Consider the following 57,671-nt stretch of genomic DNA (forward strand, 5'->3'; position numbering starts at 1 on the left):
CTTGTTTTAAGGCTTTCGGAATTGCTTTTACAGGACCAATTCCCATAATTCTGGGTTCCACCCCGGCCGAAGCAAAGTTCACCAAACGAGCAATAGGAGTAAGGTTTAATTCTTTTACCATTTCTTCGTTCATGATTAGAACAAAAGCGGCTCCGTCGCTCATTTGGGATGAATTTCCTGCAGTTACACTTCCATCAGCAGCAAAAACAGGCCTTAAACCGGCTAATGCTTCTATAGAAGTTCCTGCTCTTGGACCTTCGTCTTTATTTACGATATAGGATTTGGTTTCTTTTTTACCGTTTTCATTGATAAACGTCTGCTCAATGGTAATAGGAACAATTTGTTTATCGAATCTGCCTTCGGCTTGTGCTTTCAAGGCCTTCATATGTGATTGGTAAGCAAATTCATCCTGGTCAGCACGAGCTACATTATATTGTTTGGCAACCGCTTCTGCAGTTAGTCCCATTCCCCAGTAATAGTCTTCGTTTCCTGCTTTTGCAACGGCATAATCCGGAGTAGGTTTGTATCCCCCCATTGGAATAAAACTCATGCTTTCGGCTCCACCGGCAATAATACAATCGGCCATTCCTGATTGGATTTTGGCTGTCGCCATCCCGATTGTTTCCAGCCCCGAAGCGCAATATCTGTTGATGGTTACACCGGGAACGTCTTCTATTTTCAATCCCATCAAAGAGATTAATCGCCCCACGTTCAGTCCTTGTTCCGCTTCCGGCATGGCATTTCCTACCATAACGTCGTCAATACGTTTTTTGTCGAAATCAGGCAACTCATTCATCATAAACTGAATCGTTTCTGCTGCCAGCTCATCAGGACGTTTAAATCTAAACACACCTTTTGGAGCTTTACCAACGGCTGTTCTGTATGCTTTAACTATATAGGCTGTTTTCATATTTTATTTTTTAACTTGATAGATTTTTTTAGATAATAGACTTAAAAAAATAGAATGTCAATTGAAACCTTCTATTATCACATGTCTAATTTCTCAACGGTTTTCCTTTGGTTAGCATAAACTGAATTCTTTCCAATGTTTTTCTTTCGGTACAAAGCGACAAGAAAGCTTCCCGTTCTAAATCCAATAAATATTGTTCAGATACTAATGTGGGTTCCGATAAATCACCACCAGCCATAACATAGGCCAATTTGTTGGCAATTTTTTTGTCGTGTTCCGATATGTATTTTCCGGCTTGCATTTGGTCGGTTCCCACCAAGAACATTCCTAAAGCTTGCTTTCCTAGGACCTTTACATCATTTCTGCGAATTGGTTGAGTGTAACCCGCTTCTGCCATTAATAAAGCATGTTTTTTAGCTTCAGCAATCTGACGATCTTTGTTCACTACAATGCAATCTTTTCCTTGTTGTAAAAGACCAGTATCAAAAGCTTCATAACCAGAAGTGGATACTTTTGCCATTGCAATGGTTAAGAAATACTCTTGCAATACGTTCAGTTCTACATCATTTTTATGGAATAAATCAGATGCGCGTAATGTCATTTCTTTCGATCCGCCGCCGCCAGGAATTACTCCAACACCAAATTCTACCAATCCCATATACGTTTCGGCTGCAGCAACAACCTTATCCGCATGTAAACTCATTTCGCAACCACCGCCAAAAGTCATTCCGTGTGGTGCAACCACCACTGGAATTCCAGAATAGCGCACACGCATCATGGTATCTTGGAACATTTTGATAGCCATATTTAGCTCATCGTATTCTTGTTCCACTGCCATCATAAATATCATTCCGATATTGGCTCCAACAGAGAAATTCGCTGCTTGATTTCCAATAACCAATCCCTGACATTCCTTTTCAGATAAGTCGATTGCTTTATTAATGGCCGCCAGAACATCGCCACCAATCGTATTCATTTTAGACTGGAATTCTAAATTCAGAATACCGTCTCCTAAATCTTGTATAATTGCTCCACTGTTGCTCCACACTTTTTTACTTTCGCGAATGTTGTTCAGAATTATAAATGCGTCCTGACCCGGAACTTTAGTTTGTGATTTCGTTGGAATACCGTAACAAAAAGTGGCGCCTTCTTTTACAGAATAAAAAGTAGGACTACCAGAAGCCAACATGTCGTTTACCCAAGCTGCCGGTGTTAAACCTTCGGATTTCATGATTTCGATTCCTTTTTCGACACCAATGGCATCCCAAATTTCGAAAGGACCGTTTTCCCATCCAAAACCGGCTTTCATCGCATCGTCAATTTTGTATAATTCATCTGAGATTTCAGGAATTCTGTTCGAAACATAAGCAAACATTCCGGCAAAACTTTTTCTGTAGAATTCACCTGCTTTATCTGTTCCTTTAATCAAAACTTTGAAACGGTCAATTGGTTTATCAATCGTTTTTGTCAGTTCCAAAGTAGCAAAAGAAGCTTTTTTGGCCGGACGGTATTCTAAAGTGTCCAAATCCAGGGACAAAATATCCTTGTCTACTTTTTTATAGAAACCTTGACCTGTTTTACTTCCAAACCATTTGTTTTCCATCATCTTGTTGACGAAATCAGGAAGTTTGAATAAATTGTGCTGTTCGTCATTCGGGCAGTTTTCGTAAATTCCGTTGGCAACATGTACTAAAGTATCTAATCCAACAACGTCAACTGTTCTGAAAGTGGCTGATTTTGGTCTTCCAATAACCGGACCGGTCAATTTATCCACTTCTTCAATTGTTAATCCTAATTCTTTAACCAAATGAAATAGACTCTGAATACCGTAAATTCCAATTCGGTTTCCGATGAATGCCGGAGTGTCTTTGGCAACAACCGAAGTTTTGCCTAGGAATTTTTCTCCATATATAGTGAGAAAATCCAAAACTTCAATTGAAGTCTGCGGACCAGGTATGATTTCAAATAATTTTAAATAACGCGCAGGGTTGAAAAAGTGTGTGCCACAGAAATGTTTTTGAAAATCTTCACTTCTTCCTTCACTCATAAAGTGAATTGGAATTCCAGAAGTATTTGAAGTAACTAAAGTTCCCGGTTTTCTGAATTTTTCAATTTGTTCGAAAACTAATTTTTTGATGTCTAAACGTTCCACCACCACTTCAATAATCCAATCGACAGCAGCGATTTTCGCTATGTCGTCAGTTGTGTTTCCCGTAGTAATTCTACTGGCAAATTTGGAATTGTAAATAGGGGATGGTTTTGATTTTAAAGAATTGGCTAAATGCTCATTCACTAACCGGTTTCTGACGATTTTGCTTTCTAAAGTAAGACCTTTTTTAGCTTCTGCTTCGGTGAGTTCGGTCGGAACAATGTCCAAAAGTAAAACTTCAACTCCAATGTTGGCAAAATGGCAAGCAATTCCTGAACCCATTATTCCGGACCCAATTACTGCAACTTTTTTAATTGTGCGTTTCATTTTCTGTTTTTTCAGTTTGATTAAATATATTTTTGTCTTGAATTAATTCATTGATAGTTTCTGCCACTTCAATAAAATGTTGAAGTTTTTCCTCAGAGATATGCTTTCTTACTGTTTCATTGAATTTTAAAACAGTATTTTTTGATAATTCTCTTTTCTCTTTACCAAATTCTGTCAGATAAATCAAAACACCGCGACCATCATAAGGATTTTTCTTCCTGATAATCAATCCTTTATCTTCCATTGATTTTAAGGTTCTGGTAAGACTCGTGGCTTCCATTCCCATTTTTGGGCCCAGAGATGTGGAAGGAGTTCCTTTTTCTTTATCCATACTGAGCAATGCAAAACCTGTTGCCATGGTTGCACCGTATTTAGCTGCTTCTTCATTGTACATTCTTGAAACTGCTTGCCAAGTTGCTCTTAAAATGTAATCTATTGTTTTATCTTTCATATCTCTAACTATATCGATTTCAAATATAATAAAAAAAGTACTATGCACGCATAATAAGTTGATTATTTTTTTAAATTTTTGTCTAAACTAAAAAACTCCCCATAAAATGAGGAGTTTTTTAGCGAGATTTTATATTTTTATTTTAGTTTCCCATTAACAAGTGCGATAACTGCACCGGTTAATGCTGACATTACAACGCTGATTGCAATATCTAATGCCATGATCTGAATGTTGATATCTTGTGTTAATTTCATTGCATTGGCAAAAAAATCCACATAAAAAGCCGTAAATAATCCAATTATAGCACCGGCACCAAAACCAGTTAGCCAATTTGAAATCCCTGCCCATTTTGTAAAAATATAGGCTGTAAATAATCCAAAGGTAAGACACCCTAAAAAAATCATTACATAATTTTCATTACCATTTGAAGGAAATGCATCTTTAAATAGAATTCCATACAACAACCATCCCAAAAGGAAGTAGATTATACCGCCTACAATACCTGAAATCAAAAAGCTTTTCACATTCATAATGTTTGATTTTATTGGTTACTGCAATAAAGGTATTGAAAAATAACAAAACAAATGGTAAAGTGTTAAAAAACAATTGAATATGTAATTATTATTGCTCTAAACTAGTTGTAAATCTATTTGTTTTAAATATTTTTCGGGAAGTCTCTTTCGTGAAAACTGCGTGAAATCATTGTGCCAAGTCATGACTTTTTATCGGTATGCATTTTTATGATTAGATTATTGCCTTGTATTTTTATATATAATTATAATTATTGCCTTGTATTTTTGTAAAAAATGGCGAAATATTGCCTTGTATTTTTATAAAATGCTTATTTTTGTAAAAAAATAGAGTGATGTATATTTCTAGAAATGTTGATATTGAGTTGCTTAAATGGAAAAAAACGGATAAAAGAAAGCCTTTGCTTATACGTGGCGCGCGACAAATAGGCAAGACGTCTGCGATTAGACAATTAGGAAAGCAATTCAGACATTTTGTTGAAGTTAATTTTGATGAAAATCCAGAGTTTTCCCAGTTGTTCGAAACAGGTTTGTCGCCTGATGAAATTTGTCAGCAAATCGCCGTTATTAAAAACATTCCTATTGTAGAAAATGAAACCTTATTATTTTTGGATGAAATTCAAGCATCTCCAAAAGCAATAGGAGTTTTGCGTTATTTTTATGAAAAAAAGCCAAACTTGCATATTATTGCAGCTGTTTCGCTTTTGGAATTTACGTTGTCAGAGATTCCTTCTTTTGGTGTTGGCAGAATTCGTTCCGTTTTTATGTATCCATTTAGTTTTGAAGAATTCTTGATTGCTTTAGGCGAAAGCAGTTTGTTGGAAAGTATTACTAATGCATCGCCTTCCCATCCGTTACCGCAACTTATTCATCAAAAAGCCAATAGAATATTAAAAAAATTTTTGGTAATAGGTGGTATGCCGGAAGCCATAACGACTTATGTTGAAAACAATGATTTTCTAGCAGTTCAAAAGGTACTTGATGACCTTATTGTTTCTTATCAAACTGATTTTTCAAAATACAAACAAAAAGTACCTAGCTTACGAATTCAAGAAGTTTTTAGAACTGTGGTGCAACAAGTAGGTAATAAATTTTCTTATTCTTATTCGAATGCTACTTTAAATAACATTCAAATAAAAAAGGCGTTAGAGTTGTTGCAAATGTCGGGGCTTGTTTATTCAATTACACATTCCTCTTGCAATGGCATTCCCATTGGTGCTGAAATTAATCCTAAAAAAAGAAAATTTATTCTTTTGGATACTGGGATTTATCAAAGAATGTTAGGGTTAGATTTAGCAACTATTTTTATTGAGGATGATAGTGAGTTAATTAATAAAGGTGCTATTGCAGAATTATTTGTTGGATTAGAATTGATGAAAAATAGTTCAGAAAGTACTATTTCGGCCTTGTATTATTGGCATCGAGAATCAAAAAATAGTCACGCAGAAGTCGATTATACGATACAAAATGGGACAGCTATTATACCAATTGAAGTAAAAGCAGGAACAAAAGGGGCTATGCAAAGTTTGTACAAATTTTTGGAAGAGAAAAAAGCCAATTTTGGAATTAGAACATCATTAGAAAACTTTGGGATATTTGAAATAATTAGAATAATACCAATGTATGCAATCGGAATTGTTGTGAAAAATAAATTAGAACAAATTCGATAGCCATTCAAAACAGGTATATTTGATCTGCTTTGGAGTCATCCTAATATAAAGTATTTGATTTTTCTAAGATTTGAAAAATTAGTGACTGATTCATAGGGTTTAATAATTTACCCTTTCTTAAAATTCCCGCTATCTACATCTTTCAAAAACTGAATTACGCCCGAAAAATAGCTTTTGGGATCGTCATATTGTGACAGGTGGCTTCCGTTAGGGCAAAATATAAAGCGTCCGTTTTGTACTTCATTAGCAATCCATTTCATGTGTTCGGGATTCATCGTGTCGTATTTCGAACCAATACTAAGTGTAGGAACAGTAAGCGTTTTAAGCCTTGCTTTTACATCCCAGTTTTTCAATGAGGCATTTCCAGTGATACCAAATTCACTATGTCCCTGCATGAAAACATATACATCAGGATTGATGTGTTTGAAACATCTGTTGATGGATTCCGGCCATTCTTCCAGTGGTTTTCTTAAAATATGTTCCGTGTAATAGTATTTGAAAAGCAGTTCACTGTATTTTGGATTATCAAAGTCATTGTTTTTCTCAATATCCTGCAATTGCTTTAGGATTTTCGGATCCATTTGAGGCGCCAGAACTTCTTTTGCGTAGGCATTATATTCCGGAATGCTGGCCATCATATTGGATATAATCAAGCCTTTTAAATTCTTTTGGTATTTTAAGGCGTATTCCATTGCCAGGATTCCTCCCCAAGATTGTCCCATCAGGTAGAAATTGGAATTGTCCAGGCCCAAAGCAATACGTACTTGCTCGACTTCCTCAACAAAGCGTTCATTGGTCCATAAACTATTATCTTTCGGTTGGTCGCTGTAATAAGAACCCAATTGGTCGAAATAAATATATTCGATGCTTTCGTTAGGGAAATACCCGTCAAAACATTCATACAATTCATGCGTCAATCCAGGGCCGCCGTGAAGGAGCAACACTTTTATTTTGGGATTGTTTCCAACGGTTTTCGTCCAAACTTTGAATGTACCCTTTGGCGTTGTTATCGGAATCATTTTGATACCGCCAGTAAGCTGGTCGCCCCGTTTTGAAAAATCTAAATAATTTGCTTTTATAGCATCTTCTTTTGGCTTTTCCTGACAATTAGAAAAAAAGAGCAAAGGTATAACAACACAAATTAAGATTTTTAGTTTCATTTTTTATCAAGTATTAACCGTAGATTTTATGGTATAAATCGATATACTTTTCCATTACAATTTTTCGTTTCAGTTTTAGCGTAGGAGTCAGTTGTCCGCCTTCAATAGACCAAATATCCGGAGTAAGTTCAAAACGTTTGATTTTCTCCCAACTACCAAATTTTTCATTTAGGCTATCAATTTCTTCTTGAATTCGTGCAATTACTTTTTCGTTTGCACTAATTTCTTTATTACTTTTTCCAACATCGATTCCGTGAATAACACCCCATTCTTTAATGAATTCAAAACTCGGCTGAATGATTGCAGCAGGCATTTTTTGTCCGTCACCAATCACCATTATTTGTTCTATGAAACGCGATTGCTTCATTGTGTTTTCAATTAATTGTGGAGCAATATATTTTCCACCGGATGTTTTGAACATTTCTTTTTTACGATCCGTAATTTTCAAGAACCCGTCTTCATCAAATATTCCAATATCACCAGTGTGAAAATAACCGTTTGTAATTACTTCGCTGGTTAATTTTTCGTCTTTATAATACCCCATCATCACGTTAGGTCCTTTACAAAGAATTTCACCGTCTTCTGCAATGATTACTTCTACGTTATCAATTATTTTGCCCACGGTTCCCACTTTGAAACCGTGATTTCTTATGTCGTTAACTGAAATAACAGGAGAAGTCTCGGTCAACCCATAACCTTCCATTACCGGGATTTCCGCAGCAGCAAAAATTCGTGCTAATCTGGGCTGTAAAGCGGCGCTTCCGGAAACCATTAATTCCAAGTTGCCGCCTAAGCCTTCTTTCCATTTGCTGAAAATCAGTTTGCGTGCAATTTTGAGCTGCAACTCGTACCACAATCCGTTTTTTCCATACGGTTCATAGATTAATCCTAAATCAATTGCCCAAAAGAACAGCTTCTTTTTAATGCCGGTCAGTTCGGTACCTTTGGCATAGATTTTATCATATACTTTCTCTAGAAGCCTTGGAACTGCAGTAATTACCGTTGGTTTTACTTCCTTGAGATTATCACTGATTTTATCTATCGATTCTCCAAAATAGATCGAAACGCCATAATATTGGTATAAATACAAAATCATTCTTTCAAAAATATGACAAACAGGGAGGAAGCTCAGGGCGCGACTTTTTCCAGCTTCAAAAGGAATTCTTGAGGCACTGTCCAGTACATTTGACACAATATTTTTGTGTGAAAGCATTACACCTTTTGGTTTTCCTGTTGTCCCGGAAGTATAAATAATAGTGGCTAAATCGTCCGTTTTTACATTGCTTTTAAGCGCTTCCACGGCATCTTGGTTGCCTGGGTCTTCGCCAAGAATCAATAATTCATTCCAGTTTTTGCATCCTTCGATTTGGTTGAACGAATAGACTTTTTTAAGCGTTGGTACGTTATCTTTAATTAAATTTACTTTTCGAAGCACTTCCGTATCCGATACAAAACAATACATGGCACCAGAATGATTTAAGATATATTCATAATCATCTTCAGAAATGGTTGGATAAATAGGAACTGTCTGTGCCCCGGTTTGCAACACACCAATATCCATAATATTCCATTCGGTTCTGTTATTAGAAGAGATGATAGCAATTTTATCGTCTTTTTGAACTCCTAATCTTAGTAATGCTCTTGATACAGCATTGGCTTTGGTAATGTATTCCTGAGTTGAAGTTTTTACCCAAACCCCATTTTGCTTTGTTGTTAAAGCATCTGGAATTGAAGTATATTTATCTTGCTGATAATAGGGGAAATCAAAAAGTCTTGTTATAGAAGTCATTATTCTTAGGTTGAATTTTATCGCAAATTAAATAAAAATTTATGATAATTATTAGTTTAAAAAAATTAAATGGAAATAAAGCCAGAATTAGTTTGTTTAACGAAATTGTTTCTTAAAATTAAGTTTAATCCGTTGACTTTAAGCTAAAATGTCGTTGTCGGATCGATTTACTAATGTATTGATTATTCTATATAATCTTTACTTCTTTCTCCTAAGATGAACATTTTCTTCTTTTCAAAATGGATCGAAAAATGGGCGTTTGTCCAGCCTTCTTTGGCTTTCGTTTCTGGATTTTCCTCTTTGTTTTTATGCCAAAGCGAGTAAACGGCATAATTAAACCCTTTCTGGTATTTTGGAGTGCCGTCTTCAAAACATTCCATCCCCCAAACAATAGTTGCTTTTGATAAATCATCCAACTGAAAAATACCGGTCCCGTCTGGGTTTAATTGTACAATGGGTTCCGTTGCTCCTTCAGAAAGATAGGTTCCTGTTATAGGATAATTAATCTTTGTGGTAATATAATGGATTCCGTCTTTGGCTGTTATTTTTTCGACATTCTGGGCTTGGGTTGTTGTAACCAATGCGATCAATGCGATAATGAGTACGTTAACTAATTTTTTCATTTTGGCTAGTTTTGATTTTTGAAGAGTTAGAATTATTTCTGTTTTGGTTTTGGTCCCATATAAAAAGTTATTTTTGAACCATTGGTAATATCAGCATGCCTGATAAATAAACTGTTAAAAGGTTTTCCGTTCAACAGCACTTTTTGAACATAAACATTTTTATCATTTTGGTTGACCGCTTCCACAGTAAAGGTCTTTCCGTTTTCTAAGGTTAGGATTGCGTTGTTAATTATTGGAGATCCTAAGCTATATTGATCAGCTCCAGGAGCTACCGGATAAAATCCTAACGAAGAGAAAATGTACCACGCGCTCATTTGTCCGCAATCATCATTACCGCCCAGACCGTCGGGTGTAGGTTTGTACTGCATATTCAAAATTTTTCGCACTTGGAATTGGGTTTTCCAAGGCTGGTCAGTCCAATTGTAAAAATAAGCTACATGATGCGCTGGTTCATTGCCATGAACGTATCCGCCAATAATTCCTTCTCGGGTAATATCTTCTGTTTCTGCAAAAAAGGAATCGGGTAAATGCATGGAAAAAAGAGTATCTAAACGTGATGCAAAGGCTTCTTTTCCTCCCATTTGAGTCACTAATTGAGCAGGGGCTTGCGGCACAAAAAAACTGTAGTTCCAACTGTTGCCTTCTATAAAACCTTGTCCGTTGGTGCTTAAAGCATCAAACTCTTTTTTAAAGGTTCCGTCGGCTAATTTTGGTCGCATAAAACCGGTTGTTTTATCAAAACTATTTTTCCAATTTTCGGAGCGTTTTATAAATTTATTATATACCTCAGGGCGGTTTAGTTTCTTGGCTATTTGTGCAATACACCAATCGTCATAAGCGTATTCTAACGTATTTGAAACCGAGACGGCGCTTTTTTCGGCCGGAATATAACGCAAATCGATATAACTGCCAATGCCTTCGTAATTGCGATGATTTGCAGTAGTGATGCATGCTTCTAAAGCTTGATTTTCATCTCCATTATAAATACCTTTTATGATCACATCAGAAATTACAGAGACGCTGTGATAGCCACTCATGCACCAGTTATCATTCGAATAATGAGACCAAATCGGTAACATATGTAAGGCACTTTGATTGTAATGTGCCACCATGGATTTTACCATATCATTATTACGTGAAGGCTGAATTATGTTGAAAAATGGGTGTAATGCTCTGTATGTATCCCAAAGTGAGAAGGTGCTGTAATTAGTAAAGCCATCTGCTTGATGTATTCCCTGATCCAGCCCTTTGTATTGCCCGTTTACATCAGTGTAAGTAGTTGGGTTAATGAAAGTATGATACATTGCAGTGTAAAAATTCACTTTGATAGCATCTGAAGCAGTGACTGTGATTTTATTCAATTCTTTGTTCCAAATTGCCTGTGCTTGGTTTTTTACTTTTTCGAAATCCCAATCTTTAATTTCTGCCTGCATATTTTGTAATGCATTTTCTTGACTAACAGATGATAAAGAGAATTTTATTTTTATTTTTTCGACTTCATCTGTTTTGAAATCAAAATACATTCGTATTTTTTTTCCCGCTATTTCGGGAAAGTTTTTATTTTGGTCGAACTTGCCCCAAAATCCTCTATAAGGCTGCTTCCCATCGTAATTTTTTTGACCATATTGAGTGAAAGGTTTAGAAAATGACATGGCGAAATAAACGGTTCGTGTTCTTGCCCAGCCGTTTGTTTGTCTATAACCCGTAATCAAAGTGTCGTTAATAACTCTTACATAGGTCCAAACATCTTTTTCATCATAATTATAAATCCCTGCCATTAAATCTAAAATAATGTGACTTTCATCAGATTTTGGAAAGGTATACTGATGCATGCCAACTCGGGTTGTAGCAGTCATTTCCGCTAAAATGCCATCATCATCGAGTTTAACTTTATAATAACCGGCTTCGGCTTTTTCGTTAGCATGAGAAAAGGATGAGCGATATCCATTTTTTGGATTAGATGCGGTTCCTGGATTTAATTGTAACTTTCCTTGTGTGGGCATAATTAGAAAATCCCCAAGATCTGAATGTCCTGTTCCGCTGAGATGAGTATGGCTAAAACCTACAATAGTCTTGTCTTCATATTTGTAGCCTGCACAATACTTGTAGACTTCTCCATTGTATTTACCATTAAGTTCGTATGAAATAGTATCTGTTTCCGGGCTTAGTTGTACTGCTCCAAAAGGAACTGTCGCACCCGGATAAGTATGTCCCATTTTCTCGGTACCAATTATTGGATTTACATATTTAACTAAATTTTGTTGGGCATTACTAAAATGGAAACTGAAGAATAGCGCAAAAAGGAATGTTTTTTTCATCAAAAGAGTTTAAAACTTTAAAAAGTACAGTGTAGCTTGGTAAAAATGTAAAGGATGTAGTCAAATCTAGTTAAACGTAATTTTTTGAGCAAATAATAACACATAAAAAGGATGTAACGGCGTGTATGCTTTAAATCACTTTGATCGTTTGTACAATGGTAATGAAGTGTAACGGGACAGCGCTTCTGCGCCCAAGTCCCCTTCTTTACTAAATGTCCAAACAAACAATGCTTTCAAAGGATGGTCTTTACGTATGTTTTCAATTGCCTGTAGCGCCAGTTGCTTTGCGATTCCTTTTCTTCGATATTCTTCTAAAACCAGAGCGGAGCAAAGGTACAGTGCTTCATATTTGGTGTCTAATAGCGTTTGGTCAAACAGTTGTTTTTCTGAAATTTTATTGTCGAGAAACTGATTCATTAAATCCAGCGTGGTAGGAATTAGTAAAATCCAGGCCACAGGACCATTTCCATCATCGTATTGCGAAACTGTAGCAGGATGTATCTTCTTCAGCCTTTCTAATACCTCCTGATTTACATCAAGCTGGTCTGGGTCGTTTTTGACAGCAAAAACTTCGTCAGCCAGTTGTAACATTCGTTCAAAATTGCTTTTAGACATATAGTTAGAATAAAATTGCAGACGTTAATTTTGTACACTGACCAGAATTAGATTATTCCGGTTTTGTTTATCAGTGCCATTGTTTTGGTATTGATTAAAGCCCAAAGTTATAGTTTTTTATACAGCTAAGTTGTAAATTTGCAATAGAATACCCAATTATTATGCTTTCATTTTTGAACGGGAGTTTTTGAAAGTGATTGTGATTTTTGTCTTTTTACGAACTTTTTTACAAGCCACAAATCCTGGGATTAGCTGGAATAATGTAAAACGAGGATACAGATATATTGTTTTTGAAATTTATAAATTCTGTTTAATAGTATTGTTACTAGTTTGATAGGTTGGCACAATGGCATCAAGTACATAGGGGTTTTCCAACCTTCCGCCTATGACCAACGAAATGGTACACGAGTTTGATACCCATTAATTAGTATTGTAAAATGATAGTATTAAACAGAATTTTGTTTCCTGATATAAAGTCAGTGCGCATCAGTTATCCAAGTCCACTCATAAAAAAAGCGCTCCTTAGGAACGCTTTAATAATAGGAAATCAAAAACTAGATTTTATCCATCCATTTTCTGGCATTAACAAATGCTTCATGCCAAGGAGAAACTTCATCGTCCCGGTCTTTTGGATAATGTGCCCAGTTCCATTGGAACGTCGAACGCTCAATATGCGGCATCATAACCAAGTGACGTCCTGTTTTGTCGCAAAGCATCGCAACGTCAAAATGAGAACCGTTTGGATTAGCCGGATAGCCTTCGTAAGCATATTTAGAAACGATATTATAATTCTCTTCACCCATTGGTAAGTCAAATTTTCCTTCGCCATGCGAAACCCAAACTCCGAGTGTGCTTCCTGCTAATGAAGAAAGCATCACTGAATTGTTTTCCTGTACGGTTACCGACGTAAAAATACTTTCGTGTTTATTACTTTCGTTATGTAGCATTTTTCCGTGAACTTCATGCTCCGCATTAATCACTTCCAATTCCATAAACAATTGGCAACCATTACAGATTCCAACAGATAAAGTGTCGTCTCTTTTGAAGAAATTGTCTAAAGCTGTTTTTGCTTTTTCATTGTATAAAAATGCTCCCGCCCAACCTTTTGCAGATCCTAAAACATCAGAATTTGAGAATCCGCCAACAGCTCCGATAAACTGAATGTCTTCCAAAGTTTCACGACCTGAAATTAAATCGGTCATGTGAACGTCTTTTACATCAAAACCGGCTAAGTACATGGCGTTTGCCATTTCACGTTCGGAATTACTTCCTTTTTCACGGATAATAGCTGCTTTTGGACGAGGTTTAGAGTTGTCGATAACTGGTTTTTTCCCTGTAAAATGCGTTGGAAAAGAATAGCGTAAAGCTTGGTTTTTGTAATTGTCGAAACGTGCCTGAGCTGTTCCGTTTTTAGATTGTTTTTGGTCTAATAAGAATGACGTCTTAAACCAAATATCCCTGTATTTGGCAATGTCTAATTTACAAGGACCAAAGTCTAAAGTCGCTTCATTTGTGGCTGTTCCCAATTTATAAAAAGAAACATTATTTGCCTTTAATTTAGATTCAACTTCAGCATCCGATTTTGCTTGAAAAACAATTCCAATATTTTCTGCAAAAAGGTATTTGATGATGTCTTTTTCTTCGAAAACAGAGAAATCTATTTTAGCTCCTAAATTAACATCAGCAAAACACATTTCCAATAAAGTAGTAATCAATCCACCACTTCCAATATCGTGTCCTGCAAGGATATTAGTATCTATAATTAATTCTTGTATCGTATTGAAGGCACTTTTGAAAAATGCAGCGTCTTTAATCGTTGGTACTTCATTTCCAATAGTATTCAACGTTTGTGCAAACGAAGAGCCGCCTAATTTGAAATCATCTTGAGACAAATTGATATAATAAATAGAACCGCCATCTTTTTGTAAAACGGGTTCCACTACTTTTCTAATGTCAGTACAATTTCCACCTGCTGAAATAATCACTGTTCCTGGTGCGATTACTTCTTCATTTGGATATTTTTGTTTCATTGAAAGAGAATCTTTTCCTGTTGGAATATTGATTCCCAATTCGATTGCGAAATCGGAACAACCTTCTACAGCCGCATACAAACGAGCATCTTCACCTTCGTTTTTACAAGCCCACATCCAATTGGCCGAAAGGGAAATCCCATCCAGACCATCTTTAATAGGTGCCCAAACAATGTTAGACAATGCTTCTGCAATGGCAGTTCTGCTTCCTGCAACAGGATCAATTAATGCTGCAACAGGAGAGTGACCAATCGATGTTGCGATTCCTTCTTTTCCTAAATAATCCAAAGCCATCACACCACAATTGTTCAATGGCAACTGCAATGGACCGGCACATTGTTGCTTGGCAACTTTACCACCTACACAACGGTCCACTTTATTAGTCAGCCAGTCTTTACAAGCCACGGCTTCCAACTGAAGTACCTGCTCTAAATAAGTTGCGATGTTTTTTACCGAATAGTCTAAATCAGCGTAGTTTCTTTCGATTGTTTTGTCGGTCATTACCACTTTTGGAGAACTTCCAAAAAAGTCTTCCAAGGCAAAATCCATTGGTTTAGCACCTGTTGATTTTGATTCGAAAGTAAAACGGTGATCTCCAGTTACGTCACCCACCTGATACATTGGTGAACGCTCCCGGTCGGCAATTTTTTGCAATAAATCGATGTTTTCTTTACCGATAACCAATCCCATTCTTTCTTGGGATTCGTTGCCAATTATTTCTTTTGCCGAAAGGGTAGGGTCTCCCACAGGCAATTTATCTAAATCAATTAATCCACCGGTATCTTCCACTAATTCCGAAAGACAGTTTAAATGTCCGCCGGCTCCGTGATCGTGAATAGAAACAATTGGATTGATATCACTTTCTACCAAACCACGGATGGCATTGGCAGCACGTTTTTGCATTTCCGGGTTCGAACGTTGAATCGCATTTAATTCAATTCCTGAACTAAAAGCTCCGGTATCGGCAGAAGAAACTGCAGCTCCACCCATTCCGATTCTATAATTTTCCCCGCCAAGGATGACAATTTTATCACCTGTTTGTGGTTTTTTCTTAATTGCCTGATCTAATTTTCCGTAACCAATTCCACCCGCTTGCATAATTACTTTGTCGAAACCTAGTTTGCGAGCGTCTTCTTCGTGTTCGAAAGTCAGAATAGAGCCTGTAATTAAAGGTTGTCCAAATTTATTTCCAAAATCAGAAGCTCCGTTGGAAGCTTTGATCAAAATATCCATTGGGGTTTGATACAACCATTTTCGTTCGGTCATGCCATTTTCCCATGGTCTGTTTGCTGATAAACGAGAGTACGAAGTCATGTAAACTGCTGTTCCCGCCATTGGCAAAGAACCTTGTCCACCTGCTAAACGGTCACGAATTTCTCCACCAGAACCCGTTGCAGCTCCGTTGAAAGGCTCTACCGTTGTTGGGAAATTATGTGTTTCTGCTTTTAATGAAATTACCGAATCAAATTCTTTTACTTCATAAAAATCAGGTTTGTCTGCACTTTTTGGAGCAAATTGTTGTACCCGCGGTCCTTTTACAAAAGCAACGTTGTCTTTGTATGCCGAAACAATATCGTTAGGATTTTCTTGCGATGTTTTCTTGATTAATTTGAATAAAGAAGACTCTTTTTCTTCTCCATCAATTATAAAAGTTCCGTTGAAAATCTTGTGGCGACAGTGTTCTGAATTGGCTTGTGAGAAACCAAAAATTTCAGAATCTGTTAGTTTTCGTCCTAATTTAATCGCTAAATTATCCAAATACCCTACTTCTTCCGGACTCAAAGATAATCCTTCTTTTTTATTGTAGGCTGCAATATCTTCGATATCTAAAATAGCTTCCGGAAGTACGTTGATAGTGAAAATATCTTGATTTAACTCGGCGTATTTTTGCGAAAGCATCGGGTCAAAATCAGAAAAATCGGCTGTTGCTTTGTGAAATTCTTCAATTCGGATGATTCCGGAAATCCCCATGTTTTGGGTAATTTCCACTGCATTGGTGCTCCATGGCGTTATCATAGTGGCGCGAGGACCAACAAAAAAATCCGTCAAGACGGATTTTTCTATTTTATAGGAGTTGGCGAAAAGCCAGTTGAGTTTTGAAATGTCTTGAGCCGAAATTTCGTTTTGCGTTTGTACTGCAAAAACAGTTTTGCTTTGGTTTTCAAAGAAATGGATCATGTTTTTTAGTTTGTTGTATTGCGGTGCAAATTTAGTCAATTAAGATTAAATTTTGAAATAAAAAAAGCGGCAATTTTGCCGCTTTTTAACTAGTTGATTATTAATTTTTTTATGACCGAATTAGAATCGATAGTAACCCGGGCCATATACGCCCCCTTTGGGATATTTGGAACGGAAATCGCTGACTTCGTAGTGTTTTTTTCTTCAAATATTTTCTGACCGATAATCGAGTAAATTTCGATGGAATATTTTTTATCGGTATTATTAATGGAGAAATTACCATTTGTTGGATTTGGATATAGCGTTATAGCGCTTAAATCTAAAATAACCGCTTCTTTGATAGATTTTTCGACCCTACGACTTCCTAAATTATTACAAGTATCCGATGCGAAAGAATCCCATTGTGTTGTTTTATTGAATGTGATAGTTGGCGAGGTAACGGTTGATTTTCTTCTAATTGTTTCATCGGCTGAAAAGTTTGCCGTTCCTCCATTAAAAGTTCCGATGATGTCAATCAGGACTCCGTTTTTGAATAAACCTACGGCATCATTTCCATTAAAAGCCATTTCGGCAGCTGATGTAGAAAGGTTTGCGGAGCTTATGGGATAACAATTTGACGCCATTAAACTATTTACAATGGTGAATTTACTTCCGTTATTCAAAGTTCCTGTTAAGCTTAATCCTGTACTCCAGGAACCGGCACCATTGGTTTGTTTTTTAACGACATATACAGATAAGCTGATTGCAGTACCAGTTGCATTTGAAATCTCCAACGCTTTATTGTTTGAAGAACCTTCAATATATTCTGAAAATAATAAATCGGTTGCAGTTGAACCACCCGCAGCAGCAGTTGTCACATTCAACGTGTTACTTGCAACTGAACTATTTCCTGCTGCATCTTTTGCCTTTACTGAGAAAGAATACGCTGTTGCGGCAGTTAATCCGGTAACATTAAAAGTGGGGGTAGCTACGGTGCCTAATACTGTTGTTCCCTGATACACGTCGTATCCGGTAACTCCCACATTGTCTGTAGCAACGGTCCAGGATAAATTGGTTGTAGTTTGAGTTGTTGCTGATGCCGCCAAAGCCGCAGGAGCTGATGGAGCACTTGTGTCAGCTGTTCCGTCGATTATATTTACAATATAATCTTCTACCTGGCCATATGGTATTGATTCACAAGAAGTTGGGATGGCATTATATTTCATTGAAACTCTCATTGTGGTCGTTCCTAAACTAGCGGTAGTCGGTATAGTGATTGTTCCTGATACCGGAGTTGTTGTTGAAGCTGTTTTAGACCAGACGAGTTCACCAGCATCAGTGAAAAGCCCATTTTTATTATAGTCGATCCAAACAGCATACCCTTCACTATAAACGGTACTGGTCCATGAAGGAGTAATTGTTATAGTAATTGCAGTTCCGGATGTTGTGGCTGTAGTTAGTGCCGTGAAATTTTCATAACCGGCGGTTCCGGTAGTTGTATTATTTATAGATCCAAAAAGGACTTTACCAATTTTTTCATCTGCAGTACTATTGCCCTGAGAAGTGCAATAGGTAATTGATGTTCCGGCCGCAGTTGTGGCATTAACGATGTTACTTGAACCTGAAGAATTCCCAGCTGCATCTTTAGCAACTGCATAAAAAGAGTAGGCTGTTGAAGCTGTTAGTCCGCTGATAGTTGATGTTGTTCCTGTCACAGTTGTTTTTAAAATATTGTTGAGATACACATCGTATCCCGTTACGCCGACATTATCAGTTGAAGCGGTCCAACTTAAAGAAACTGAATTTGATGTTGTGGCTGTTGCCGCTAAACCTGCAGGAGCAGTAGGCGCTTGGGTATCAGCAGTTGGATTCCAGATTGCCTGTACATATTCAGGATGGTCAATGTAAGGGTTTCTATTATTTTGAGTGCCGTAAATAGCATTATTACGAGCAATTTCTCTTGCACTTACAGGGTCTTGTGTATTCCAGGCTAAAAGCATATTTAAAAAAGCAGTAGTAAATACCTGATTGCTTGTTCCGTTAAACATAGCATAAGTGTATCCGGAGACTGTAGTTTCATAGCGCGTTGCAAAATAAAAGTACATTCTGGCAATGTCTCCTTTAAATTCATCTATCGGTTCAAAAACTGTCCCGGAATAACCTGCAGTTGTACTTGCTCCGAGTTTACTGCCGTTTAATGAAGTCCATGTTGGCGAGGCAACCATACCGTGTGGGTAATTGGATCGTTGTCCGTTTACTTTTCCGTCGGTTGGTGTTATGAAATGTGCGTCCGAAACCATTGGGGCAGAAGAACCGAAAGTGGATTGAGGAATGATGTGTTCTCTGTTGTAGCAGTCGCCTTCAGTACTATACGTTCCACACCTTTGTGTTGTTCCGGGAGAATAATTATAAGGGTCAGTTCCGGCAGGTTTTTCAGAATACATATCTAAAACGGAACCATCATTTTCATAAAAATTATCAATGTCAGAAGTTTGATAGGTTGTATATAAACCCGCATATCCGTTGTCAATATGACCTTTGATGATGTTGTACAATTGTGTTTTTAGGGTATACCCAGTTCCGGTGGCAGTTGAATAATAACCATTTGGTATTTGCGCAAAACCAGCGGTGAAGAATAGCAATACTAGTGCAGAGTAGATTTTTTTCATAATTTGAAGTAGATTTGGGGATGGGGCATGTTTACATGTTCAAAAACATGATTTTCAAATCATAAATTTTTGAATACGTACAAATTTATAACTTTTTTAATAGTTTGTGTTAAGAAAATATGAAGTTAATTGGGAGGCTAATTATGATTGTATTAACTATAAAGGCGGCATGTAAAAACACTCAAATTGAGATATCAGTTGAGTCAGCTATTCAGTAAAGCGTAATTTTGTCACAATTAATGGTAGTGAAATTGCTTTGAAATCAAATTATTTAGGGAACGATTTGTTTTGATACGCTCCTAAATCAGGAGGTAAAGTTCGTGTGTTTCCTAAAATATCCAATGGAATCAAATACACCGAATTTCCTTTAGCGAAAGCGGCGGAAGTCTCGTCAATATTGAATTTGTTTTGGGAAACTTTCAGGAATTTAGGATCTTTATTTAAAAGAATCGCTTTGTAATGTACTGCATCCGTTTCAAATTGATAATTTGGATTCGTACTGAATTGATTGGAAAGAATATCAAATTTAAGCAAACAATTGTTGAATTGGTATTCAAAAGTAGCGCCCGCTTTTTTGTTTAAAATCATTTCGTTAGCGTACGACCCGTAAATAATACAATTGTTGAATGTGGCTGCGGTCAAATCTTTCACTTCAGGAACTGCTCCCAAAATGTAATTGCTCACTAAAACAGCCACTTGTTCCGAGCTATTCCAGTTGTTGTTAAACGTACAATGTGTAAATTTATAATTTCCGCCATACAAACAAGCTAAACTCGCTTGTCCCGCATTGTTGATAACCATATTTTCGCCATTAATTTTTGCGGTCTGGGCCAAAATCCCATAGTTGGCTGAATTGTATATTTGGGTATTTTTTATAGTTGTAGTTGTACCGTCATTATTTTGAATCAGTAGGCCAATAGTTCCATTTTTGATAGTAGCATGATTCAGGTGATTATTCGTGCTGCCATTCGTTAACCATATGGCTCCCCATTGACCGGGAACATCTGAATATTCGGGTTCTAATCTGTCGCCTTCAAAAATGACTTCTTTTTCCAATTTATCTGTTGCAGAAATGGTTCCGCTAATATTTATGGATGCATTATTGGATACAATAAGACCGGAATGTGCATGAAAATGAACCCTGGCACCTGCGTCAAAAGTTGCCGTTTTTCCCGAAGGAATGGCGGCGTAACCATAAATAACATACGGTTTTGTATTGGTAAACTGCAATTCGTTACCATTTACAGGATCATTTTCATCGAGATAAAAACCATCAATTTTTTCTTCGCCTATAGGAAGTGTTTCTGTGGTTCCGTCAGCAAAGCGTTTTGGATATAGAAAAACCGCATCCTGAATAAGCGTTACCAATGCCACGTTTTGCAAATTTTCACCACTATCAAACTGAATTTGGTCGGTGTATAGAAAGTCAGTTGGATTGGCATCAGCTATATTAGCAGTGGTTTCTATAAAAATATACAAGCTGTCTCTGGCTAAAAGATCCACGTTATTGAATATTTTTCCGTCGGTTCCCGGCATTCCATCGACTGTCATTCTGTATTTAGAACTCAGTCCTTTTCCTAATTTTATTGTTGGAATAGTAATGTCATTTTTACTGTGATTGTAGACTTTCAGTCGGTAGGTGCTGGAGCCTATGTTCGTAAAAACGGTATCCAGGTAGATTGTATCTTTCGAAAACGTCAAATTGCCTGCGCTGGCTACTGTGTCAAAATCAGAACGACAAGCGCAGACGGACAGCAATATCCCAATAAAAAGCAATACAGTTATGGAACGCATTTCGATAGTTTTTTTGTAAAAATAGGGAAAATCTTATTTGGATAGGAAACGATTTTCAAAATTCAATTTAGAATAACAATTGCATTTGCTATTTTGTAACTTATCTTTTATTTAATTTTACATTTTTAAAGCCAAAAACATGACATTCGACAAAGAAAAAATCCTTAAATATTGTAATCAAATTTCAAAAAATACATTGATGCAAACCCTGAATATCGAATATACTGATGCAGGGGAAGACTATTTAGTGGCAACAATGCCGGTAAATCCATCGGTGCATCAACCGATGGGATTATTACATGGAGGCGCTTCGGTGGCTTTGGCCGAAAGTGTGGGAAGTGCGGCATCGATGTTGTATGTAAATTCAGAGCACAGTGAAGTGCGCGGAATTGAAATAACGGCAAATCATTTGAAAGCAAAACGGGACGGAATCGTGACGGCAACTGCAAGAATCATACACAAGGGGAGAAGCATTCATCTTTGGGAAATACGAATTACGGATGAAAAGGATAATTTGATTTCGCTTTGTAAATTGACGAATATGGTTTTGCCAAAAAGAAAAAGTGAAGACAAATAATGGAAGTAATTTTAGATAAAGTCAAAAATCAACTGGAGCAAAATTTACCATTTGTATTGTATTGCAAACCCAATTCAGATCGGGTAATTGGACTTTTTCAGCAAAATGACGAATTGTACAAAGTGGAAGATTTTACCGAAAAAGGCTTTGTTTTTGCCTCTTTTGATGGCGATCAAACCTATTTGATTCCTGAAAATCACTCCGAAATAGTTGGCGTTATTTGGAACAAAAAAAAAGTTGACATTCTTGAAGGGGAATGTAAGGAACCAAATGCAGCAGCCAAAAAAAAGTATGAAAGATTGGTGGCCAAAGGAATTCAAGCCATTGAAAATGATGAATTTAAGAAAGTGGTCCTGTCCCGTAAAGAAACAGTTGATTTGGTTGATTTTGATTTGGTTACGGTCTTCGAAAAGTTGGTCCAGTTGTATCCCGCTACTTTTGTGTATTGCTTTTTTCATCCAAAAGTAGGACTGTGGCTCGGTGCTACACCCGAGCAATTATTAAAAGCCAATGTGAATGTATTTGAGACAATGGCTTTGGCGGGAACTCAAAAAGATAACGGCTCAGGGGAGATAGTTTGGGATAAAAAAGAGAAAGAAGAACAGCAATATGTTTCGGATTATATAGTTTCAGTCTTGCAAGGCGTTGCTTTGGAAGTTTCACTTACCAAACCCTACAGTGTCAAAGCGGGAAGCGTCTGGCATATAAAAACGGATATTTGGGGGGTACTGAATTCGAACTCCAGTCTGCAGCAGGTAATCGAGTTGTTGCATCCCACACCGGCAGTCTGTGGTTTGCCAAAAGATCAGTCCAAAGCTTTTATTTTGGAAAATGAAAATTACGACAGGAGTTTTTATACGGGTTTTTTAGGGGAGTTGAACAGCAGTTTTGCAACAGATTCAGTAAGCTCTAATTTGTTTGTAAATTTACGTTGTATGCAAATTGTAGATTCTCAGGCACATTTGTATATGGGTTGCGGCATCACAAAAGACAGTATTCCGGGAAAGGAGTGGAGCGAAAGTGTCAATAAATCGATGACGATGAAAAAGGTGTTGCAGATTGCAGAAGACAAATAACAGAAAATAATAAATAAATGAAATTAGATATACTTGCTTTTGGTGCCCATCCTGATGATGTGGAATTGGGTTGCGCAGGAACCATTTTAAAAGAAATCTCATTAGGAAAAACCGTCGGAATCATTGATTTAACTCGTGGTGAATTAGGAACACGCGGTTCAGCTGAAATTAGAGATCAAGAAGCCAATGCTGCCGCAAAAATTCTGGGCGTTTCGGTACGCGAGAATCTGGAAATGCGCGATGGTTTTTTTGTCAACGACGAAAAACACCAATTGGAAATCATAAAAATGATTCGCAAATACCAACCTGAAATTGTATTGTGCAATGCAGTTGAGGATCGTCATATTGATCATCAAAAAGGAAGTAAACTGGTTTCTGATGCTTGTTTTTTATCGGGATTGAGAAAGATAGAAACTATAGTTAATGGCGAAAATCAAGTGGCCTGGCGACCAAAATTGGTTTATCATTATATACAGTGGAAAAACATAGTGCCTGATTTTGTAGTTAATATCACAGGTTTTACCGATAAGAAAATCGAATCTATCCTCGCGTATCGTTCGCAGTTTTATGATGCGAATTCGAAAGAACCGGAATCGCCAATAACAAGTAAGAACTTTTTTGAGAGCCTGAATTACCGGTCACAGGATTTAGGAAGGCTTGTAGGAGTAGATTATGCAGAAGGTTTTACGGTTGAAAGATATTTGGCAGTCAATAGCTTAGGAGATTTGATATGATTTTGCTGTAATTTTTTAAAAAAATTATTTGCAGAAGTAAACTTATGTTGTATATTTGCCACCGCTAAGCAAATGGTGGTTGTAGCTCAGCTGGTTAGAGCATCGGTTTGTGGTACCGAGGGTCGCCGGTTCGAACCCGGTCATCCACCCAAAATGCAAAAGCCTCGAAGAAATTTGGGGCTTTTTTTGTGGAATAAACTTTCGTGGGATTGCCCGGTTTTATTTATTGGACTGAATATTGTAAAAGAGGGGAGTATGGATCCTGTAAATTAGTGGAATCGAAGAAGGCATACAGAATTTAATCATCAAAAGAAATGTTTCTGAATAATTAAATACCGAAAACTGGTGCGAAAGGTTTTGTAGTGGACACAAAGCAATTAGTGAAAAACATAAAATGAAAATGAATTTAGGAACAGACCGTTTCGCTGTGAGCCATTTACATTAGGTTAATATTGTTTGTTTTTCACTATTCGTGCTTCCTTTTGTATATCTTTGAGCACGTTCAGACCTGATTTTCAAATACTATTTTGCATTCAAAATTTTTAAATATCATTATAATTGACCAAATGGAAAACGAGCAAATTGATTCTAAAATTCTTAAAAGTAATTATATTCCAACTGCTGAGTTTTATAGCCAGATCATAGACAGTTTACAAGATTACTCTATTTTTACTCTTGATAATGAATTTGTAATTAACAGCTGGAGTTCAGGGGCATCAAAAATTTTTGGTTATGAACCGGATGAAATTATAGGAAAGCATTTTGATATAATTTTTAAAGAAGAAGACATACAAAATGGTATTCCGAAAAAGGAAATTGAAACTGCGCTAAAAGAGGGAAGAGCAACAGATAATAGATGGCACATTTGTAAAGACAAGAGTGAATTTTATGCGTATGGTTTGGTTTTTCCGCTCACTGGAATTGATGGGGAGATGTTAGGATACGTTAAGATCCTTCGTGACGTAACGGAAAGAAAGAAATCAGAAGACGCCATAAAAAAATATGTAAAAGAACTGGAAGATCTAAATACTCATAAAGAGAGTGTTCTTGCTATACTTTCGCATGATTTGAGAAGCCCATTATCCAGTATTATTGCCACTACAGGATATTTGAAATCAAATTTTGAAAGAATGGAGCCAAATACAGTTAAAGAAATGCTCGAGCTCCTTTACAAAGCATCAATAGATGAGTTGAATATGTTAGACTACTTAGTCGAGTGGGCGAGAATAAAATACGCGGCAGAAGTATTTTCTCCCAGAAAAATTGAGCTTGTTGAGTATGTACAAAAAGTCTTTGATACTTTAAATGATACTGCTTCATTAAATGCAATAAATCTTCATCATGAAATTAAAGAGAATACCAGTGTTTTTGCAGATGGAAAAATGCTGCTCTCCGTTATTCAAAATATAGTTTCTAATGCCATTAAGCATTCACTTCCCGGAGGGAAAATTACAGTTTCAGCAAAAACTAAGGAAGATAAAATAATAGTTCAAATAAAGGACTCCGGTATTGGCATGTCCAAAGAAATTCAAAACAAACTTTTTACGCCACAAATGAATATACTTTCAAAAGCGAGGATTCAAAATAAAGGTGCCGGGATAGGATTATTGTTAGTAAAAGGTTTTTTAGAAAAAAATGGTGGTGAAATATGGGTAGAAAGTATAGAAGGCGAAGGCTCTTCTTTTTATTTTACATTACCGATGGAGAAACCATTATACGCAATAGACAGTGCCGACAAAATTGAGTTTGATGAAAATGCTTAAACTATTATTCTAAAAGTTAAAATATAGTGCAACTATTAATAAACTAGAAAAAGACAATTTTAAAGTCCACATAAGTGGGCTTTTTTTATGGGGTGAATTCCTGTAGGTACAATTATTCTTTGTGGTTTTTTGTTGTACTTGTTGTTTTGTGGATTGTAAATAATAGTATAAATTAGCACAGCCGAAAAGCTGTTAATCATTTGTTTTTTAACTATTTGGTTGGTTGCACTTGTGAAATAACAAGAAATTAATATACGATTTTAAAAACTAAGAAATATGCATCAAGAGATCTCACCAATTATAAAGCCTGCTGAATTAATTGCCCTGCTTCCAAACAATGAATTGGTTATTATTGATGCCGGTAGTGGAGGTGGTGCTAAAGAAAATTATGAAGCAAAACATTTAGAAGGTGCTTTGTATGTTGATTTAAATACGCAGCTGGCTACGATAAATGCGGATGTAGCCCTAGGAGGCCGGCATCCTTTGCCTACGCTTGAACAATTTTCCGAAACATTAACCAATCTCGGTATAGCACCAAAGAGTCATGTAGTGGTATATGATGACAAAAATGCCTCCAATGCAGCAGCACGTTTCTGGTGGATGTTAAAATCTGCCGGGCATAACAAAGTTCAGGTGTTAGATGGCGGATGGCAGGAGGCTATTAAAGCAGGGTTTCCAACAAGTTCAAAAATAGAAATCACGTTGAAAAAAGCACCGTATAAAATTGAAAAATGGCTGTTGCCTTTAGCTGATATCCAAGAAATTGATAAAGTAACAAAAGATACTGATTTTCTTATTATAGATGTTCGTGATGAGGAACGATACAGTGGAGAAAAAGAACCTATAGATTTAGTTGCCGGTCATATTCCGGGAGCCATAAACATTCCTTTTACCACTAATTTGGATTCTAATGGGCTTTTCTTATCGCCGGATGAACTGAAGAATAATTATTTAAAAGAATTTGGGGGTAAAAAAGCTGAGAATATTATCGTGCATTGTGGTTCCGGAGTAACGGCCTGCCATACGCTTTTGGCAATAGCTTATGCAGGTCTTGAAATCCCAAAACTGTATGTTGGATCTTGGAGCGAGTGGTCCAGAAACAATCGACCTATAGAAACTTCGAAGAAAAAGTAGTACTGTCTTGATCTATAATTGTCTTGGAAGGAATCCGAGACGTTTTGCAATACATAAAAAAAAGAGAGCTTTGAAGGAAAATCCAAAGCTCTCTTTGTACAGGCACAAGGGATAGTAGTGGAAACCCTTTTTATGTCATTGCTGGAAACACAAAAAAGATTACTTCATGTCTATTTATTAACAGCAGTTCAGTGAACTTCTTTTGCAATGTGGGATTCGACTCGCTTTTTTGGTGGAATATACCGTGGTGCATTATCTATTTTTTATCTACTACAGGACGATTTTCTCTGTTAGCCAATTCCCATGCGATTACAAAAGCAAGTTGGGCTCTTTTGGCCAGAGCATCAAATTCTATTTTATCCACTTCATCCGTTTTTTGATGGTAATCAGCATGTACGCCATTGAAAAGGAATACCGCCGGAATTCCATTTTTGGCAAAATTATAATGGTCAGAACGCTCATAAAAATGATTAGGATCTTTAGGGTCGTTGAATTTATAATCCAAATCCATTTTGACATACTTAGCGTTTGCTATGGTGCAAATGTTGTCTAAATCAGTTGATAAACGATCCGCGCCAATCAGGTATACATAATTGTTGGTATTCGCATGTGCCTCGTCACGACGGCCAATCATATCAATGTTGATGTCTGTAATCGTATTTGCGATAGGAAACAAAGGATTTTCCGAGTAAAAACGTGAACCGTGTAAGCCATGCTCTTCGCCTGTAACGTGAAGGAAAAGTATGGAGCGTTTTGGACCATGCCCCTCTTTTTTTGCTTTTTCGAATGCTTGTGCAATTTCCAACAAAGCAACCGTTCCGGAACCATCATCATCCGCACCATTGTAAACTTCACCATTTTTGATACCGACGTGGTCGTAATGGGCTGAAATGACCAGAACTTCATTTGGTTTTTCAGAACCTTCGATGTACGCCCAAATGTTTTCGGAATCAGATAAGTTTTCATTTCGTTTGGCATTCAGGAAAGCTGCCGGAATTTTTTGATAGTAACTGGTAGCTCCTTTAGGAAAAGGAATATTGTTTTTCTTGTATTGACTGATAAGATAAACTCCTGCTTTTTTCTGACCTGCTGATCCCGTTTCGCGCCCTTCCATTGAATCTGCAGCGACAATATAAAGATGTGTTTTTAAATCACCGGCAGTGATGGTATTCATGTATTTTGTAGGTTCTACAACAGCAACGCTCATTTTTTGCGTAGTGCAGCTTATGTTTAAAACGTACAGCAAACTTAATAATAGGGTTATTTTTTTCATGTTTTTTAATGTAAATTAATAAAGGTGTAAATAGCAAATAATGTAAGTGTTATAATGATTATAATGAAATTGATAAAAAACAAAAGGATACTTTTTATAAAGGATACCAAACGTGTTTCTCCATAAAAGCGATGATGAGCCGGAAAAAAGTAATACAGCATCCAAGAGATTCCTACAAAATTAAGCACTCCGGCAATGAAACTGATACCGTTAGAATCCCTGAATAAAGAAAATAGTTTAGTGGCCAGGAACAGTATTAAAAACACTGACAATAAGAATGAAAAATAATGTAGTGTAAAGATACCATGATCAAAGTAATACCACCGTTTTTTATTATGAAACACCCATAAGAAAAAGGCGAAAAGAGGCATGTAAATGAATAATACTTTTGAGAAATTATGAAGGAATGATTCTTTAAATTTTTCAAATAATTCCTCTTTGTTTTTGTCTTTTACCTCTTGAAATTTCCGATTGATTAAATAACTGAATTCCGATAATTTTTCAGATTCTGGAGTATGCAGTTGTATCGAATCTAATTCGCGAACTGATTTATAGCCAAAATTTAAAAAAGGAACTTTGCCATTGGCATTCCCGTTATTTTTAATGACTTCTTCTCCTTTTATTGAATCAATACGAGGATTAAATATTGTGTCTTTTGCTTTTTCCGGTATTTTTAAACTATCATTTATGGGATTTGTTATGGATTCCTTTTTATTGATTTTGACCAAATCTGATTTTTCATTCGGGAAAACTGTTATAAGGAAAAACGTAATGAAACTGATGAAAATATACAGCCGAACCGGTGCTAAATAGGACAGTCGTTTTCCCGAAAGATATTCCTTAGTTAGAGTCGCGGGTTTGAAAATAAGATTTTTTATAGTTTTCCAAAAAGCATTTTCATAGTGCGTTAGATCTTCAAAAAAATGAATGAACAAATGATGGAATGTTTTGCGGGTATCCGTGTTTTCCTGCCCGCAATTAGGACAGAATCTGTTTGCTACGACATAGCTGCAATTTAGGCATGTCTTATCCTTTCGTAAAACGGTTTTCCCCATAAAAGCGTTTTTTTAATTATAATCAATCATAATTATTTTTTCAAGACTTCATTCAAGAAAACCTTGAAATGTTCGAAAGAACGTTTGGCTGCTTTTTCATTGTAGGCAGCTCCTTTTGAATTGTCATTTCCTGCTTCCGGATCTGTGAAAGCATGCACTGCATTAGCATAATAAACCATTTGCCAGTCCGCTTTAGTGTCTCTCATTTCCTGTTGGAAAGAGGCGATTTCTTCTTTCGATTCATAGGGATCGTCAGCACCATGGCAAACTAACACCTTAGCTGTTATAGGTTCTGCCGGGCGAGAAGCGTCTTTTCCTAATCCGCCATGGAAAGAAACCACTCCTTTTACATTCAAATGTGCACGAGCTGCTTCAAGCGCTCCGGTTCCGCCAAAACAATATCCCATTACGACAATGTTATCAGGATTTGCTCCAGATTTAATTAATTGTTGCAACGCTAATGAAATTCGTTTTTGGTATGCAGCATAGTTTGTTTTGTAGAAACCTGCTTTTTGGCCCGCTTCGGCATTGTCTTTTGGATAATTTCCAGCACCATAAATATCTGCTACAAAGGCATAATATCCAAGCTTAGCCAAACGCTCTGCAGTGTTTTTAGCATGCTTATCAATCCCTTTCCAGGCAGGAAGAATTAGAATGCCCGTTTTTTGAGGGCTTTTTTTCATTGGCTGAATTTGAAATCCATTCAGAACCTGAGCACCATCACTATATTTTACTGATTTCAGTTGTGCAAAAGTGCTATTTGAAAATAATAGTATTCCTAAAATAAATAAGGCTATATTTTTCATTAAGTTTTATTTTTTACACAAATATCTAAATAAATTGTGGTTTTTATCTATAAATATCCTTTTTTTGATTTTTTTATAACAAAAAATGATTGGTTGAGTTATAAAGTAATGTTCCTTTTAAATGCGCAGCCAAGTTCTATAATGGAATCGGTTTTTGAAATGCCGGGAATGTTATCAATTTTCTCATAAAGGATTTTTCTCATGTGCTCGTGGTTCTGGGCTACTATTTTGATATAAAGCGTAAAAGAACCCGTGACATAATAACATTCCGTGATTTCGGGAATGTTCTTTAATTCCTCTATTATTCTGTTGGAATCCTGATCTTTATTTAAGGTAATGCCCGTAAAAGAAGCCCAGTCGTACCCAATTTTCTTTTCGTTTATAACGGGTTTTATTCCCGCTAGAATTCCTTGCTCGGTCAACCGATTGACCCGCTGATGAACCATGGTATTGGATATCTTTAGCGTAGCGGCAATAGCAGAAAATGCCATACGACCATCTTTTTCCAATTCTTTAATAATATTGATATCGAATTCATCTAATGCATCCATGAAATTTATTTTAAATTAAAAAAGTGTTTTTCTACCATTTATAAAAGTAATTATTATTTCACCTCTGATCGAAAGGAAAAGTAAATATTTTTATTACAGAATGACTTATTTTCGTACAAATAAAAGTTATTATTTGTTTTTACATCAAAAAAATAAGTCAAAATTATCATTTTTTATTGTGAAATAAAAAATATTATATATTTTTGTTTGAAAGTTTAAAAAAAATAATAAGTCATGGAACAGTCACATCAAGCACTTTCTTCAAAATCTGAAGTATTTATAGAAAAAGAAAATAAGTATGGCGCTCATAATTATCATCCTTTACCGGTAGTTTTAGAAAAAGGAGAAGGCGTGTATGTCTGGGACGTTGACGGAAAAAAATATTATGATTTCTTGTCCGCTTATTCGGCAGTAAATCAGGGACATTGTCATCCGAAAATTGTTGCAGCAATGGTAAAACAAGCGCAGACCCTAGCTTTGACTTCTCGCGCTTTTTATAACGATCAATTGGGACCTTATGAGGAATTTGTAACCAAATATTTTGGTTTTGATAAGGTATTGCCAATGAATACGGGTGCCGAAGCAGTAGAAACAGCTTTGAAACTTTGTAGAAAATGGGCGTATGAAGTAAAAGGAATTCCAGAGAATCAAGCGCAGATAATTGTCTGTGAGAACAATTTCCACGGAAGAACGACTACAATCATTTCGTTTTCGAATGATGAAAATGCGCGTAAGAGTTTTGGCCCTTTCACGGCAGGATTTATAAAAATACCTTATGATGATATTGAAGCATTGGAAAATGCTTTAAAATCGACTAAAAATATCGCTGGTTTCTTAGTGGAACCTATTCAGGGGGAAGCTGGGGTCTATGTTCCGGCCGATGGCTATCTGGCGAAAGCCAAAGTACTTTGTGAGCAATACAATGCCTTATTTATTGCTGATGAAGTACAAACAGGAATTGCGCGTACCGGAAAGTTGCTGGCCGTGCATCATGAAAATGTCCAACCTGACATTTTAATTTTGGGAAAAGCTATTTCGGGTGGTGTTTATCCGGTTTCGGCAGTTTTGGCCAATGATCCGGTTATGAATGTCATCAAACCAGGTCAACATGGCTCTACTTTTGGGGGGAATCCAGTTGCGGCAGCCGTTGCCATTGCAGCCCTTGAAGTAGTTCGTGATGAAAATTTAGCACAAAATGCGGCCTACTTAGGGGTGGTTTTGAGAACCGGACTTAACGAAATTGCATCCAGAAATCCGCTAATTAAATTGGTTCGGGGTAAAGGCTTGCTAAATGCGATTGTTATCAATTGCGATGAAGACTCTGATTTAGCCTGGAATATTTGTATGAAATTCAGTGAATATGGTTTATTGGCAAAACCTACACACGGAAATAAAATACGTTTGGCACCGCCATTAGTTATTACCGAAACACAAATTCACGAGTGCCTTGGGATTATCGAAAGAGCATTAAATGATTTCAGGTAATTTAATGGAAAAAGCAATAAAATTAATCAAAAACCGGTCTGATATCGGTGCAGGAACCCGAGGTTCGGATTTAGGTATCGATGCTATCGAAATCGCTGCAATTAATCAGGACAGCGACTATTTTAATCAATTTGAGTTTGACGATGTGAAAACACATAACGAATCCATTTATGATAAAAACCGAAGCACTTCCGCCAAGAGAATTGAACATGTAGTGGAGCAGTGCACCAGAGTTTGTAACACTGTAAAGAAAAATCTGCAACAGAATTATTTTCCGATAGTTTTATCAGGAGATCATTCCTCGGCAGTAGGGACCATAAGCGGTATAAAAACAGCTTATCCGGAACAGACATTAGGAGTGATTTGGATTGATGCCCATGCTGATTTGCATTCGCCGTATACATCGCCTTCGGGGAATATTCATGGCATGCCCTTATCGGCAGTTCTTGCAGATGATAATTTAAATTGTCAGAATAATGATGTGCCGCTTGAAACGCAACAGCATTGGGAGAAGATGAAGAATATTGGCAGTGAAGGTGCTAAAGTGTTGGCTGAAGACGTTATTTATTTTGGTGTTCGAGATACCGAAGAAGCCGAAGACAAGCAGATGGAAAAGTTGCATATGAGGAATTATAAGGTTCATGAAGTGCGATATAGAGGACTTCAGACTTGTGTGACGGAGGCTTTGGCAGAGCTTACCAATTGTGATATCCTTTATATTTCTTTTGATGTGGATTCCATGGATTGTGATATGATTTCCTATGGAACGGGAACGCCGGTGCCAAAAGGGTTTGATCAATACGAAGTCATTGCAATCATTAACCAGATTATCGAAAGTAAAAAGGTAGTTTGCATCGAATTTGTCGAAATAAATCCACTTTTGGACACTAAAGGAAACAAGATGGCGGAAACGGCTTTTGAAGTTTTGGAAGCGGTTACTTCAACTCTTATTTTGCCTATTGAATAGTTGGTTGCTATAAGCTGAAAAGGAAAACCTGATAAAATAAAAAAAATGAGCATTTCAAAAACAGATAATCCAGCATTACTACTTATTGACATCCAAAAAGGATTTGATACTATAGAATACTGGGGCGGAGAAAGAAATAATTTCGATGCAGAAAAAAAAGCAAGCGAACTTTTAACCCTTTGGAGAAAATATAAGCTGCCTGTTTTTCATATCAAACATTGTTCTTCAAATCCAAATTCGTTGCTTAATGAAACTAACATCGGAAATGAATTTAAAGATATTGTTTTACCAATTGCAGGAGAAAGAATCATTAAAAAAAATGTAAATAGTTCTTTTATTGGAACAGATTTAAAAGAGCAACTTGACATTAATAAAATAACTAAACTTGTGATTGTGTGGTTAACAACCGACCATTGTGTTTCGACAACAACGAGAATGGCAGGAAATTTCGGTTACGAAACGTATCTGGTGTCGGACGCAACCGCAACTTTTAATAAGAAAGGGATTGACGGTCAGAACTATTCTGCAAATCTTATTCACGAAACTGCGTTAGCAAGTTTAAATGAAGAATTTGCGACAATAGTAACGACGGAATTTATAAAAAACAGTATCTAAAAAAAATGCACAGCCGACAATTTGGCAAGAGTTGGATTTTTAGTAATTAACTTGAAATTGGTTTTGCATGGCTATTGCGGTTACTAATTTTAATAGAACAAAGGAATTAAATATGATAGTAGCAAATAGTACTTTGGGAGATATTGACGCCATATTTAATTTATATGAGGAAGGAACCACATATCAAAAAAGCATTGCGAAAAAACATTGGAAAGGGTTTGAACGGTCATTAATAGAAACTGAAATCAACGAAAACAGACAATGGAAAATAATTGTTGACGGGCAAATTGCCTGTGTTTTTGCAGTGACATACAGTGATCCTTTTATTTGGCAGGAGAAAGATAAGGAACCGTCTGTTTACATTCATAGAATTTGCACAAATCCTTTATTTAGAGGAAATGGTTTTACGAAACGAATTGTAGATTGGGCGAAAGAATTTGCATTAGAAAATCAGAAGCAATTTATTCGAATGGACACTGGAAGTGGGAACGGCAAACTAAATGACTATTATGTAAGTTGTGGTTTTACTTATTTGGGAATAACAGAATATCCAGTTACAGCTAATCTTCCTGAACATTACAAGGGAGGTTCTTCTAGTTTATTTGAAATAGCACTATAACAGATAATTTAGAGCTGAAGGGCTGGTCTGTTTGCAGGTACAGTTTTTTCTTGAATTGTCTTAAAATTTTGAATGAGTATATGAAATCCTAAAATCTATGTCGATTTTGGGCTTTCTTTTTTACGGATTTTACAGATTTGGGATTACTTTGTTCATTTTTTAATAAATAAAACGGTTTAAATCTTGCTATATTCATTTTGCATGCAATTATAGTTAATTGTTGGTTCAACTTGACATATTTACGTATATTTGCAATAAGTATTTTTACTTAGTTTTATTCATAAATGTATGATACAAGTGGACCAAGCCTTATCGATTATTGCAGAGAATAGTTGCAAGATGCCTATTAGAAAAATTAAAGTGGCCAAATCACTTGGTTTTATTTTGGCAGAAGCGATTTATTCTACAATGGATATGCCGCCCTTCCGTCAATCAGCAATGGATGGTTATGCTTTTGCACATAGTGAATTGCAACAGTTTAACGTAGTAAGTACTTCACAGGCAGGTGATTTTTCGAATAAAAAAATAAAGAAAGATCAGGCGATACGTATCTTTACAGGGGCTTATGTTCCGGATAATTTGGACACGGTTGTGATGCAGGAACATACCGAGATTAAAGATAAAACGGTTGAAATTAACAAAATGCCTGCCCGTTTTGCAAATGTTAGAAACAAAGGGGAGCAAATAAAAGAAAATGAACTGGTACTTGAAAATAATACCTTGATTACTCCCGCTGCTATAGGTTTTTTAGCTTGTTTAGGAATAACGGAAATAACAGTTTATGCCAAGCCAAAAGTAGCTATTGTTGTTACGGGGAACGAATTGGTAAAAGTGGGCAAAAAATTATCAGAGGGAAAGATTTACGAAAGTAATTCCATTATGCTTGAATCTGCTTTGCAGGGAATTGGGATTAAGAAAATAGAAACGTTCCGCGTAAAAGATAATTTAAAAGCGACAAAAAGAGTTTTGAAAAGTTGTCTTTCTGCTTTTGATGTTGTACTTGTTTCGGGCGGAATTTCGGTTGGAGATTATGATTTTGTAAAAGAAGCGCTTTTATCCAATGGAGTAGAAGAGTTGTTTTACAAAATTAATCAGAAACCTGGAAAACCGTTGTTTTTTGGAAAAAAAGACAAAACGATTGTTTTTGCCTTGCCTGGAAATCCAGCCTCGACATTGACTAGTTTTTATATTTATGTTCATCCGGCGCTAAAAATAAATATGGGTTTTGAGGCGATTCATTTACCAAAAATTAAAAGAAAAATAACTGCCCAATTTGAAAACACATCAGGGAAAACCTTATTTTTGAAAGCGGTATATGATGATGAAAAAGTTACGGTTTTAGAGAGTCAAAGTTCAGCCATGCTAAACACTTTTGCGACAGCAAATGCTTTAATTTATTTGCCTTATGATGTGGTAAATATTGAAAAAGATCAGGAAGTGATGGTTATTCCACTTCATTAATAGCTGCAAGATGGTGAAAGTAAATAATGATTTTTTATTTTATTCAGCGTATTATTAATGTGGTTGCGTTTTTGTATTCAGGCAAATAAATTATAAAGTATGCAAGTATCGATTCTTTGTGGAGGAAAAAGCAGCCGAATGCAGTCGGAAAAAGGCTTGGTGTTGTATCAAAACAAACCTTTTATTGAGCATGTTATTGAAGCGGTTTTGCCAATATCAAGTAACATTCAATTGATTACCAATACCAGCGATTACGATTATTTGGCATACAGGAAAATAAGAGATATAGTAGCTGATAAAGGACCTTTGGGTGGAATATATACCGCTTTGGTTCATTCAGAAAGTGAAATGAATTTGATATTGAGTTGCGATATTCCATTGATTTCTACCGAAATACTATTGGAATTGATAGAAAAACACAACTCAAATTTTGATGTTTCTGTTTTTGGGGACACAGACCGGATTCATCCTCTGATCGGAATTTATTCTACAGCCATACTGCCTGTTTTAAAAAAGGCAATTGATGATAATGATTTGAAAATGACGCGTTTGCTGTCAAAAGTGGCATATGAATTGATTCGAGTTACGGACGAAAAACGTGATCTGTTTAAAAATATAAATTCTGTTGCCGAGTTAAACGAATTGAATACCAATTTATCTTAGTTAAAATGAAAAATTCAAATACACCAAAATTGACAATCGTAGGGGCAGGTCCCGGAGATGTAGAGTTGATCACTTTAAAAGCAATCAAAGTATTGGAAAGTGCTGATGTTGTTTTGTATGATGCACTTGTAAATGAAGAGTTGTTGCAGTATGCGACCCATGCAGAAATCATTTTTGTTGGAAAGCGTTTTGGTTGTCACGCTTACAGTCAAGATCAAATTAATGAATTGATTGTGTCGATGGCAAATCGTTTTGGTCACGTCGTTCGGTTGAAAGGCGGGGATCCGTTTGTTTTTGGAAGAGGAAGCGAAGAGATCGAATATGCACAGAAATTTGATTTAGAAACCGCCATTGTTCCTGGAATTTCATCGGCTTTAGGTGTGCCGGCGTCCAATGGAATAAGTCTGACACAAAGACGGGTAGCCGAAAGTTTTTGGGTAATTACCGGAACTACTTCGGATCATAAATTATCTAAAGACGTGGCTTTGGCTTCTCAGTCATCAGCAACGGTGGTTATTTTGATGGGAATGAATAAACTGGATGAGATTATTTCAATTTATCAAAACAACAGAACCGACGATTTGCCTGTTGCCATCATTCAAAACGGAACAAAAGACACGGAGAAAAAAGTGGTTGGAACCATAAGTTCTATCATGAAATTAGTCGAAGAGCAACAGCTTTCGTCTCCTGCCATTATTGTCATTGGTGAGGTAGTGGGAAATGCTTCAAAATTAACGACTTATTTTCAAGAGGAATTTTTAGAAGATGAGTTCATTTTTCAAAACTTAAATTTAACAGCATGATCGCAGTAAAATATTTTGGCGCCATAGCTGAAAAAACAAGAAGTCAAGGAGAAGAAGTTTCTTTTTCTGATTTACCTTTACATCAATTAATAGCATCATTAGAACAAAAGTACCAATTGAGTCAACTTTCTTTTAGTGTTGCAATTAATCAAAAGATAGTACAGGATACAGCAAATTATATTTTGAAAAGCAATGATATTGTTGCTTTATTACCGCCATTTGCTGGAGGATAAATTATAAATTTTCTACTGAGTTATGGAAACAGCACGATACAACCGACAAATTATACTTCCTGAAGTAGGTATTAATGGGCAACAAAAACTGCAACAAGCCAAAGTATTGATCATTGGTGCCGGCGGATTGGGTGTGGCTGTTTTACCTTATTTGGCTGCAGCCGGAATAGGGGAAATTGGGATTATTGATGATGATAGAATCGAAGTTACCAATTTGCAGCGCCAGGTTATTTACAAAAGTAGTTCGGTTGGAAAAAGTAAAGTTCTTGAGGCAAAAGAAATGGCTTTGGCACTAAATCCTTCTATAAAAATAAATGCAATCACTGAAAAATTAGACGCTAAAAATGCAATTTCATTATTCCGACAGTATGATATTATGGTTGATGCCACGGATAATCTTAATACTAAATATTTGATTAATGATGCGTGTTGTGCAACCAACAAACCTTTTGTTTACGGTTCCATTTATAAATTTGAAGGGCAGGTTTCTATTTTTAATTATGAAAATGGACCTACGTACCGCTGTTTATTTCCAGAGGAAGCCAATGACGTTAGGAACTGTAATGATGCAGGGGTTATGGGAATATCGGTTGGAATCATCGGTATGTTTCAGGCTAATGAAGTATTAAAAATGGTTTTGGGAATAGGGGAGTTGTTGTCTGGAAAATTATTGGTTTATAATATGTTGAATAACGAACAACAGAAATTTGAGTTTTCAAAAACAGCTGTGAATACTATCGATATAGTAGCTTTCGAAAATAAATACAGCTCAGTTGAAAGCGGAGCTATTGAAATCCTTGCTGCTCTTGCATTGGAACAAATTAATAATTCAGCAGTTGTTTTTCTTGATGTTCGAAATTTGGATGAGTATCCAAAAATAGCAATCAAAAATGGGCTTCAAATTCCACTAGATCGTTTAGAATCAGTCTTGGATCAACTGGATGCTAATGCATCGTTGTTTGTTTTTTGTCAATCCGGAATTAGAAGTAAAAAGGCAGTGGAGATCCTTAGAAATAATAATTTTAAGAATGCCAAAAGTATTGCAGGTGGTGCCAAAGCATTGGATGAAATACTGCAAATGGAAGTGTTTCTGTTTCCTAAAATATAAAAATAATCATCATGAGTAAGAAAACTGTTTTCATTCAGGGGCCAATTTCTTCGGAATTTATAGGGCAGTCGATCGCGAAACACCAATCAAAAAAGACTATTGGTGCACACAATATTTTTTTAGGTCAGGTCAGAGCCGATGAAATTGATGGTCAAACCGTAGCTGCAATTGATTATACTGCTTACGAAGAAATGGCAGACGAAGCCTTGAATGTTATTAGAGAGAAAGCTTTCGCGCAATTCGATTTGATTTGTATGCACATTTATCACAGTTTGGGCGTGGTTAAAGCAGGAGAAATCTGTTTGTTTGTCTTTGTTTCGGCAACCAGAAGAAAACAAGTCTATGAAGCCACGGAAGCGATTGTGAATTGGATTAAAACAGATGTGCCTATTTTTGGTAAAGAAATATTTGAAAACAGTACTTTTACCTGGAAGAAAAACACGTTATAAATGGTTGATATCACACATAAAATAAGTACGCTCCGAACGGCGACAGCAAAGGCAACGGTAGTTGTCAGTCTTCAGTCCACAATTGATGCCGTTGTAAACAATCTGGTTCCAAAAGGGAACGTACTGGAAATGGCAAAAACAGCAGGTTTATTTGCGGTGAAAAACACGCATTTATCCATTCCCGATTGCCATCCTATTCCAATTGAATTTACATCAGTGGAATACGAGATAAACGAATTAAGCATTGATATTATTTTCAAAGTTAAAACGGTTTACAAAACCGGAGTTGAGGTGGAGGCAATGCACGGTGCTTCTATTGTGGCGCTTACGATGTATGACATGCTCAAGCCAATTGATAAAAATATAGCGATTGCCACGATTAAATTAATCAGTAAGGAAGGTGGGAAATCATCTTTCAAAAATAGATTTCCATTTGCGATTAAAGCAGCGGTTTTTGTTTGTTCCGACTCCATTTTTGCGGGAGATAAGCAAGATCGATCCGGAAAAATAATTGTCGAAAAACTGGAGGTTTGCGGAGTTGAAACTACGCATTACGAAATCATACCTGATGAAATTGATATGATTCAGGAGCGAACTAAAGCTTTCGCTAAAGAAAATCAATTAATCATTTTTACCGGCGGAACGGGACTTTCGCCAAGAGATGTTACACCGCAAGCATTGGAACCGTTATTAGAAAGCAGAATTCCCGGAATTGAGGAAGCGATACGGAGTTATGGACAACAGCGCATGCCGTATTCGATGCTTTCCAGAACAGTTGCAGGGACCTTAGGAAAATCTTTGGTGTTGGCTTTGCCCGGTTCAACTAATGGTGCAAAGGAATCTATGGATGCCATATTTCCTCATGTGCTACATGTTTTTCATATTTTAAAAGGCAGTAATCATGATACCAAATAATGCTGTTTTAACGGATGATTTTGGACGTAAACACAACTATTTGCGTATTTCTCTAATTGAGAAATGTAATTTGCGTTGTAGCTATTGCATGCCAGCCGATGGAATTGTATTAAGTCCTAAAGCGAGCCTGATGACGGCTGACGAAATTCACGCCATCGCCCAAACCTTCGTCAATAATGGTGTTGATAAAATAAGGCTTACCGGAGGAGAACCTTTATTAAGAAAAGATTTTCCTGAAATTATAGCCAAACTGGCTGCTCTGAAAACCGAGATTTCCATTACTACAAACGGAATTCTGATCAATAAACATATTGCCGTTTTAAAGGAGTTTAACGTAAAAAAAATCAACTTGAGTTTAGATACTTTGGTTGCTTCAAAATTTCATTCTATTACACTTAGAAACCAGTTTCAGACTGTTATTGATAATTTACACATATTGCTGAATAATGATTTCAAAATCAAAGTAAATGTGGTTTTGATTAAAGGCTTCAATGATGATGAAATAATAGATTTTATTAAATTGACTGAATTTTTACCGATTTCGATTCGATTTATAGAATTCATGCCTTTTGCAGGAAATGAGTGGGACCGCAGCAAAATGGTTTCGCAAAATGAAATTCTCGATCAGGTAAAAAATCATTTTCCAGCATCGGATGTAGAGAAATTAGAAGATGATAAAAACTTTACCGCAAGGGAATTCAAAATAAAAAAATATTTAGGAAGCTTTGGTATTATCAGTTCGATAACCAATCCTTTTTGTGATGGTTGTAATAGAATCCGATTGACTGCCAATGGAAAAATAAAAAACTGTCTGTTTTCCAACTCCGAAACAGATTTACTGACGCCTTTCAGAAATGGCGAAGCAATTGAAGATTTGATTGCTTTTGCCATTAAAAACAAAAAGAAAGTAAGAGCAGGAATGAATACTGTCGAGGAGGTAAATAATCCCGCTTTGAACCAAGATAACCGAAGCATGATTGCGATTGGCGGTTAATTTATCATAAATTTTATTGGTTTTTCAATCTCATCGTCTTTGTACTTTGTGGTTTTGATAGAAGCGATGGGTGTTTGTCTAATTGTAAGAAATAATGGTGTAAATTATTTTACGGCGACAGCTATTTTTAAGGCTTTTTACGGATTGTTTTCTTTTAGAACCGTCAGTGACTTTTTCAGGAAAGAATTTTAATTGTAGTTTAAATCCCAGATGGCAAGGCCACCTTACCTTCTGATTCCTACTTAATTCTCACTGACTTTAATGGTCGCCAATTCACCTACTTTACTTATTTTTCAAATATTTCAAATAAAGTTTGAAGTAAAAATATTTATTTTTTATATTTGCATAACTAATTATGTAATTAATTATATAAAATGAAGCTATTCGAAAAAACAGGAAAAATGGCATTAGGCAGTCGGTTGCGTTTGCTGACCGCTACAGTAACCGAAAACGCAGCCCAGATTTATGAATTATACAATGTGGAGTTTTCGCCAAAGTGGTTTCCGGTGTTCTTTGTCCTTTCAGAAGAGGGTGAAATGACTATTACCGAAATCGCTAATGAAATAGGACATTCCCAACCCTCTGTTACTAAAATTATTCAGGAAATGACAGTTTTAGGATTGGTTCAGGAAAACCTGAAATCAAAGGATAAACGTAGGAACATTGTAGGGTTAAGCCAAAAAGGGATAATGCTTTCGAAAAAAATTAGAGTCCAATGTACAGACGTAGACGCTGCCATTGAAGGTATTATAACGGAAGCCACACACAACCTTTGGGAAGCAATTGAAGAATGGGAATTTTTGTTGGAACAAAAGTCGTTGTTCAGAAGAGTACAGGAGCAAAAAAAACTGCGTGAAAGTAAAGACGTCCAGATCGTGGAATACGAATCCCAATATCAATCAGCATTTAAATCGCTCAACGAAGAGTGGATTTCCACTTATTTTGAAATGGAGGAAGCGGATTACAAAGCATTGGATAATCCGAAAGAATACATTCTGGACAAAGGAGGGAAGATTTTCGTTGCGCTATACAATAATGAACCCGTTGGAGTTTGCGCACTGATCAAAATGAACCACGCTAACTATGATTTTGAAATGGCAAAAATGGCGGTTTCTCCAAACGCACAAGGGAAAAATATTGGATGGTTGCTTGGTCAGGCGGTTGTCGATACTGCAAAGAAATTGGGTGCTTCCAAATTATACCTGGAAAGCAATACCATTCTGAAACCTGCAATCAACCTATATCTGAAATTGGGTTTCCAGAAAATAGCGGGACAAACTACACCTTATAAACGCTGTAATATCCAAATGGAGTTAAACTTAAACAATCAATTGTAAAGCATATGAAAAATATTGTAAAAAAAGAAAACGCTGCCTCAAGACAATTTTTAGGAGTTGATTTTGTCGTTCTTTCCATTGGTAAAGACTCAATGGTAACAAAAATGCTGTATAAGTCAACTGATTTTGTTCCTTTTCACAAACACCCTAACGAACAGAGCGGTTATGTAATTTCCGGTAAATACAAATTGAAATTTGGAGGGGAAGAATTTTTATTATCCGAAGGAGATACCTATTCCATTCCTGCGAACATGGAACATTCCATTGAAATTATTGAGGCAGGTGAGGTAGTTGATGTTTTTACACCAATCCGACAGGATTATTTATAAGTGATTCTTTTTGATGTCAAAATCCGCTTGGTAGAATAGAAAAGCAGATCAAATGGGAAATAAAAAGGTGGCCGCAATTATGCACCACCTTTTAATACCATACAGCTACATAATTAAGCCAGTTCGAAGCGATCAAGGTTCATCACCTTGGTCCATGCTGCAATAAAATCATTTACAAACTTTTCCTGCGCGTCCGCACAAGCATAGACTTCTGCAAGGGCTCTTAGCTCTGAGTTAGAACCAAAAATGAGATCAACTCGAGATCCAATCCACTTCAGTCCGCCTGTTGTACGATCACTACCTACAAACAAATCATCAGCCTCCGAAGCAGCTTTCCAAGACGTACCCAAATCCAATAGGTTCACAAAGAAATCGTTAGTAAGTACCTCTGGACGCTTCGTGAAAACACCGTTTTGAGACTGATCAAAGTTGGCATTGAGAACACGCATGCCACCAACAAGAACTGTCAGCTCTGGCGCTGTAAGGGTCAACAACTGCGCCTTATCCACCAGCATTTCCTCTGCCGATATACTATATTTAGTCTTAGAGTAATTGCGGAAACCATCTGCTTCAGGCTCCAGGACAGCAAATGATTCAACATCCGTTTGTTCCTGTGATGCATCTGTTCGTCCAGGAGCGAAAGGTACCGATACATAGTGTCCGGCATGCTGCGCTGCTTTCTCAATAGCTGCACTACCGCCTAAAACAATCAGGTCAGCAATTGAAACTAGTTTGCCACCAGAATGATTACTGTTGAAATCTGCCTGAATGCCACCAAGCGTCGCAAGTACTTTCTCCAGTTGGGACGGATTGTTAACTTTCCAATCCTTCTGTGGTGCAAGACGAATACGAGCACCGTTTGCACCGCCACGTTTATCGGAGCCACGGAACGTTGATGCTGATGCCCAAGCGGTAGCTACCAGTTGGGAAACAGTTAGCCCTGTTTCCAGTATTTTTGCCTTAAGTGTAGCGATGTCGTTATCGTCAATTAGCTGATGCGTAACGGCAGGAACAGGATCTTGCCAAATTAGTCGTTCCGCAGGTACTTCTGGACCCAGGTAGCGTGCAATTGGACCCATATCGCGGTGCGTCAGCTTGAACCATGCACGACCGAATGCATCCGCAAATGCATCGGGATTCTTATGGAAGTATCGTGCAATGGGCTCATAAATAGGGTCTACTCTCAAAGCGAGGTCAGCGGTAAGCATTGTTGGTGCGTGACTCTTTGACGGATTGTGCGCATCCGGCACTGTACCGGCGCCGGCACCATCCTTCGGTTTCCACTGATGGGCACCAGCTGGACTTTTTGATAGCTCCCACTCGAATCCGAACAGGTTTTCGAAGTAGTTGTTACTCCACTTCGTTGGCGTAGTGCTCCAGGCGCCCTCAAGGCCGCTGGTAATAGTGTCTTCTCCATTTCCGCTACCAAATGTATTTTTCCATCCAAGGCTTTGCTCTTCAATCCCCGCACCTGCTGGTTCCGGACCCACATACCTGCTTGGATCAGCGGCCCCATGAGTTTTTCCGAAGGTGTGCCCGCCGGCAATAAGCGCAACAGTTTCTTCGTCATTCATAGCCATACGAGTAAAAGTCTCACGAACGTCACGTGCAGACGCAAGCGGATCAGGATTTCCGTTAGGCCCCTCAGGATTCACGTAGATAAGACCCATTTGAACGGCAGCCAGTGGATTTTCTAATTCGCGGTCACCAGTATAGCGATTGTCATCCAGCCATTTTCCTTCAGAACCCCAATAGATGTCTTCCGCAGGCTCCCAAACATCAGTACGTCCACCACCGAAACCAAAGCTCTCGAACCCCATCGACTCCAGGGCACAGTTTCCGGCAAGAATCATCAGGTCGGCCCATGAAATTTTCTTACCATATTTCTGTTTGATGGGCCAGAGAAGCAGACGAGCCTTGTCGAGGTTTGCATTGTCAGGCCAACTGTTGAGCGGTGCAAATCGCTGGGTACCGAAGCCGGCACCACCACGGCCATCTGCGATACGATACGTACCTGCACTATGCCAGGCCATTCGAATGAAGAATGGTCCATAATGACCATAATCTGCTGGCCACCAGGTCTGAGATGCTGTCATTAAATCAAAGAGATCTTTCTTTACGGCATTCAGATCGAGGCTCTTGAACTCCTCAGCATAGTTGAACGTCTCGCCCATAGGATTGGACAGGTGAGAATGTTGGCGGAGGATGTTCAATTTCAACTGATTAGGCCACCAGTCATTGTTTCTTGTTCCAGCACCAGCCGTTTGCTTTTGAGCTGCTCCTGAAAACGGGCATTTGCTTTCATCATTAACATTGTAACTTGTAGCATCAGCGGTGTTCGGATTGTTGTTATTTTCCATAATGCGATTGGTTTTTTTGTTTTGTAAAGTTTCAATGCTAATTTATCTATTTTTTTCTTATCTAAATTATTTTTTCAATAGATAAAAATTATAGTTATTGCTAAAGTCCGTTATGCAATCAACTTACTGCAAAATAGTTAATTAGACGGATTTCAGCATCAGGATGCCAAACGTGTATTCTTATGATTTTGACAGAAAGAATGGAGCGTTTGTCTCATTGCACGTAATAATATCATAAATTAGCAAAATCAAAGACGGCTGTATGTTTCTTAAATACAGATGGTTAGGTTGTGTGTGCGCTATGCGATAGCGATAAGTGCAAGTTGGCTGTAATTTTATACGACTCTCATCAAAGGATTATTTTTATGAATAGAAACTTCTTTACTTTTATTTTAGTAGTAGTAACCAATATAACTACTATCACTGGTCAAAATTCGGATACTATTTCAATTGAAAATGTAAATGTTATACCGATGACTAAAGAAATTGTCCTGTACAAACAGAGAGTTCTGTTTTCAGGTGGTAAAATTATAAAGATAGAACCGGTTGCATCACCTGGCAAGAAAGTCAGCTTGACTATTGATGGTACGGATAAGTATTTAATTCCCGGTTTGGCAGAAATGCATTATCACTATAGGAGCAATGATATTAAAAATGATTTTAAGTTGTTAATTGCCAACGGGATTACTACGGTAAGAAATATGGCTGAATTTGAGGGACAAAATCATATCGCTATTAGGCAACACGTTATATCGGGTGAATTGTTGGGGCCCAACTATTATACCACCGGGCCTTATTTGAAATCGGAGCAGCTTAGAACAAACGAGGAAGTGAGAGCAGTTGTCAAAATGCATAAAGAAAAAGGGTACGACTTTTTGAAAATCGCAGCTAATTTACCCCAGGATATCTATTTGAAATTGCTGGAAGAATGTGAAGCTAACGAAGTTCAAATAATAGGACATTCCCAGCGAAACCTGCCTCTTGAATTTTCTTTAAGAATGAAATCTATCGAGCACATCGAAGAATTCCTTTATTTATCTGATGGCAGTGGTTCTACTTTTTTTAAGCAAAACAAAGCCGAATTAAAAAAGTTGGCGCAACAATTGAATTCAAGTGGGATTTATATTGGTACAACCCTGGTAGGTTTTGATTTTATAAACAACTGCCTGGATGATGAAAAATTTGCCGCATTTCAGCATAACGATCTGGTAAAATATCTTGCTAAAAAATAAAAGAAGGATTTTCTTACAGAAAGAAATGATTACCGAAAACTCAAAAATCGTGAATTTGACGGTGTAAAAGCGCCATCGCTATTCAACAGTTATTTCTTATGGATGAAAGCCTTTGCCCGCATTTTATCAGACAGCAAAGTGCGTTTACTAACAGGCAGCGACACCTATGGAATGGTAATAGTTGGATTTTCTTTACATCAGGAGTTCGGGCTTCTGCAGGAGACCGGTATTAAACCATACGAGATATTATTGGCCAGTACTGTTAATCCAGCAAGATATCTGGACAATTATGCGGTGGAAGGAACCATTACTGAAGGGAAAAACGCTAATATGGTATTGCTGAATGAGAACCCGCTTGATGATATAAAAAACACCAAGTCTATTGAAGGAGTTGTTTTGAAGGGAAAATGGCTTGACCGGCAAACATTGGATAGAATGTTGGAAGAAGTTGAATTGGCATTCAAATAATCAGAGTATCACAATTTCCACTGAACAAAAACTGCTGCCAATTGCAGCAGCTGTATTTACGCTTAATTTAAGTTTGTCTTGTATCTTTTAAGTCAGTATTTAATCTAAAGTTCGGCTTAGTTGATTCACAATACAAAGCAGCGGGAGTGTTCCTGTTTTAATTTATGGAATCATTAATTATTATTGTAATTCAACCTTAACATTGTATTGATTTAAACTCATAATAGTTTCAATAGAACCAAAAGTAGCAATGCTTCTTTGATATTCTCTTTCTTTTTTTAAAGCGATTTGTTTCACACAGTTTTGGAATCTACTCACTTCTTTTAGGTTGGTAAGTATTAATCCGGGAACGGCGGCATTTTTTCCTTCTTTATCTTTTGAAACCATCGTAAAATAAGATGAATTGCAATGATTAACGGTTCCGGTCTGAATATTTTCTGATTCAACGCGAATACCAATAATCATAGAGCTGGTTCCTACGTAATTGACACTGGCTTTCATGGTTACCAGTTCACCCACTTCAATGGGTTTTAGGAAATTTACCGTATCCACAGAAGCTGTTACGCAGTAATTACCTGAAAATTTTGAAGCGCAGGCAAAAGCAATTTGATCCAGTAAGGATAAAATATAACCACCATGTATTTTGCCACTAAAGTTGGTGTGTGAAGGCAGCATCAATTCAGAAATTGTAATGTGCGAAGAACTTACCGTTTTGAAAATAGTATTCATATTGTAATTGTTTTTGTGCTGGCAAAAGTTGTTTTGAGTTGTTTTTTCAAGAATTCGTAGCTAACTTTTCAGGTAGCATTACAAGGTGTCCAGTTTTACTCCTGTCATTACCACAAAATTTATTTTTGGAGATTCACATAGTGAACAACAGTAGTCCTCCGGTAAATCTTTAAACAAAACCCCTTTTTCTATCCCTTGAATAACATCACCGTATTCTGAATTATATAAAGTCAGGCATTCAGGACACTGATGGATATCTTGTTCTTTTTTCTCTTTTTTGGTAGCTGTTGGACTTACTTCAACAATAACATTCCCTAATTCCTCAAAATATTTTCTACTGAGTTCAATCAAAATGGTTGGCAGCTCCAGCTTATCAACATCTTGGGTATGAACGATGTACTCTCGGGTATTTGGATCGAAATTTTTGGCATACAAAACATTATATGTATCTCTAATTTTAATCGATTCTAAGTCTTTTGGTAATTCATTTTTTTCGACCACAATCGAAGTAAAATAATGTCCTTCGCGATTGTATTCTGATATACCAAAAGTGAGTCCGTAGGTACTGATGTCAAATTGATCGAGTGTTCGAACCAGAAAAGTTTTGAGATTTAAAGCCCACTCCATGGCAACAGGTAAATGCCAGTTGAGTTCCAATAAGGAGTGACGGACATTAATTCCTTTTTTACCCAGGAATTTTTCCCAATCTAATTTTCGTTCCTTTGGAATTCCTTTTACGATGAAGGACTTCCATGGCGTGATACATATTTTGCCAATTTTGCAATCAAAACATAAATCGCACATTTCTTTTAAAAAGTCTAAATCGTATAGATTATTTCTCCAATACAAACCCAACCAATATTGATCAATTCCCAGTCGATTCATTCCTTCATAATAAGGGAACGGATAAAAAGGAATGTTTAAAGGTTTGTCTATTGTTCTGTTATTGGTGTCCAAAGCGTCGCTGACCAATTGAAAGATCATATCGACAGAATCAGGTTCTTCGTCAAGTATTTTTTCAATAGCATAATATACTTCGGCGATATTCCAACTGTAAATCAGCACAGGATACATTTCCATTTTATCCCATTTTGGCAAACGGATATATAGAAACCAATAATCTTCATGATCCGAAGCAATAAAGTTGATGTGTCCTGTAAATAAAGGAACTAACTGTTGTTTTGGATCCGTGATGTTTACTTTTAGCTTGGGTTGTTCTTTAAATTGCTCTAAAATATATAAAAATTTATTTCCCGTAAGCCAGGGCGTATTTCTAAAAATATCAGTGGATACGTACGAAGAAACAATGTTATTTCCGCTTTTTTCATTAGGATAAACAAAATAATTCTTTCCAGTTTTTTCCCTTTCAATAGGAGTGAAACCTTTAGGAAATATAATATCCTGTCGAGAACCAAAGGAGATTGCATCCAATCCTTGTTCTAAAGCCATATTTACAATTCCGCGTAATTCACCTGGTGAAATCACGCCTCCTTTTACTATTAGTCTTGTCAATTCCATATTTTTTAGTGTTCAGTTCTCAGTGTGTAGTATTCAGTTGCTGATAGCAAACTGATTACGGAATACTGCCAACTATTTATTTACATTTTGATAAGATTTCTTTCACTTCGGTTTTACAACTTCCACAACCTAATCCGGCACCTGTGGTTCTGCACAATTCGGTAAAGTTAGTCACACCACCTTTTATGGCTTCTTCAATGTTTCCGCTTCCCACTTGGCTGCAGGAACAAACAAGTTTTCCTAAAACTGGTTTTGCATTTGAACTTCCTCTTAATAACGTGTTTCTTTTATCAGACAATTCGATTTTGCTCTCAATCATAGTTTTGAATTCGGCAAACTCATTTTTATCGCCCATCAAAATAGCGCCCACTAACAGGTCGTTTTTGACCACACATTTCTTATAGTATCTTTTTCCTAAATCGGAAAACACAATTTCTTCGTAAGAATCATCATTGTCAGGGATTTCGATTTCACCGATACTGCATAGATTGATGTCTTCGAGTTTCAGGATATTCATTAAAACGGAACCTTTGTAAAAACTACTGATATCGCCGGCCATAAAATTCGCCAATACATCAGCCTGTTCCTCCGCTGCTGAAGTGATTCCGAACAACTGGTTGTTGAACTCCGCTATTTCGCCAATAGCAAATACATTTGGATTCGACGATTGTAAATACTGGTTTACTTTTACACCGCGTCCGCAGGATATTCCTGATTCTTTGGCTAATTCTATATTTGGAATGGTACCAATGGTATACACAATGGCATTGGCAGTGATAATCCGACCACTTTTTAGAGCAATTTCTATTTCGTTTGGATTGTCTGTTTCGAATACGGTACTCACCTCATTATCAAAATAAATTTGAATGTCACGAAGTTGTACTTCTTCAGCAAGTAATTTACTCGAAATTCGGTCCAATTGACGTTCCATTAATCTGGAAGCCCGTTGAATTATCGTGATTTTTACTTTTTTATGTTTTAGGGCAGCGGCTAATTCTAATCCTAATAATCCACCACCTACAATAACTACATGTTGCTCTTCCGGAATTAAATTAGTTTCATCCAAATAGTTTTTTAATCGATCTGCATCTTCTTTTTTTCTAATGGTAAATCGCCCTGGTAAATGCAGTTGCGCATTTTCAGGAATAAAAGGTCTGCTTCCTGTAGCTAATATTAACGAATCAAAAGAATGCGTTATGCCATTGCTATCGAGAATTATATTTTCTTTGGTGTTGATGCTGTCAATTGAAATACCAGATTTCATGGTGATATTTAGCTTACTTAAGGCTTCGTCTTTTATTTTTAAAAGCTGTTCCCAAGAAAGTTCCGCAGTTACGTATTCCGGTAATAAAACCCTGTTGTAAAATGGATTTTCTTCATTTGAAAAGACAATGATTTCGTCAGAAGTATTGATTTCTCTATAGTTTTGTATAAATCGGAAAGCAGCTGCTCCAGCGCCCACTACCGCTATTTTCTCGAAAGGTTTTACATATTTGGCAATTGAAACAGTTGTAAACTTAAAATCGGGTTCTTTTGATACAGGATCTACAAGAGTATTCGTCAGATTATTGGTTCGATTCAAGTCATTTTCCAGCTGTTTTCCCCAGTGCATCGGCAAGAATAGCACGCCTTCTCTAATGGTATCAGAAACTTTGGCTTTTACACGGACGGTTCCGTTTTTGCTTGTTACCACAACAATATCTCCGTTATTTATGGACGCTTTGTAGGCATCAATAGGATTTATTTCAAGTACAGGACTAGGGATGTGTGTCATCAATCGGGACACTTTACCTGTTTTTGTCATCGTATGCCATTGGTCTCTGATACGACCCGTGGTAAGAATATACGGAAATTGATCATTAGGTTGTTCCGAAGTGTTTTCAATAGCCGTTGGGATATTAAAAATCGCTTTTTGCGAAGGCGTAAAGAATTTTTTATCGGTAAATAAACGAGGGGTTCCAGGATGACCGTAATCAGGAACAGGCCATTGGAAAGTACCTTCGTTTTTTAGACGATTGTAATTTAAAAAGGAAATATCTATGTTGGTGTTTTTTGTCATGAGACAATGTTCCTTATAAATATCTTCGGTACTGTTGAAATTAAATCCGTTGAAATTCATTTTTTTAGCAAAACGAGTCAGAATTTCCACATCCGGAAGTGCTTCTCCCGGTGCATTGATGCCTTTCGGCAAATAAGAAATTCGTCTTTCGGAATTGGTCATGGTTCCTTCTTTCTCTAACCAACCCGCTGCCGGCAATAATAAATCGGCAAATTTTGAAGTGTCGGCATTATGAGAAATATCCTGAACCACAACAAATTTGGCATTCGCCAATGCTTTCTCCACTCTGCGGGAGTCTGGTAAACTTACCATTGGATTAGTGCAGATAATCCAAATCGCTTTCATTTTTCCAGATTCCAAAGCTTCAAACATCTCTGTAGCCGTTAATCCCGGTCTTTCAGACAGGTCTTCAACTCCCCAAAAATCAGCTACCTCTTTACGATGTACCGGATTATTTAATTCTTTATGTACCGCCAATAGATTAGCCATTCCACCCACTTCACGACCACCCATAGCATTAGGCTGTCCAGTCAGTGAAAAAGGCCCTGAACCTGGTTTTCCTATTTGTCCGGTTAATAAGGAAAGGTTAAGCAAAGCTGTATTTTTGTCTACGCCAATGGCACTTTGATTGAGTCCCATTGCCCAAAGCGAAAGAAATCCTTTGGCTTTTCCAATGATGTCAGCAGCTAATTTGATGTCATTCAAAGGAACACCACAAAGTTTAGATGCTTTCTCTAATGAGCTGGACAGTACAAGATCTTTATATAATTTGAAATTTTCAGTATGGTTTTTTATGAAATCATTATCGGCATATCCTTTTTCGATTAACCTTTTGGCCAAAGCATGGTATAAAATAATATCAGTACCCGGAATGATTTGTAAATGCAAATCAGCAGCTATTGCCGAATCGGTTCTTCTGGGATCGATTACAATAATTTTTGTTTTCGGATTTTTTTCCTTGTGTTGTTCTATTCGTCTAAAAAGAATAGGATGACACCAGGCAGGGTTGGCCCCTGTTATCAAAAAAGTATCAGCCAGTTCAATATCGTCGTAAGCGATCGGTACAGAATCCTCTCCAAATGTTTTTTTGTAACCTGCGACCGCTGAACTCATGCACAAGCGAGAGTTGGTATCGATATTATTGGTTTTTAAAAATCCTTTTACCAGCTTGTTTACCAGGTAATATTCTTCAGTAAGGCATTGCCCAGATATATAGAACCCAACACTATCAGGGCCATGTTTTTTTATTATGGAGGAAAAGACTGCTGCTGCGCGATCCAAAGCGGTATCCCAGCTTACTCTTTCCATAGGATGTGACTTACTCCATCTCATTTCTGGATAAAGGATTCTGTCGGAGGTGTCGTTGACTACATAATGAAGGTTCATCCCTTTCGAACAAAGCATGCCTCTGTTCACCGGATGATCTTTATCGCCCGTAACAGTTACCCCATTTTTAGGATCATTGGTTACTATAATTCCGCATCCTACTCCACAATAGGAACACGTAGTTTTGATTTCTGAATTTTGCATTATTGAATTTCTTTATTAATAATGAAAGCTTAGTACATTGATCTGTTTCTATCTTACGAAAGTGTAAAAATAAGTATTTTTACGTATTAATACGTATTAAATGGATTTTATTTTATATTTTTGGGTAAAATAAATATTTAGTAGCAAATCATTTTGTAAACGATTTTAAATTTTAGCCATGAAAGAAGAACTAGCCACTTGCAGTACCTGTATAAATGAAAATTGTTTTATCAAGAAACACATTCATTTAGAACAAATGAAAAATTATATTGATAAAAAGCGCAGTTTTACCTGTAAAAAAGCGCAGCAATTTATCATTGAAGGTGCACCAATTCAGGGGTTGTACTTTATCTACAAAGGAAAAGTAAAGACGGTAAAGACAGGTATCAACGGAAGAGAACAAATTGTACGATTAACCAAAGAGGGTGACACGGTTGGTTTTAGAGGTTTTGGTACCAGTAAACGCTATCTTATTGGTGCTTATGCTTTGGAAGACACTACGTTATGTAATTTTAGTAACGAAGATATGTTGGAAATACTTCATAATGTTCCTGAATTTACCTTTGATTTAATGTTGTTTTATGCGGAAGAGCTAAATAAAAGTGAGAATAATATTCGCAAAATTGCACAAATGAATGTAAGGGAAAGGGTGATTGATACCTTATTATATATACATAGAAAATTTGGTCAGATGCATGGCGTCATAGAGCTTGATTTGTCCAGAAAAGAAATTGCTGATTTTGCCGGAACCACTGATGAACAAGTGATACGGGTGATTTCAAGTTTAAAAAAAGAATTGCTCATTAAAACTGTCGGCAAGAAAATAGGATTAGTTGATATTGATAAATTAAAATCAGAAATTAGAGAACATAAATAGTTATACCAATAAATCCTCCTTTTTTCTTCCTTCATTTCTTCCTTCATTTTCTTTCTCCTCTTTGCTTCCAATAGGTATTCTCCTTTTGGAGCGTATTGTCTCCCCGCTTTCTTATTCGAATGAATAATCGCTTTTTATGTTTTTAAAAGCAGATTGTCATGATTTTCATAGGATAAATTTTTACTATACGTATTTTTTACTACGTTTCTGATAATGCTAAAGCCTTGCTGTAACTGGTTTTATTTTCATTATCTGTTAAAAAGCAGTAATTAAACTGTCTTAATTACGTTGTTTTTGGTAGTAAAAAGTCGTTTCTATCTGTTTTTTATATAGTGTCTAAGTATTAGTACTTACGTAAATTTGCTTCATACTAATTAAAACATAAGATTATGCAAAAGTTTAAAACCACATTACTAGGTGCTCAAGGTTTGAAAATGAGAAAAATTTCAACAGTAAATCTTTCAAAATCTTTTTTCCTGGGAATTGCCTTAACCGTATTAAGTCAAAACGAAGTAAAAGCACAATTAACAGCAACAGGACAAATTAGAGAGAGAACTGAACTAAGAGCAGGACAAGGAACTTTGCAAAAAGAGGGAGACAAGGCTGCCTTATTCAATTCTCAAAGAGCAAGATTAAATATAGGATTCACAGGATATCGATTTAAAGTATTTATGGCATTACAGGATGTACGTGTTTGGGGACAAGATGCTTCTTCCATAAATAGAACAACTACAGAAGCAAATAACGGTGTTATGCTTCATGAAGCCTGGGGGGAGATTATGTTGAATGACACAATAAGCACCATTCAAAATTTATCTTTAAAAGTAGGTCGTCAGGAAATCTCTTATGATGATCAAAAAGTATTGGGAGGTTTGGATTGGTTGCAACAAGGAAGAAGACATGATGCAATTGTCTTCAAATTTGCAAACAAAGGATGGATTGCTGATGTTGGAGCTGCATTTAACCAAAACAAAGAACTAAACACAGGAACAGTTTACAACGGTGTTCCTACTGCTTACGGTGCCGGTACCAATGGAATTGGTACGATGTACAAATCGTTTCAGTACGCTTATATAGGAAAGAAACTTTCCTTTGGAGATGTTTCGTTTTTATTCTTTAAAGATGATTTTAACAAATACACTAATGTAACTTCAGGAACGCCAGCGGTAACTTCAAAAGCATATGGAACAGGTGTTTGGAGTCGCAATACTACAGGTGTTTACTTTAATACTAATGTTACCAGAAAATTCAATCTTACGGGAAGCTTGTATCATCAGGGAGGTAAGGATAAAGACGGCAGATCTTTAAGCGCTAATTTGGCTTCTGTCACTTCAACTTTGCAAATAGGAAGAAAATTATTTGTAGGTCCTGGGATTGATTATTTATCAGGAACAGACGGAACAAAAGCAGTTACAGCGACTTCAGAAAGCAATCTTTTTGATCCATTGTATGGAACACCGCACAAATTCTGGGGAAGTATGGATTATTTCTATGCAGCGAATGGTTTTGGAAAACAGGGATTACTGAACTATTTCTTTAAAATGAAATACAATGCGAAAGACAACCTTACTTTCTTATTAGATATTCATGGTTTTGAATCTGCCAACACTTTGTCAAATGGAGCGGGAGGAAAATTAGATTCTTATTTAGGTACTGAGGTTGATTTATTAGTAAGATACAATTTAACCAAAATGGTCAATATCGAAGCTGGATATTCTTTCATGAAAGCAACCAATTCAATGGCATCAGCGGCAGTTAAAAATGTTGCTACACCAGACCTTAGCCCAAAATTTGCTTATGTGATGCTAAATATTAAACCTAATTTCTTAGCTAAAAAATAAATTAAAGTATTCAATTTTTAAAAAATAAACAAAATGAAAAATTCAAATAAACAAATAACAAGGGTTTTCAAAAGAGTTGTGTTGACCTTGTTGGTAGTATTGAGTTCCGCTTTAACAACGATAAGTGCTCAAAGTGATCCCGTAAGATTAGGTTTCATTCCACTTACGGATTGTTCTCCAATTGTTATGGCAAAAGAACTGGGGCTATTTAAAAAATATGGCGTTGAGGTTATTGTAACCAAAGAATCTTCCTGGGCGAATGTTCGTGACAAAATTTTAACAGGCGAATTAGACGGAGCGCATTGTTTGTATTCTATGCCGTTCTCAGTATACACAGGGGTTGGTGGTAAAGCTGGATCTGAAATGAAAATTGCAATGATGCTTAATGTAAACGGTCAGGCCATTACACTTTCTAATGATTTTTGCGGAAAAGTGGGTTTTAAACAGATGAATAAAGTAACTCCAGTAGTTGCTGCCAAATTAAAAGCAGAAAAAGAAGTGACATTTGCGATGACTTTTCCTGGTGGAACACACGATTTATGGTTGCGTAACTGGATGTCTATCGCTGGTCTAAATCAAAAAGCAGTGAAAATTATTACTATTCCCCCTCCACAAATGGTGGCTAACATGAAAGTTGGAAACATGGATGGGTATTGCGTAGGAGAGCCTTGGGGAGGTGTTGCTGTAAAACAAGGAATAGGATTTACACAAATTGCTTCACAAGATATTTGGAAAGATCATCCTGAAAAAGCATTGGTTGTGAATAAAGATTTCAGCGCAAAACGTAGAGCAGATTTAGTAAAAGTAATGAAAGCGGTAATGGAAGCTTGTATCTGGTTGGATAATCCATCTAATCGTAAAAAAGCAGCTGCTATTATTGGTAGAGCTCCTTATGTGAATGCGCCAGCTGATGTAATTGAAGCGAGATTGATGGGAGATTACAATTTAGGTTGTAACCAGGGAACACAAGTTTATTCTAAAGATTATATGTTGTTTCACAAAGGCGGAATGGTTAATTATCCTCGTAAATCATATGCGATTTGGGCGATGGCACAGTTTGTAAGATTCGGATATTTGAAAGAAGCGCCAAATTATGAAGCAATTGCAGATAAGTTGATCTTGCAGGATTTGTATGAAGAAGTGGCTAAGAGCATGAAAGTGAAAATACCTAATGATGATATGAAACCTTTTTCTCTTACTATGGATAAAACTGTTTTTGACCCGTCGAACCCTGCTGCTTACTTAAAAGTTGTAAAAAGATAAATTAGAAAATAGATTACAGCGTCTCTACTCCCTCTCTTACTAGAGAGGGTCGGGGGGAGACATTAGAAATACCTTAATTAAACTAAATTTTATTACCATGTCTGATAAAAACACACTAACCATTGATACGCTAGATTCAGAAATCAATGTTTCAACAGAGACAAAAAAAAGTGTCACAGAAAATTATAAACTCAAATTAGCATTAAATACTTTACTTGTAAAATCGAAATCATTGCTTTTGGCAGGTGTAGGTTTGGTTGTTTTTGGCGGATTTTGGAGTTTATTAAGTTATTTTACAAAAGATGCACTACCTGGTCCGATAGCTACCTTAACTGTTTTGAAAGAAATGTTAAGCGATCCTTTTTATGACTATGGACCGAATGATAAGGGAATAGGATTGCAATTATTCAATTCGATAAAAACGGTATTGATGGGATTTTTATTAGGTTCATTAATTGCTATTCCAATTGGGATTTTAATGGGAGCCAGTACTATTTGTAAACAAATTTTTTATCCAATTGTTCAACTTTTAAAACCAGTTTCTCCATTAGCGTGGTTTCCTATTGGTTTGGTTGTTTTTAAAGATACAGGAATGGCGACCATATTTATTGTTTTCATTACTTCTTTATGGTCTACATTGATTAATACCTCTTTCGGTGTAGCATCAATTCCACAGGATCATAAAAATGTAGCCAAAGCATTTGGATTTTCTAAAATGAGATACCTGACTAAAATTTTAATTCCGTACAGTTTGCCTCACATTATTACAGGATTGCGTTTGAGTATCAGTGTGGCTTGGTTGGTGATCGTAGCGGGTGAAATGTTGTCTGGTGGTGCCGGAATCGGGTTTTTTGTATGGGACAGCTGGAACGCATTAAGCTTAGAAAAAGTAATATCAGCCATTATCATCATTGGTATTGTAGGATTGCTTTTTGACAAACTGTTTACGTTCATCGAGAAAAAAGTGGCTTATTAAACTTAACAAATTAAAAATTTACGACTATGAGTTATTTAGAAATAAAAGATTTGGAAATTTCGTTTCCAACTCCAAAAGGAAAATATATTGCAGTAAGAGATATTAATCTTTCAATAAAAAAAGGTGAAATCGTATCTATAATTGGACATTCAGGATGTGGGAAATCAACGATTATGAATGCTATTGCAGGAATGCTTACCCCAACAGGCGGAACGGTTGAATTAGGGAATCAAAAAATAAAAGGGCCAGGACCAGATCGCGGAATTGTATTTCAAAATTATTCTCTTTTACCCTGGTTGACTGTGGACCAAAACATTTTTCAGGCCGTTGATTCGGTAATGAATTGTTCTAAAGCAGAGAAGCATGAAATTGTAGAAGAAAACCTTAAAATGGTTAATTTATATGAACATAAAGATAAATTACCGGGACAATTATCGGGTGGTATGAAACAAAGAGTCGCAATTGCAAGAGCATTTGCAATCAATCCGGGAGTTTTATTATTGGACGAACCTTTTGGAGCTTTGGATGCACTTACCAAAGGAACCATGCAATTAGAAGTGTTGAAATTATGGAACTTAAATAACAGAGACAAAACGATTGTTATGATTACACATGATATCGAAGAAGCTTTGTTTTTATCCGATAGAATTGTGGTTATGAATAACGGTCCGGCTTCAAC

The 57,671-nt window shown here is 36.7% G+C and carries 47 protein-coding genes, 1 tRNA gene and 1 pseudogene (2 of these 49 running past the window's edge); 28 read left to right on the plus strand and 21 right to left on the minus strand.

Going from position 1 to position 57,671, the window contains the following annotated elements; all coding sequences use genetic code 11:
• From ACNQGH_RS10865 to ACNQGH_RS10880, 4 genes are all read right to left on the minus strand, one after another.
• Positions 1–910 carry the 5' portion of an acetyl-CoA C-acyltransferase gene (locus ACNQGH_RS10865; RefSeq protein WP_417956031.1) on the minus strand. The gene continues 272 nt to the left of window position 1, outside the view, so only the first 910 of its 1,182 coding nucleotides appear in the window; its start codon is at positions 908–910; its stop codon lies off the left edge, out of view.
• 85 nt (positions 911–995) lie between these two features.
• On the minus strand, positions 996–3,386 hold the full coding sequence (locus ACNQGH_RS10870; RefSeq protein ID WP_417956032.1) for a 3-hydroxyacyl-CoA dehydrogenase/enoyl-CoA hydratase family protein: 2,391 nt from the start codon (positions 3,384–3,386) through the stop codon (positions 996–998).
• Entirely contained in the window at positions 3,370–3,837 is a 468-nt protein-coding gene (locus tag ACNQGH_RS10875; RefSeq protein ID WP_417956033.1) for a MarR family winged helix-turn-helix transcriptional regulator, read from the minus strand. Before ACNQGH_RS10875 ends, ACNQGH_RS10870 begins: the two co-directional genes overlap by 17 nt.
• Positions 3,838–3,974: 137 nt before the next feature.
• Positions 3,975–4,367: a hypothetical protein gene (locus ACNQGH_RS10880; RefSeq protein WP_417956034.1), complete on the minus strand. Its 393-nt coding sequence runs from the start codon at positions 4,365–4,367 to the stop codon at positions 3,975–3,977.
• A gap of 335 nt (positions 4,368–4,702) precedes the next feature.
• Between ACNQGH_RS10880 and ACNQGH_RS10885 the strand changes: the two genes are divergently transcribed.
• A complete protein-coding gene (locus ACNQGH_RS10885) occupies positions 4,703–6,037 on the plus strand; it encodes an ATP-binding protein (protein ID WP_417956035.1) in 1,335 nt (444 codons plus the stop codon).
• Positions 6,038–6,144: 107 nt separating this feature from the next.
• Here the strand turns inward: ACNQGH_RS10885 and ACNQGH_RS10890 are convergent, their stop codons facing one another.
• From ACNQGH_RS10890 to ACNQGH_RS10930, 9 genes and pseudogenes are all read right to left on the minus strand, one after another.
• A complete protein-coding gene (locus ACNQGH_RS10890) occupies positions 6,145–7,197 on the minus strand; it encodes a proline iminopeptidase-family hydrolase (RefSeq protein WP_417956036.1) in 1,053 nt (350 codons plus the stop codon).
• Positions 7,198–7,210: 13 nt separating this feature from the next.
• Entirely contained in the window at positions 7,211–8,986 is a 1,776-nt protein-coding gene (locus tag ACNQGH_RS10895; RefSeq protein ID WP_417956037.1) for an AMP-dependent synthetase/ligase, read from the minus strand.
• Between the two features lie 182 nt (positions 8,987–9,168).
• Positions 9,169–9,609 carry a hypothetical protein gene (locus ACNQGH_RS10900; RefSeq protein WP_417956038.1) on the minus strand — a complete coding sequence of 147 codons (441 nt, stop codon included), beginning with the start codon at positions 9,607–9,609 and terminating at the stop codon, positions 9,169–9,171.
• A gap of 32 nt (positions 9,610–9,641) precedes the next feature.
• Complete coding sequence (locus ACNQGH_RS10905; RefSeq protein WP_417956039.1) at positions 9,642–11,927, minus strand: GH92 family glycosyl hydrolase; 2,286 nt, start codon at positions 11,925–11,927, stop codon at positions 9,642–9,644.
• Between the two features lie 135 nt (positions 11,928–12,062).
• Positions 12,063–12,518: a GNAT family N-acetyltransferase gene (locus tag ACNQGH_RS10910; RefSeq protein ID WP_417956040.1), complete on the minus strand. Its 456-nt coding sequence runs from the start codon at positions 12,516–12,518 to the stop codon at positions 12,063–12,065.
• Positions 12,519–13,096: 578 nt separating this feature from the next.
• On the minus strand, positions 13,097–16,750 hold the full coding sequence (gene purL / locus ACNQGH_RS10915; protein ID WP_417956079.1) for a phosphoribosylformylglycinamidine synthase: 3,654 nt from the start codon (positions 16,748–16,750) through the stop codon (positions 13,097–13,099).
• An 89-nt stretch (positions 16,751–16,839) separates the two neighbouring features.
• Positions 16,840–17,919, minus strand: a complete 1,080-nt coding sequence (locus ACNQGH_RS10920; RefSeq protein ID WP_417956080.1) for a T9SS type A sorting domain-containing protein — start codon at positions 17,917–17,919, stop codon at positions 16,840–16,842.
• Positions 17,896–19,398: pseudogene (locus tag ACNQGH_RS10925) on the minus strand (endonuclease); the annotation flags it as partial. The pseudogene ACNQGH_RS10925 and the gene ACNQGH_RS10920, both read right to left, overlap by 24 nt.
• A 267-nt stretch (positions 19,399–19,665) precedes the next feature.
• Positions 19,666–21,192, minus strand: coding sequence for a hypothetical protein (locus ACNQGH_RS10930; RefSeq protein ID WP_417956041.1), 1,527 nt, complete (start codon positions 21,190–21,192; stop codon positions 19,666–19,668).
• 139 nt (positions 21,193–21,331) lie between these two features.
• Between ACNQGH_RS10930 and ACNQGH_RS10935 the strand changes: the two genes are divergently transcribed.
• From ACNQGH_RS10935 to ACNQGH_RS10960, 6 genes are all read left to right on the plus strand, one after another.
• Positions 21,332–21,769, plus strand: coding sequence for a PaaI family thioesterase (locus tag ACNQGH_RS10935; protein ID WP_417956042.1), 438 nt, complete (start codon positions 21,332–21,334; stop codon positions 21,767–21,769).
• Entirely contained in the window at positions 21,769–22,845 is a 1,077-nt protein-coding gene (locus tag ACNQGH_RS10940) for a chorismate-binding protein (protein ID WP_417956043.1), read from the plus strand. Before ACNQGH_RS10935 ends, ACNQGH_RS10940 begins: the two co-directional genes overlap by 1 nt.
• Positions 22,846–22,862: 17 nt before the next feature.
• Positions 22,863–23,579, plus strand: a complete 717-nt coding sequence (gene bshB1 / locus ACNQGH_RS10945) for a bacillithiol biosynthesis deacetylase BshB1 (RefSeq protein WP_417956044.1) — start codon at positions 22,863–22,865, stop codon at positions 23,577–23,579.
• 75 nt (positions 23,580–23,654) lie between these two features.
• Positions 23,655–23,728, plus strand: a tRNA-His gene (locus ACNQGH_RS10950).
• 417 nt (positions 23,729–24,145) lie between these two features.
• The gene (locus ACNQGH_RS10955) at positions 24,146–25,342 is read left to right on the plus strand and encodes a PAS domain-containing sensor histidine kinase (RefSeq protein WP_417956045.1); all 1,197 of its coding nucleotides are present in this window, start codon (positions 24,146–24,148) and stop codon (positions 25,340–25,342) included.
• A gap of 276 nt (positions 25,343–25,618) precedes the next feature.
• Positions 25,619–26,476, plus strand: coding sequence for a sulfurtransferase (locus ACNQGH_RS10960; protein ID WP_417956046.1), 858 nt, complete (start codon positions 25,619–25,621; stop codon positions 26,474–26,476).
• Between the two features lie 256 nt (positions 26,477–26,732).
• Here the strand turns inward: ACNQGH_RS10960 and ACNQGH_RS10965 are convergent, their stop codons facing one another.
• From ACNQGH_RS10965 to ACNQGH_RS10980, 4 genes are all read right to left on the minus strand, one after another.
• The gene (locus ACNQGH_RS10965) at positions 26,733–27,749 is read right to left on the minus strand and encodes a M28 family peptidase (RefSeq protein WP_417956047.1); all 1,017 of its coding nucleotides are present in this window, start codon (positions 27,747–27,749) and stop codon (positions 26,733–26,735) included.
• A gap of 5 nt (positions 27,750–27,754) precedes the next feature.
• Positions 27,755–28,804, minus strand: a complete 1,050-nt coding sequence (locus ACNQGH_RS10970) for a DUF3667 domain-containing protein (RefSeq protein WP_417956048.1) — start codon at positions 28,802–28,804, stop codon at positions 27,755–27,757.
• A 32-nt stretch (positions 28,805–28,836) separates the two neighbouring features.
• Positions 28,837–29,610 (minus strand): dienelactone hydrolase family protein, encoded by a 774-nt coding sequence (locus tag ACNQGH_RS10975; RefSeq protein ID WP_417956049.1) that lies wholly within the window; start codon positions 29,608–29,610, stop codon positions 28,837–28,839.
• Between the two features lie 98 nt (positions 29,611–29,708).
• Positions 29,709–30,161 (minus strand): Lrp/AsnC family transcriptional regulator, encoded by a 453-nt coding sequence (locus ACNQGH_RS10980; protein WP_417956050.1) that lies wholly within the window; start codon positions 30,159–30,161, stop codon positions 29,709–29,711.
• A 234-nt stretch (positions 30,162–30,395) separates the two neighbouring features.
• On the opposite strand from ACNQGH_RS10980, the gene rocD reads away from it, so the two are divergent.
• The 14 genes from rocD (at position 30,396) to ACNQGH_RS11050 (ending at position 42,139) form a co-directional block, all read left to right on the plus strand.
• The gene (gene rocD, locus ACNQGH_RS10985; protein ID WP_417956051.1) at positions 30,396–31,646 is read left to right on the plus strand and encodes an ornithine--oxo-acid transaminase; all 1,251 of its coding nucleotides are present in this window, start codon (positions 30,396–30,398) and stop codon (positions 31,644–31,646) included.
• A complete protein-coding gene (locus ACNQGH_RS10990) occupies positions 31,633–32,613 on the plus strand; it encodes an arginase (protein WP_417956052.1) in 981 nt (326 codons plus the stop codon). Before rocD ends, ACNQGH_RS10990 begins: the two co-directional genes overlap by 14 nt.
• Positions 32,614–32,658: 45 nt before the next feature.
• On the plus strand, positions 32,659–33,228 hold the full coding sequence (locus tag ACNQGH_RS10995) for a cysteine hydrolase family protein (protein WP_417956053.1): 570 nt from the start codon (positions 32,659–32,661) through the stop codon (positions 33,226–33,228).
• A 112-nt stretch (positions 33,229–33,340) separates the two neighbouring features.
• Positions 33,341–33,847 carry a GNAT family N-acetyltransferase gene (locus ACNQGH_RS11000; protein WP_417956054.1) on the plus strand — a complete coding sequence of 169 codons (507 nt, stop codon included), beginning with the start codon at positions 33,341–33,343 and terminating at the stop codon, positions 33,845–33,847.
• A 288-nt stretch (positions 33,848–34,135) separates the two neighbouring features.
• On the plus strand, positions 34,136–35,308 hold the full coding sequence (locus ACNQGH_RS11005; RefSeq protein ID WP_417956055.1) for a molybdopterin molybdotransferase MoeA: 1,173 nt from the start codon (positions 34,136–34,138) through the stop codon (positions 35,306–35,308).
• 99 nt (positions 35,309–35,407) lie between these two features.
• On the plus strand, positions 35,408–35,971 hold the full coding sequence (locus ACNQGH_RS11010; RefSeq protein ID WP_417956056.1) for a molybdenum cofactor guanylyltransferase: 564 nt from the start codon (positions 35,408–35,410) through the stop codon (positions 35,969–35,971).
• Positions 35,972–35,976: 5 nt separating this feature from the next.
• Positions 35,977–36,774: a uroporphyrinogen-III C-methyltransferase gene (cobA, locus tag ACNQGH_RS11015; protein WP_417956057.1), complete on the plus strand. Its 798-nt coding sequence runs from the start codon at positions 35,977–35,979 to the stop codon at positions 36,772–36,774.
• Positions 36,771–37,007 carry a MoaD/ThiS family protein gene (locus tag ACNQGH_RS11020; RefSeq protein WP_417956058.1) on the plus strand — a complete coding sequence of 79 codons (237 nt, stop codon included), beginning with the start codon at positions 36,771–36,773 and terminating at the stop codon, positions 37,005–37,007. The genes cobA and ACNQGH_RS11020 overlap by 4 nt, the downstream gene beginning before the upstream one ends.
• Positions 37,008–37,029: 22 nt before the next feature.
• Positions 37,030–38,115, plus strand: coding sequence for a molybdopterin-synthase adenylyltransferase MoeB (gene moeB / locus ACNQGH_RS11025; protein ID WP_417956059.1), 1,086 nt, complete (start codon positions 37,030–37,032; stop codon positions 38,113–38,115).
• An 11-nt stretch (positions 38,116–38,126) separates the two neighbouring features.
• Positions 38,127–38,564 carry a molybdenum cofactor biosynthesis protein MoaE gene (locus tag ACNQGH_RS11030; protein ID WP_417956060.1) on the plus strand — a complete coding sequence of 146 codons (438 nt, stop codon included), beginning with the start codon at positions 38,127–38,129 and terminating at the stop codon, positions 38,562–38,564.
• Complete coding sequence (gene moaCB / locus ACNQGH_RS11035) at positions 38,565–39,479, plus strand: bifunctional molybdenum cofactor biosynthesis protein MoaC/MoaB (RefSeq protein WP_417956061.1); 915 nt, start codon at positions 38,565–38,567, stop codon at positions 39,477–39,479.
• Positions 39,466–40,473 (plus strand): GTP 3',8-cyclase MoaA, encoded by a 1,008-nt coding sequence (gene moaA, locus ACNQGH_RS11040; protein WP_417956062.1) that lies wholly within the window; start codon positions 39,466–39,468, stop codon positions 40,471–40,473. Before moaCB ends, moaA begins: the two co-directional genes overlap by 14 nt.
• A 374-nt stretch (positions 40,474–40,847) precedes the next feature.
• Positions 40,848–41,810 (plus strand): GNAT family N-acetyltransferase, encoded by a 963-nt coding sequence (locus ACNQGH_RS11045; RefSeq protein WP_417956063.1) that lies wholly within the window; start codon positions 40,848–40,850, stop codon positions 41,808–41,810.
• A gap of 5 nt (positions 41,811–41,815) precedes the next feature.
• Entirely contained in the window at positions 41,816–42,139 is a 324-nt protein-coding gene (locus ACNQGH_RS11050) for a cupin domain-containing protein (protein WP_417956064.1), read from the plus strand.
• Between the two features lie 113 nt (positions 42,140–42,252).
• Here the strand turns inward: ACNQGH_RS11050 and katG are convergent, their stop codons facing one another.
• On the minus strand, positions 42,253–44,499 hold the full coding sequence (katG, locus tag ACNQGH_RS11055; RefSeq protein ID WP_417956065.1) for a catalase/peroxidase HPI: 2,247 nt from the start codon (positions 44,497–44,499) through the stop codon (positions 42,253–42,255).
• Positions 44,500–44,864: 365 nt separating this feature from the next.
• Between katG and ACNQGH_RS11060 the strand changes: the two genes are divergently transcribed.
• The gene (locus ACNQGH_RS11060; protein WP_417956066.1) at positions 44,865–45,731 is read left to right on the plus strand and encodes an amidohydrolase family protein; all 867 of its coding nucleotides are present in this window, start codon (positions 44,865–44,867) and stop codon (positions 45,729–45,731) included.
• A 102-nt stretch (positions 45,732–45,833) separates the two neighbouring features.
• Complete coding sequence (locus tag ACNQGH_RS11065; RefSeq protein WP_417956067.1) at positions 45,834–46,199, plus strand: amidohydrolase family protein; 366 nt, start codon at positions 45,834–45,836, stop codon at positions 46,197–46,199.
• Between the two features lie 180 nt (positions 46,200–46,379).
• Here the strand turns inward: ACNQGH_RS11065 and ACNQGH_RS11070 are convergent, their stop codons facing one another.
• The 3 genes from ACNQGH_RS11070 to ACNQGH_RS11080 all read right to left on the minus strand — a co-directional run bounded on the left by ACNQGH_RS11070 (position 46,380) and on the right by ACNQGH_RS11080 (position 52,035).
• Positions 46,380–46,928 (minus strand): acyl-CoA thioesterase, encoded by a 549-nt coding sequence (locus ACNQGH_RS11070; RefSeq protein ID WP_417956068.1) that lies wholly within the window; start codon positions 46,926–46,928, stop codon positions 46,380–46,382.
• 78 nt (positions 46,929–47,006) lie between these two features.
• Entirely contained in the window at positions 47,007–48,446 is a 1,440-nt protein-coding gene (locus ACNQGH_RS11075) for a rubredoxin (RefSeq protein WP_417956069.1), read from the minus strand.
• Between the two features lie 76 nt (positions 48,447–48,522).
• Positions 48,523–52,035, minus strand: coding sequence for a molybdopterin-dependent oxidoreductase (locus ACNQGH_RS11080; RefSeq protein WP_417956070.1), 3,513 nt, complete (start codon positions 52,033–52,035; stop codon positions 48,523–48,525).
• A 178-nt stretch (positions 52,036–52,213) separates the two neighbouring features.
• Here ACNQGH_RS11080 and ACNQGH_RS11085 point away from each other — a divergent pair, with 178 nt between their 5' ends.
• From ACNQGH_RS11085 to ACNQGH_RS11105, 5 genes are all read left to right on the plus strand, one after another.
• The gene (locus ACNQGH_RS11085; RefSeq protein WP_417956071.1) at positions 52,214–52,912 is read left to right on the plus strand and encodes a Crp/Fnr family transcriptional regulator; all 699 of its coding nucleotides are present in this window, start codon (positions 52,214–52,216) and stop codon (positions 52,910–52,912) included.
• A 389-nt stretch (positions 52,913–53,301) separates the two neighbouring features.
• A complete protein-coding gene (locus ACNQGH_RS11090; protein WP_417956072.1) occupies positions 53,302–54,753 on the plus strand; it encodes an alginate export family protein in 1,452 nt (483 codons plus the stop codon).
• Between the two features lie 33 nt (positions 54,754–54,786).
• The gene (locus ACNQGH_RS11095; protein WP_417956073.1) at positions 54,787–56,016 is read left to right on the plus strand and encodes a CmpA/NrtA family ABC transporter substrate-binding protein; all 1,230 of its coding nucleotides are present in this window, start codon (positions 54,787–54,789) and stop codon (positions 56,014–56,016) included.
• A gap of 97 nt (positions 56,017–56,113) precedes the next feature.
• Positions 56,114–56,992 carry a nitrate ABC transporter permease gene (gene ntrB, locus ACNQGH_RS11100; protein ID WP_417956074.1) on the plus strand — a complete coding sequence of 293 codons (879 nt, stop codon included), beginning with the start codon at positions 56,114–56,116 and terminating at the stop codon, positions 56,990–56,992.
• 26 nt (positions 56,993–57,018) lie between these two features.
• Positions 57,019–57,671, plus strand: partial view of an ABC transporter ATP-binding protein gene (locus ACNQGH_RS11105; RefSeq protein WP_417956075.1) — the 5' portion only. The gene runs 154 nt beyond the window's last position; the window shows 653 of its 807 coding nt (coding positions 1–653); it begins with the start codon at positions 57,019–57,021; the stop codon falls past the right edge of the window.

Source organism: Flavobacterium kochi (assembly GCF_048286715.1).
GTDB lineage: Bacteria > Bacteroidota > Bacteroidia > Flavobacteriales > Flavobacteriaceae > Flavobacterium.

Bases quoted from the DNA above. Each gene is read 5' to 3' on its own strand.
- ACNQGH_RS11095 (WP_417956073.1), top strand. From the start codon at position 54,787: ATGAAAAATTCAAATAAACAAATAACAAGGGTTTTCAAAAGAGTTGTG.
- moaA (WP_417956062.1), top strand. From the start codon at position 39,466: ATGATACCAAATAATGCTGTTTTAACGGATGATTTTGGACGTAAACAC.
- ACNQGH_RS10875 (WP_417956033.1), bottom strand. From the start codon at position 3,837: ATGAAAGATAAAACAATAGATTACATTTTAAGAGCAACTTGGCAAGCA.
- ACNQGH_RS11020 (WP_417956058.1), top strand. From the start codon at position 36,771: ATGATCGCAGTAAAATATTTTGGCGCCATAGCTGAAAAAACAAGAAGT.
- ACNQGH_RS11085 (WP_417956071.1), top strand. From the start codon at position 52,214: ATGAAAGAAGAACTAGCCACTTGCAGTACCTGTATAAATGAAAATTGT.
- ACNQGH_RS11000 (WP_417956054.1), top strand. From the start codon at position 33,341: ATGATAGTAGCAAATAGTACTTTGGGAGATATTGACGCCATATTTAAT.
- ACNQGH_RS11065 (WP_417956067.1), top strand. From the start codon at position 45,834: ATGAAAGCCTTTGCCCGCATTTTATCAGACAGCAAAGTGCGTTTACTA.
- ACNQGH_RS11050 (WP_417956064.1), top strand. From the start codon at position 41,816: ATGAAAAATATTGTAAAAAAAGAAAACGCTGCCTCAAGACAATTTTTA.
- ACNQGH_RS10895 (WP_417956037.1), bottom strand. From the start codon at position 8,986: ATGACTTCTATAACAAGACTTTTTGATTTCCCCTATTATCAGCAAGAT.
- purL (WP_417956079.1), bottom strand. From the start codon at position 16,750: ATGATCCATTTCTTTGAAAACCAAAGCAAAACTGTTTTTGCAGTACAA.
- moaCB (WP_417956061.1), top strand. From the start codon at position 38,565: ATGGTTGATATCACACATAAAATAAGTACGCTCCGAACGGCGACAGCA.
- ACNQGH_RS11045 (WP_417956063.1), top strand. From the start codon at position 40,848: ATGAAGCTATTCGAAAAAACAGGAAAAATGGCATTAGGCAGTCGGTTG.
- ACNQGH_RS10940 (WP_417956043.1), top strand. From the start codon at position 21,769: ATGGAAGTAATTTTAGATAAAGTCAAAAATCAACTGGAGCAAAATTTA.
- ACNQGH_RS10995 (WP_417956053.1), top strand. From the start codon at position 32,659: ATGAGCATTTCAAAAACAGATAATCCAGCATTACTACTTATTGACATC.
- ACNQGH_RS10935 (WP_417956042.1), top strand. From the start codon at position 21,332: ATGACATTCGACAAAGAAAAAATCCTTAAATATTGTAATCAAATTTCA.
- katG (WP_417956065.1), bottom strand. From the start codon at position 44,499: ATGGAAAATAACAACAATCCGAACACCGCTGATGCTACAAGTTACAAT.
- ACNQGH_RS10890 (WP_417956036.1), bottom strand. From the start codon at position 7,197: ATGAAACTAAAAATCTTAATTTGTGTTGTTATACCTTTGCTCTTTTTT.
- ACNQGH_RS10910 (WP_417956040.1), bottom strand. From the start codon at position 12,518: ATGTTACAACTGGCTGACGAAGTTTTTGCTGTCAAAAACGACCCAGAC.
- ACNQGH_RS10905 (WP_417956039.1), bottom strand. From the start codon at position 11,927: ATGAAAAAAACATTCCTTTTTGCGCTATTCTTCAGTTTCCATTTTAGT.
- ntrB (WP_417956074.1), top strand. From the start codon at position 56,114: ATGTCTGATAAAAACACACTAACCATTGATACGCTAGATTCAGAAATC.
- moeB (WP_417956059.1), top strand. From the start codon at position 37,030: ATGGAAACAGCACGATACAACCGACAAATTATACTTCCTGAAGTAGGT.
- ACNQGH_RS10965 (WP_417956047.1), bottom strand. From the start codon at position 27,749: ATGAAAAAAATAACCCTATTATTAAGTTTGCTGTACGTTTTAAACATA.
- ACNQGH_RS11070 (WP_417956068.1), bottom strand. From the start codon at position 46,928: ATGAATACTATTTTCAAAACGGTAAGTTCTTCGCACATTACAATTTCT.
- ACNQGH_RS11080 (WP_417956070.1), bottom strand. From the start codon at position 52,035: ATGCAAAATTCAGAAATCAAAACTACGTGTTCCTATTGTGGAGTAGGA.
- ACNQGH_RS11060 (WP_417956066.1), top strand. From the start codon at position 44,865: ATGAATAGAAACTTCTTTACTTTTATTTTAGTAGTAGTAACCAATATA.
- cobA (WP_417956057.1), top strand. From the start codon at position 35,977: ATGAAAAATTCAAATACACCAAAATTGACAATCGTAGGGGCAGGTCCC.
- ACNQGH_RS10975 (WP_417956049.1), bottom strand. From the start codon at position 29,610: ATGAAAAATATAGCCTTATTTATTTTAGGAATACTATTATTTTCAAAT.
- ACNQGH_RS10900 (WP_417956038.1), bottom strand. From the start codon at position 9,609: ATGAAAAAATTAGTTAACGTACTCATTATCGCATTGATCGCATTGGTT.
- ACNQGH_RS11010 (WP_417956056.1), top strand. From the start codon at position 35,408: ATGCAAGTATCGATTCTTTGTGGAGGAAAAAGCAGCCGAATGCAGTCG.
- ACNQGH_RS10980 (WP_417956050.1), bottom strand. From the start codon at position 30,161: ATGGATGCATTAGATGAATTCGATATCAATATTATTAAAGAATTGGAA.
- ACNQGH_RS10960 (WP_417956046.1), top strand. From the start codon at position 25,619: ATGCATCAAGAGATCTCACCAATTATAAAGCCTGCTGAATTAATTGCC.
- ACNQGH_RS11090 (WP_417956072.1), top strand. From the start codon at position 53,302: ATGCAAAAGTTTAAAACCACATTACTAGGTGCTCAAGGTTTGAAAATG.
- ACNQGH_RS10970 (WP_417956048.1), bottom strand. From the start codon at position 28,804: ATGGGGAAAACCGTTTTACGAAAGGATAAGACATGCCTAAATTGCAGC.
- ACNQGH_RS10885 (WP_417956035.1), top strand. From the start codon at position 4,703: ATGTATATTTCTAGAAATGTTGATATTGAGTTGCTTAAATGGAAAAAA.
- ACNQGH_RS10870 (WP_417956032.1), bottom strand. From the start codon at position 3,386: ATGAAACGCACAATTAAAAAAGTTGCAGTAATTGGGTCCGGAATAATG.
- rocD (WP_417956051.1), top strand. From the start codon at position 30,396: ATGGAACAGTCACATCAAGCACTTTCTTCAAAATCTGAAGTATTTATA.
- ACNQGH_RS11030 (WP_417956060.1), top strand. From the start codon at position 38,127: ATGAGTAAGAAAACTGTTTTCATTCAGGGGCCAATTTCTTCGGAATTT.
- ACNQGH_RS10955 (WP_417956045.1), top strand. From the start codon at position 24,146: ATGGAAAACGAGCAAATTGATTCTAAAATTCTTAAAAGTAATTATATT.
- ACNQGH_RS11075 (WP_417956069.1), bottom strand. From the start codon at position 48,446: ATGGAATTGACAAGACTAATAGTAAAAGGAGGCGTGATTTCACCAGGT.
- bshB1 (WP_417956044.1), top strand. From the start codon at position 22,863: ATGAAATTAGATATACTTGCTTTTGGTGCCCATCCTGATGATGTGGAA.
- ACNQGH_RS10990 (WP_417956052.1), top strand. From the start codon at position 31,633: ATGATTTCAGGTAATTTAATGGAAAAAGCAATAAAATTAATCAAAAAC.
- ACNQGH_RS10930 (WP_417956041.1), bottom strand. From the start codon at position 21,192: ATGCGTTCCATAACTGTATTGCTTTTTATTGGGATATTGCTGTCCGTC.
- ACNQGH_RS11005 (WP_417956055.1), top strand. From the start codon at position 34,136: ATGATACAAGTGGACCAAGCCTTATCGATTATTGCAGAGAATAGTTGC.
- ACNQGH_RS10880 (WP_417956034.1), bottom strand. From the start codon at position 4,367: ATGAATGTGAAAAGCTTTTTGATTTCAGGTATTGTAGGCGGTATAATC.